This is a genomic window from Haladaptatus sp. W1 (assembly GCF_001723155.1).
Lineage (GTDB): Archaea > Halobacteriota > Halobacteria > Halobacteriales > Haladaptataceae > Haladaptatus > Haladaptatus paucihalophilus.
This window is the reverse complement of sequence record NZ_MEIH01000271.1, coordinates 1-54,320: the sequence shown is the minus strand read 5'-3', so window position 1 is coordinate 54,320 and position 54,320 is coordinate 1. Positions and strand designations below refer to the sequence as shown.

General features: G+C 62.8%; 64 protein-coding genes and 1 pseudogene (1 of these 65 running past the window's edge). 31 read left to right on the top strand and 34 right to left on the bottom strand.

Translation table 11 applies throughout. The features are described from left to right. A protein-coding gene (gene alaS, locus BG842_RS12650; protein ID WP_069451006.1) for an alanine--tRNA ligase crosses the window boundary here: on the top strand, positions 1-2,713 show its 3' portion. Its footprint begins 59 nt before the window's first position; only the last 2,713 of its 2,772 coding nucleotides appear in the window; the start codon falls outside the window, past its left edge; it ends in the stop codon at positions 2,711-2,713. 303 nt (positions 2,714-3,016) lie between these two features. On the opposite strand, the gene BG842_RS12645 is transcribed toward alaS, so the two are convergent. The 7 genes from BG842_RS12645 to BG842_RS12615 form a co-directional block, all read right to left on the bottom strand. After that, positions 3,017-3,682 (bottom strand): cytochrome c biogenesis CcdA family protein, encoded by a 666-nt coding sequence (locus tag BG842_RS12645; RefSeq protein ID WP_069451005.1) that lies wholly within the window; start codon positions 3,680-3,682, stop codon positions 3,017-3,019. Beyond that, positions 3,679-4,200, bottom strand: coding sequence for a TlpA disulfide reductase family protein (locus BG842_RS12640; RefSeq protein ID WP_069451004.1), 522 nt, complete (start codon positions 4,198-4,200; stop codon positions 3,679-3,681). The genes BG842_RS12645 and BG842_RS12640 overlap by 4 nt, the downstream gene beginning before the upstream one ends. Beyond that, complete coding sequence (locus BG842_RS12635; RefSeq protein ID WP_069451003.1) at positions 4,197-4,865, bottom strand: SCO family protein; 669 nt, start codon at positions 4,863-4,865, stop codon at positions 4,197-4,199. Before BG842_RS12635 ends, BG842_RS12640 begins: the two co-directional genes overlap by 4 nt. An 87-nt stretch (positions 4,866-4,952) precedes the next feature. After that, a complete protein-coding gene (locus tag BG842_RS12630) occupies positions 4,953-5,786 on the bottom strand; it encodes an ABC transporter permease (protein ID WP_069451002.1) in 834 nt (277 codons plus the stop codon). Beyond that, positions 5,783-6,766: an ATP-binding cassette domain-containing protein gene (locus tag BG842_RS12625; RefSeq protein ID WP_069451001.1), complete on the bottom strand. Its 984-nt coding sequence runs from the start codon at positions 6,764-6,766 to the stop codon at positions 5,783-5,785. The genes BG842_RS12630 and BG842_RS12625 overlap by 4 nt, the downstream gene beginning before the upstream one ends. Positions 6,767-6,905: 139 nt before the next feature. Beyond that, positions 6,906-7,409 (bottom strand): helix-turn-helix domain-containing protein, encoded by a 504-nt coding sequence (locus BG842_RS12620; RefSeq protein WP_254663131.1) that lies wholly within the window; start codon positions 7,407-7,409, stop codon positions 6,906-6,908. A 209-nt stretch (positions 7,410-7,618) separates the two neighbouring features. After that, positions 7,619-8,782, bottom strand: a complete 1,164-nt coding sequence (locus BG842_RS12615) for an HD domain-containing protein (RefSeq protein ID WP_069451000.1) — start codon at positions 8,780-8,782, stop codon at positions 7,619-7,621. A gap of 447 nt (positions 8,783-9,229) precedes the next feature. On the opposite strand from BG842_RS12615, the gene BG842_RS12610 reads away from it, so the two are divergent. From BG842_RS12610 to BG842_RS12570, 10 genes are all read left to right on the top strand, one after another. Continuing rightward, complete coding sequence (locus BG842_RS12610) at positions 9,230-9,469, top strand: hypothetical protein (protein ID WP_069450999.1); 240 nt, start codon at positions 9,230-9,232, stop codon at positions 9,467-9,469. After that, entirely contained in the window at positions 9,456-10,247 is a 792-nt protein-coding gene (locus BG842_RS12605; RefSeq protein ID WP_069450998.1) for an alpha/beta fold hydrolase, read from the top strand. The genes BG842_RS12610 and BG842_RS12605 overlap by 14 nt, the downstream gene beginning before the upstream one ends. Positions 10,248-10,546: 299 nt before the next feature. After that, positions 10,547-11,998, top strand: a complete 1,452-nt coding sequence (locus BG842_RS12600; protein WP_254663130.1) for a class I adenylate-forming enzyme family protein — start codon at positions 10,547-10,549, stop codon at positions 11,996-11,998. Positions 11,999-12,101: 103 nt separating this feature from the next. Further along, the gene (locus tag BG842_RS12595; protein WP_069451017.1) at positions 12,102-12,794 is read left to right on the top strand and encodes a type 1 glutamine amidotransferase; all 693 of its coding nucleotides are present in this window, start codon (positions 12,102-12,104) and stop codon (positions 12,792-12,794) included. Positions 12,795-12,874: 80 nt separating this feature from the next. After that, complete coding sequence (locus BG842_RS12590) at positions 12,875-13,297, top strand: hypothetical protein (RefSeq protein ID WP_069450997.1); 423 nt, start codon at positions 12,875-12,877, stop codon at positions 13,295-13,297. A gap of 149 nt (positions 13,298-13,446) precedes the next feature. Then, on the top strand, positions 13,447-14,610 hold the full coding sequence (locus tag BG842_RS12585) for an acyl-CoA dehydrogenase family protein (RefSeq protein ID WP_069450996.1): 1,164 nt from the start codon (positions 13,447-13,449) through the stop codon (positions 14,608-14,610). Positions 14,611-14,837: 227 nt separating this feature from the next. After that, positions 14,838-15,350, top strand: coding sequence for a phosphotransferase (locus tag BG842_RS31600; protein ID WP_254663129.1), 513 nt, complete (start codon positions 14,838-14,840; stop codon positions 15,348-15,350). Beyond that, the gene (locus BG842_RS31595; protein ID WP_254663128.1) at positions 15,299-15,784 is read left to right on the top strand and encodes a phosphotransferase; all 486 of its coding nucleotides are present in this window, start codon (positions 15,299-15,301) and stop codon (positions 15,782-15,784) included. Before BG842_RS31600 ends, BG842_RS31595 begins: the two co-directional genes overlap by 52 nt. Positions 15,785-15,835: 51 nt before the next feature. Continuing rightward, positions 15,836-16,204: an MOSC domain-containing protein gene (locus BG842_RS12575; protein ID WP_069450995.1), complete on the top strand. Its 369-nt coding sequence runs from the start codon at positions 15,836-15,838 to the stop codon at positions 16,202-16,204. A gap of 174 nt (positions 16,205-16,378) precedes the next feature. Next, positions 16,379-17,293, top strand: a complete 915-nt coding sequence (locus tag BG842_RS12570; protein ID WP_069450994.1) for a DUF4352 domain-containing protein — start codon at positions 16,379-16,381, stop codon at positions 17,291-17,293. A 1-nt stretch (position 17,294) separates the two neighbouring features. On the opposite strand, the gene BG842_RS12565 is transcribed toward BG842_RS12570, so the two are convergent. From BG842_RS12565 to BG842_RS12550, 4 genes are all read right to left on the bottom strand, one after another. Next, positions 17,295-18,278 carry an aldo/keto reductase gene (locus BG842_RS12565; RefSeq protein ID WP_083252515.1) on the bottom strand — a complete coding sequence of 328 codons (984 nt, stop codon included), beginning with the start codon at positions 18,276-18,278 and terminating at the stop codon, positions 17,295-17,297. Between the two features lie 273 nt (positions 18,279-18,551). Beyond that, positions 18,552-19,142 carry a protoglobin domain-containing protein gene (locus BG842_RS12560; protein WP_069450993.1) on the bottom strand — a complete coding sequence of 197 codons (591 nt, stop codon included), beginning with the start codon at positions 19,140-19,142 and terminating at the stop codon, positions 18,552-18,554. A gap of 71 nt (positions 19,143-19,213) precedes the next feature. Further along, positions 19,214-19,681 (bottom strand): cupin domain-containing protein, encoded by a 468-nt coding sequence (locus tag BG842_RS12555; protein ID WP_069450992.1) that lies wholly within the window; start codon positions 19,679-19,681, stop codon positions 19,214-19,216. A gap of 65 nt (positions 19,682-19,746) precedes the next feature. Further along, a complete protein-coding gene (locus BG842_RS12550) occupies positions 19,747-20,214 on the bottom strand; it encodes a cupin domain-containing protein (protein ID WP_069450991.1) in 468 nt (155 codons plus the stop codon). Positions 20,215-20,424: 210 nt separating this feature from the next. Between BG842_RS12550 and BG842_RS12545 the strand changes: the two genes are divergently transcribed. Together BG842_RS12545 and BG842_RS12540 are read left to right on the top strand one after the other, a co-directional pair. Further along, positions 20,425-20,745 carry a ferredoxin family protein gene (locus BG842_RS12545; RefSeq protein ID WP_007976309.1) on the top strand — a complete coding sequence of 107 codons (321 nt, stop codon included), beginning with the start codon at positions 20,425-20,427 and terminating at the stop codon, positions 20,743-20,745. 109 nt (positions 20,746-20,854) lie between these two features. Continuing rightward, the gene (locus BG842_RS12540) at positions 20,855-21,232 is read left to right on the top strand and encodes a hypothetical protein (protein ID WP_069450990.1); all 378 of its coding nucleotides are present in this window, start codon (positions 20,855-20,857) and stop codon (positions 21,230-21,232) included. On the opposite strand, the gene BG842_RS12535 is transcribed toward BG842_RS12540, so the two are convergent. Both BG842_RS12535 and BG842_RS12530 read right to left on the bottom strand, forming a co-directional pair. Next, positions 21,229-21,456, bottom strand: coding sequence for a DUF6757 family protein (locus tag BG842_RS12535; RefSeq protein WP_254663127.1), 228 nt, complete (start codon positions 21,454-21,456; stop codon positions 21,229-21,231). The two genes, BG842_RS12540 and BG842_RS12535, sit on opposite strands and share 4 nt — an antisense overlap. 37 nt (positions 21,457-21,493) lie before the next feature. Beyond that, positions 21,494-22,282, bottom strand: coding sequence for a PHP domain-containing protein (locus tag BG842_RS12530; RefSeq protein ID WP_069450988.1), 789 nt, complete (start codon positions 22,280-22,282; stop codon positions 21,494-21,496). A 165-nt stretch (positions 22,283-22,447) separates the two neighbouring features. Here BG842_RS12530 and BG842_RS12525 point away from each other — a divergent pair, with 165 nt between their 5' ends. Then, positions 22,448-22,732 (top strand): DUF2795 domain-containing protein, encoded by a 285-nt coding sequence (locus BG842_RS12525; protein WP_069450987.1) that lies wholly within the window; start codon positions 22,448-22,450, stop codon positions 22,730-22,732. Between the two features lie 4 nt (positions 22,733-22,736). Here the strand turns inward: BG842_RS12525 and BG842_RS12520 are convergent, their stop codons facing one another. After that, a complete protein-coding gene (locus tag BG842_RS12520) occupies positions 22,737-23,747 on the bottom strand; it encodes a DUF5784 family protein (protein WP_069450986.1) in 1,011 nt (336 codons plus the stop codon). Positions 23,748-23,952: 205 nt separating this feature from the next. On the opposite strand from BG842_RS12520, the gene BG842_RS28850 reads away from it, so the two are divergent. Then, positions 23,953-24,126 (top strand): DUF5786 family protein, encoded by a 174-nt coding sequence (locus tag BG842_RS28850; protein ID WP_007976321.1) that lies wholly within the window; start codon positions 23,953-23,955, stop codon positions 24,124-24,126. A 23-nt stretch (positions 24,127-24,149) separates the two neighbouring features. Here BG842_RS28850 and BG842_RS12510 read toward each other — a convergent pair whose 3' ends face one another. Then, on the bottom strand, positions 24,150-25,007 hold the full coding sequence (locus BG842_RS12510; RefSeq protein WP_069450984.1) for a hypothetical protein: 858 nt from the start codon (positions 25,005-25,007) through the stop codon (positions 24,150-24,152). A gap of 73 nt (positions 25,008-25,080) precedes the next feature. On the opposite strand from BG842_RS12510, the gene BG842_RS12505 reads away from it, so the two are divergent. Then, the gene (locus BG842_RS12505; RefSeq protein ID WP_069450983.1) at positions 25,081-25,362 is read left to right on the top strand and encodes a hypothetical protein; all 282 of its coding nucleotides are present in this window, start codon (positions 25,081-25,083) and stop codon (positions 25,360-25,362) included. A 117-nt stretch (positions 25,363-25,479) separates the two neighbouring features. Further along, a complete protein-coding gene (locus BG842_RS12500; RefSeq protein WP_069450982.1) occupies positions 25,480-27,900 on the top strand; it encodes a DUF4350 domain-containing protein in 2,421 nt (806 codons plus the stop codon). 222 nt (positions 27,901-28,122) lie between these two features. Here BG842_RS12500 and BG842_RS12495 read toward each other — a convergent pair whose 3' ends face one another. Continuing rightward, positions 28,123-29,421, bottom strand: a complete 1,299-nt coding sequence (locus tag BG842_RS12495; protein ID WP_069450981.1) for an MFS transporter — start codon at positions 29,419-29,421, stop codon at positions 28,123-28,125. Next, on the bottom strand, positions 29,418-29,567 hold the full coding sequence (locus BG842_RS29865; protein ID WP_175424144.1) for a hypothetical protein: 150 nt from the start codon (positions 29,565-29,567) through the stop codon (positions 29,418-29,420). Before BG842_RS29865 ends, BG842_RS12495 begins: the two co-directional genes overlap by 4 nt. Before the next feature lie 303 nt (positions 29,568-29,870). On the opposite strand from BG842_RS29865, the gene BG842_RS12490 reads away from it, so the two are divergent. Then, positions 29,871-30,080 (top strand): hypothetical protein, encoded by a 210-nt coding sequence (locus BG842_RS12490; RefSeq protein WP_069450980.1) that lies wholly within the window; start codon positions 29,871-29,873, stop codon positions 30,078-30,080. Positions 30,081-30,199: 119 nt separating this feature from the next. Next, positions 30,200-32,028 (top strand): annotated as a pseudogene (locus BG842_RS12485) (helicase C-terminal domain-containing protein). 21 nt (positions 32,029-32,049) lie between these two features. On the opposite strand, the gene BG842_RS29860 reads toward BG842_RS12485, so the two are convergent. Genes BG842_RS29860 through BG842_RS12470 form a run of 4 tightly spaced genes read right to left on the bottom strand, consistent with a single transcriptional unit; the run spans position 32,050 to position 35,214 of the window. Further along, positions 32,050-32,190, bottom strand: a complete 141-nt coding sequence (locus tag BG842_RS29860; protein ID WP_175424143.1) for a hypothetical protein — start codon at positions 32,188-32,190, stop codon at positions 32,050-32,052. Continuing rightward, a complete protein-coding gene (locus BG842_RS12480; RefSeq protein WP_069450979.1) occupies positions 32,187-33,188 on the bottom strand; it encodes a class I SAM-dependent methyltransferase family protein in 1,002 nt (333 codons plus the stop codon). The genes BG842_RS29860 and BG842_RS12480 overlap by 4 nt, the downstream gene beginning before the upstream one ends. Further along, entirely contained in the window at positions 33,181-34,290 is a 1,110-nt protein-coding gene (locus BG842_RS12475; protein ID WP_069450978.1) for a 60S ribosomal export protein NMD3, read from the bottom strand. Before BG842_RS12475 ends, BG842_RS12480 begins: the two co-directional genes overlap by 8 nt. 42 nt (positions 34,291-34,332) lie before the next feature. Further along, positions 34,333-35,214: an NAD(P)-dependent oxidoreductase gene (locus BG842_RS12470; RefSeq protein WP_007976334.1), complete on the bottom strand. Its 882-nt coding sequence runs from the start codon at positions 35,212-35,214 to the stop codon at positions 34,333-34,335. A gap of 197 nt (positions 35,215-35,411) precedes the next feature. Here BG842_RS12470 and htpX point away from each other — a divergent pair, with 197 nt between their 5' ends. Beyond that, complete coding sequence (gene htpX, locus BG842_RS12465; protein WP_069450977.1) at positions 35,412-36,296, top strand: zinc metalloprotease HtpX; 885 nt, start codon at positions 35,412-35,414, stop codon at positions 36,294-36,296. Between the two features lie 2 nt (positions 36,297-36,298). Here the strand turns inward: htpX and BG842_RS12460 are convergent, their stop codons facing one another. Then, positions 36,299-36,817, bottom strand: a complete 519-nt coding sequence (locus tag BG842_RS12460; RefSeq protein WP_083252514.1) for a DsrE family protein — start codon at positions 36,815-36,817, stop codon at positions 36,299-36,301. A gap of 87 nt (positions 36,818-36,904) precedes the next feature. Here BG842_RS12460 and BG842_RS12455 point away from each other — a divergent pair, with 87 nt between their 5' ends. The 6 genes from BG842_RS12455 to BG842_RS12430 all read left to right on the top strand — a co-directional run bounded on the left by BG842_RS12455 (position 36,905) and on the right by BG842_RS12430 (position 41,365). Beyond that, on the top strand, positions 36,905-37,510 hold the full coding sequence (locus BG842_RS12455) for a hypothetical protein (protein WP_007976340.1): 606 nt from the start codon (positions 36,905-36,907) through the stop codon (positions 37,508-37,510). Positions 37,511-37,643: 133 nt separating this feature from the next. Next, on the top strand, positions 37,644-38,675 hold the full coding sequence (gene radA, locus BG842_RS12450; RefSeq protein ID WP_007976343.1) for a DNA repair and recombination protein RadA: 1,032 nt from the start codon (positions 37,644-37,646) through the stop codon (positions 38,673-38,675). A gap of 244 nt (positions 38,676-38,919) precedes the next feature. Then, the gene (locus BG842_RS12445) at positions 38,920-39,318 is read left to right on the top strand and encodes a DsrE/DsrF/DrsH-like family protein (RefSeq protein WP_007976346.1); all 399 of its coding nucleotides are present in this window, start codon (positions 38,920-38,922) and stop codon (positions 39,316-39,318) included. 13 nt (positions 39,319-39,331) lie between these two features. Then, a complete protein-coding gene (locus tag BG842_RS12440) occupies positions 39,332-39,574 on the top strand; it encodes a sulfurtransferase TusA family protein (RefSeq protein ID WP_069450976.1) in 243 nt (80 codons plus the stop codon). Then, positions 39,571-40,713 carry an NAD(P)/FAD-dependent oxidoreductase gene (locus BG842_RS12435; RefSeq protein WP_069450975.1) on the top strand — a complete coding sequence of 381 codons (1,143 nt, stop codon included), beginning with the start codon at positions 39,571-39,573 and terminating at the stop codon, positions 40,711-40,713. The genes BG842_RS12440 and BG842_RS12435 overlap by 4 nt, the downstream gene beginning before the upstream one ends. Before the next feature lie 10 nt (positions 40,714-40,723). After that, entirely contained in the window at positions 40,724-41,365 is a 642-nt protein-coding gene (locus BG842_RS12430) for a DUF1641 domain-containing protein (RefSeq protein WP_069450974.1), read from the top strand. Between the two features lie 43 nt (positions 41,366-41,408). Here BG842_RS12430 and sufU read toward each other — a convergent pair whose 3' ends face one another. The 6 genes from sufU to BG842_RS12405 form a co-directional block, all read right to left on the bottom strand. Beyond that, positions 41,409-41,828, bottom strand: coding sequence for a Fe-S cluster assembly sulfur transfer protein SufU (gene sufU / locus BG842_RS12425; protein ID WP_007976353.1), 420 nt, complete (start codon positions 41,826-41,828; stop codon positions 41,409-41,411). Between the two features lie 27 nt (positions 41,829-41,855). After that, positions 41,856-43,205, bottom strand: a complete 1,350-nt coding sequence (locus tag BG842_RS12420; RefSeq protein ID WP_069450973.1) for an MFS transporter — start codon at positions 43,203-43,205, stop codon at positions 41,856-41,858. 93 nt (positions 43,206-43,298) lie between these two features. Continuing rightward, a complete protein-coding gene (locus tag BG842_RS12415) occupies positions 43,299-44,147 on the bottom strand; it encodes a helix-turn-helix transcriptional regulator (RefSeq protein WP_069450972.1) in 849 nt (282 codons plus the stop codon). A 150-nt stretch (positions 44,148-44,297) separates the two neighbouring features. Continuing rightward, complete coding sequence (locus tag BG842_RS12410) at positions 44,298-44,939, bottom strand: HD domain-containing protein (RefSeq protein ID WP_069450971.1); 642 nt, start codon at positions 44,937-44,939, stop codon at positions 44,298-44,300. Positions 44,940-45,079: 140 nt separating this feature from the next. Then, a complete protein-coding gene (locus BG842_RS32530) occupies positions 45,080-45,202 on the bottom strand; it encodes a hypothetical protein (RefSeq protein WP_256388530.1) in 123 nt (40 codons plus the stop codon). Positions 45,203-45,280: 78 nt separating this feature from the next. Further along, a complete protein-coding gene (locus tag BG842_RS12405; RefSeq protein WP_069450970.1) occupies positions 45,281-46,525 on the bottom strand; it encodes an aminotransferase class V-fold PLP-dependent enzyme in 1,245 nt (414 codons plus the stop codon). 118 nt (positions 46,526-46,643) lie between these two features. On the opposite strand from BG842_RS12405, the gene BG842_RS12400 reads away from it, so the two are divergent. Next, positions 46,644-46,823 (top strand): hypothetical protein, encoded by a 180-nt coding sequence (locus BG842_RS12400; protein ID WP_007976364.1) that lies wholly within the window; start codon positions 46,644-46,646, stop codon positions 46,821-46,823. On the opposite strand, the gene BG842_RS12395 is transcribed toward BG842_RS12400, so the two are convergent. Beyond that, positions 46,824-47,114 (bottom strand): DUF424 domain-containing protein, encoded by a 291-nt coding sequence (locus BG842_RS12395; protein WP_007976365.1) that lies wholly within the window; start codon positions 47,112-47,114, stop codon positions 46,824-46,826. Further along, a complete protein-coding gene (locus tag BG842_RS12390; protein ID WP_069450969.1) occupies positions 47,111-47,842 on the bottom strand; it encodes a tetratricopeptide repeat protein in 732 nt (243 codons plus the stop codon). The genes BG842_RS12395 and BG842_RS12390 overlap by 4 nt, the downstream gene beginning before the upstream one ends. A 200-nt stretch (positions 47,843-48,042) precedes the next feature. Between BG842_RS12390 and BG842_RS12385 the strand changes: the two genes are divergently transcribed. The 4 genes from BG842_RS12385 to BG842_RS12375 all read left to right on the top strand — a co-directional run bounded on the left by BG842_RS12385 (position 48,043) and on the right by BG842_RS12375 (position 49,632). Further along, on the top strand, positions 48,043-48,603 hold the full coding sequence (locus BG842_RS12385; RefSeq protein WP_007976369.1) for a TATA-box-binding protein: 561 nt from the start codon (positions 48,043-48,045) through the stop codon (positions 48,601-48,603). 83 nt (positions 48,604-48,686) lie between these two features. Further along, positions 48,687-49,046: a hypothetical protein gene (locus tag BG842_RS12380; RefSeq protein WP_069450968.1), complete on the top strand. Its 360-nt coding sequence runs from the start codon at positions 48,687-48,689 to the stop codon at positions 49,044-49,046. Between the two features lie 43 nt (positions 49,047-49,089). Then, the gene (locus tag BG842_RS29855; RefSeq protein WP_175424142.1) at positions 49,090-49,248 is read left to right on the top strand and encodes a hypothetical protein; all 159 of its coding nucleotides are present in this window, start codon (positions 49,090-49,092) and stop codon (positions 49,246-49,248) included. Then, complete coding sequence (locus tag BG842_RS12375) at positions 49,249-49,632, top strand: hypothetical protein (RefSeq protein WP_254663126.1); 384 nt, start codon at positions 49,249-49,251, stop codon at positions 49,630-49,632. On the opposite strand, the gene BG842_RS12370 is transcribed toward BG842_RS12375, so the two are convergent. From BG842_RS12370 to BG842_RS12355, 4 genes are all read right to left on the bottom strand, one after another. Beyond that, positions 49,620-50,099, bottom strand: a complete 480-nt coding sequence (locus BG842_RS12370; RefSeq protein ID WP_069450967.1) for a dihydrofolate reductase — start codon at positions 50,097-50,099, stop codon at positions 49,620-49,622. The genes BG842_RS12375 and BG842_RS12370 overlap by 13 nt on opposite strands. Continuing rightward, complete coding sequence (gene thyA / locus BG842_RS12365; protein ID WP_069450966.1) at positions 50,096-51,088, bottom strand: thymidylate synthase; 993 nt, start codon at positions 51,086-51,088, stop codon at positions 50,096-50,098. The genes BG842_RS12370 and thyA overlap by 4 nt, the downstream gene beginning before the upstream one ends. Before the next feature lie 82 nt (positions 51,089-51,170). Further along, on the bottom strand, positions 51,171-52,799 hold the full coding sequence (locus BG842_RS12360) for an ABC transporter substrate-binding protein (RefSeq protein ID WP_069450965.1): 1,629 nt from the start codon (positions 52,797-52,799) through the stop codon (positions 51,171-51,173). Further along, positions 52,796-54,320 (bottom strand): APC family permease (locus tag BG842_RS12355; RefSeq protein WP_254663125.1); only part of this gene is annotated, 1,525 nt, incomplete at its 5' end. The genes BG842_RS12355 and BG842_RS12360, both read right to left, overlap by 4 nt.

Below are 54,320 nucleotides of genomic sequence, written 5' to 3'. Positions count from 1 at the left end.
AAAAGAGTGCTCCGAGTGTGGAGCGCACTTCTGGACGCGCGACCACGACCGAGAGACGTGCGGGGAACCGCCGTGTGCGGAGTACGGGTTCATCGACGACCCCGGCTTCGAGGAGGAGTATTCCCTATCGGAGATGCGGGAGGTGTTCCTCTCGTTCTTCGAGGAACACGACCACGAACGAATCGATCCCTACCCGGTCGCGGCGAATCGCTGGCGTGACGACGTGCTACTGACACAGGCATCAATCTACGACTTCCAGCCCCTCGTCACCAGCGGGAAGACGCCGCCACCGGCCAACCCGCTGACCATCAGCCAACCCTGCATCCGCATGCAGGACATCGACAACGTTGGCAAGACGGGACGGCACACGATGGCCTTCGAGATGATGGCCCATCACGCCTTCAACGTCCGCGAGGACGCCGAGGAGGAGTACGCCTACGACGGCGAAGTCTACTGGAAGGACGAAACCGTGGCCTACTGCGACCAACTGTTCGAGTCCGTCGGCGCGGACTTGGACGAAATCACCTACATCGAGGACCCGTGGGTCGGCGGCGGCAACGCCGGACCCGCTATCGAGGTCATCTACAAGGGTGCGGAACTCGCCACCCTCGTCTTCATGTCGATGGAGCAGGACCCCGACGGCGAGTACGAGATGAAGGACGGCAACCGATACAGCCCGATGGACACGTACATCGTGGACACCGGGTACGGCCTGGAACGCTGGACGTGGATGAGTCAGGGAACCCCGACCGTCTACGAGGCCGTCTATCCCGACATGATTGCCTTCCTCAAGGAGAACGCCGACATAAATCTCTCCGAGGAGGAAGAGGAACTCGTCCACCGCGCCGCGAAGCTCGCGGGTCACATGGACATCGACGAGGCCGAGGACATGGACGCCGCCCGCGACAACATCGCGGAGAAGGTCGGCGTCTCGACGACGGAACTCGTCGAACTGATGGAGCCGCTCGAAACCATCTACGCCATCGCCGACCACAGCAGGGCCCTCGCCTACATGTTCGGCGACGGCATCGTCCCGAGCAACGTCGCCACCGGCTATCTCGCCCGCATGGTGCTCCGCCGGACGAAGCGCCTCTGTGATACCGTCGGCGTCGATGCGCCGCTGGACGAACTCGTGGACATGCAGGCCGAACGCCTCGGCTACGAGAACCGCGACACCATCCGCGACATCGTTCGGACGGAGGTCGAAAAGTACCGCGAGACGCTCGAACAGGGCGGCCGCCGGGTTCGTCGCCTCGCCAAGCGACACGCCGAGGAAGGCAAACCCATCCCGACCGAGACGCTCGTCGAGTTGTACGACTCGCACGGCCTACAGCCCGATATGGTCGAGGAAATCGCCGACGAGTTCGGTGCCTCGGTGTCGGTCCCGGACGACTTCTACAGCCTCGTCGCCGAGCGCCACGACGGTGGACAGGCGTTCGAGGAGGAGGAATCCGAAGACGACCGTTTCACCGACCTCCCCAAGACCGAACGCCTCTACTACGAGGACCAGTACCGGACCGATTTCGAAGCCGTCGTCCTCGACGTGTTCGACCGCGAGGAGGGCTACGACGTCGTGCTCGACCAGACGATGTTCTACCCGGAGGGCGGTGGCCAACCCGGCGACCACGGAACGCTCTCGACCGACGAGAAGACGGTGAAGGTCACGGACACCCAAATCGACGACGGCGTGGTGCTCCACCACACCGACGACCCCGTCGATAAAGGTTCCATCGTCCGCGGACAGATAGACGCCCAGCGTCGCCGTCGCCTGATGCGCCACCACACGGCGACCCACATCGTCGTCCACGCGGCGCGCCAGATTCTCGGCGACCACATCCGGCAGGCCGGTGCCCAGAAGGGAACCGACAGTTCGCGCATCGACGTGCGCCACTACGAGCGCATCGACCGCGAGACGGCGAAGCAAATCGAACTGCTGGCCAACGAAATCGTCATGGAGAACACGACGGTCCAACAGGAGTGGCCCAACCGCCACGAGGCCGAAGAGGAGTTCGGCTTCGACCTCTATCAAGGTGGGATTCCCGCCGGGACGAACATCCGCCTCATCCACGTCGCCGAGGACGTGCAGGCCTGCGGTGGCACCCACGTCCGTCGAACCGGCGACGTCGGCTGTATCAAACTCCTCAACACCGAGCGCGTGCAGGACGGCGTGGAACGCCTCACCTTCGCCGCCGGTGACGCCGCCATCGAGGCGACACAGGAGACAGAGGACTACCTCGGTACCGCTGCCGACACGCTCGACGTTTCGCCGTCGGAGGTGCCCGAAACGGCCGAACGCTTCTTCGAGGAGTGGAAAGCCCGCGGCAAGCAGATAGAGGACCTCAAAGAGCAACTCGCCGAGGCCCGCGCCAGCGGTGCGGGCGGCGGCGAAGAAATCGAAGTCGGCGACACGACCGCCGTCATCCAGCGCATCGACACCGACATGGAAGAACTCCGCGCCACGGCCAACGCCATGGCCGAGGACGGTAAAATCGCCGTCATCGGCAGCGGTGCCGACGGCGCGCAGTTCGTCGTCGCCATCCCGGACGGCTCGTCGGTGAACGCCGGTTCGGTCGTCGGCGAACTCGCCTCCTTCGTCGGCGGTGGCGGCGGCGGCCCCGCCGACTTCGCGCAGGGCGGCGGTCCCGACGCCGACAAACTTGACGAGGCGTTGGAGAGCGCTCCCGACGTGCTCAAGCAAGTCGAGAACGCATAATTCGGCGGACTATTTTTCGCGGTTCGGATTCGGCCGTCGGAGTCACGACTCCCGTGACGAGCGAACTCTCTCGCTGAACTCCGATATAGCCACGAAAACCAAGTAACACGGATACTGCGCGGGTTTGGTGAACCGTCCTCCCGTCGGTACGACTTGCACCCTCTTTCTCGATAAATCGCATTCCGATATACGAAATTGGCTATCTCTGGCTCAGACGGCTACGGACGGAACCGAAACGATGTGCGACTACTATCGTTGGCGACGGATACAGCTGAAATCACGAAAATCGGTTTCCCTCTCACGTCAGAACGCATCGAGGACGACGAGCGAGAGATACAACTGCCCGATACCGGCCAGTATCATCAGCCCGCCCGCGACGCGTTCCAAGGTGTACGAATACTTGCCCAGTTCGCGCCACCAATCGACGCCCGCCGCCATCAACAACGTCACGCCGCTCAAGGGAATCACGACGCCCAGCGCGTAGCTTCCGAAGGAGAGGATGCGGCCCGAAAGCGGGAGCGTGAGCGTCTGGGCGACGACGCCGAGGAAGACCGGTGCGACACAGCCCGCCGCGGCGAGCGCGTACCCGCCGCCGAAGAGGACGAACCCGGTGGTCGACGCGGGGCGTTCCGGGAGCGGAACGCGAATCGTCGGTTGTCTGCCCGCGACGACGAGCAGTCCGACGACGAGCAGGACGACGCCCGCCAGCGGTTCGAACCACCGGAGGTACCGGACGAGTTCCTGCCCGGCCACGAACACGGCGATGCCGACCGCACCGAGCGTGACGAGCGCCCCGACCGCGGCACCAGCGGCGGGGAGCAGCGCCGAGGAAACGCGGTCCGAATCTCGGTGTTGGAGGTAGTAGCCGATGTAGCCGGGAAGCAACGGAAACGCACACGGCGCGAAGAACGTCGCGATTCCCGCGCCCGCGGCGAACGCGACCGTCGGCAGGAGCGTGGAGGCACTCATCTCTTTTCTGCCGCGTCGATCTGCTCGCGGAGCGTGTCGATGCCCGCCACGCCGTGGTGCCTCCACGTGACCGTTCCGTCCGGTGCCGCGACGCCGACGAACGGGAGGCCGCCCGCGTTCAGCGCGGCCATCACCGAGGAGTCCGGGTCGAGACCGAGCGTCCACTTCCCGTCGTTTTCGTTCCACCACGAGCGGATGTCGTCTTTCGTCAGCGTGCCGCCGATGCGCTCGTTCGTGATGGAGACGAATCGAACCTCGTCGCCGTATTCGTCGTGCAGTTTCATCAGCGCCTCCATCTGCTTTTGACACGGCATACACCACGTGGCGAAGAGGTCGATGACGGTGACGGTTTCGGGAACCGGTACCTGCACCGTCCCGTCGGTCGAGCCGTCCGCACGCATCGTCTCGACGCGTTTCGGCAGTCCGTCGTCGTCCGACAGGCCGTTCAGCGCGACCCACGCGCTACCGCCGGTGATACCGAGTCCCGCGAGTCCGGTGAGGAGGCGACGTCGATTCATCCGCGGACGGTTTCGAGGTCGTCGATTATCTGCTGTTGCTTCGGCGAACTGCCGTGGTACGCCCGTTCGACGTATCCCTTTTCGTTGACGAGCAGGATGAGCGCCGAGTGGGAGAACATGTAGTCGTCCTTCGATTTCTGTTTCGTCTTCTCGAACTGGACGCCGAACGTGTCGGTGATGACGTGTTTCGCCCGCGCCTCCGATTTCGGCCGGAGGAAGCTCCAGTCGTCGATGGACTGGTCCACGTTCATCTTGTCCGTGTACGTCCGCAACTGCTCTGTGTCGTCTCGCTGGGGGTCGAACGTCGTCGGCAGAAATGTCACGTCCTTCGCGTACCCGTTCTTGGTCGCGTGCGTCTGGACGTTGCGAAGCGTCGAGATGAGCACCGGACAGATCGTCATACAGTGGGTGTAAAAGAACGTGACGATGCTCGGCGTCTCGACGTCTCGAAACGAGACGGTCCGATCTTCGAGCGGTGCGGGAATCGTCACGTCGGGGATCTTCTCGCCCCACGCCGGGTACGGGAGATCCGAACTCTCGACGTTCCTGTCGGGTTCGCTTAGCGCCACGTTCGGGTTCGAGTCGCCGAGCGACCCCAGACAGCCCGCCGCCGAGACCGCCGCTCCCGTCGCCGCAACGGAGCGGAGGTACGTCCGTCTATGCATGTCCGTGATTTTCGACGGAAGAGCCAAATGCAATCTGGTTCATTCCTCGAAGGCGAGAATGAGGCCGTTCGAACGGCTATCCGTTCCTCACGCGCTGGCGCTGGTCGCCCGCCTGAGGACGACCAACGCGATGCCGGTCAGCACGAGGTCGAGCGCGACGAGGATGGCGATGGACGGCAGAATCGTGTTCCACTCCCAGCCGGTGATGACGAGCGCCCGTGCAGCATCGACCCCGTAGGTGATGGGGTTGACGGCGCTGATGTACTGAATCCACTGCGGCAGTCGGTTCACCGGGAGGAACGCACTGGAGACGAACAACAGCGGGAGTTGCAGGAAGTTCACCGCGATGATGGTCGATTCCGTGTCGCCGGTCTGGATGCCGACGACGTTCGAGAGCGCCGTGAACCAGATGGAAAACAGGATGCCGATGAGCATCAGCGCGAGTACGCCGAGGAAGCCGGTGGCGATGTTCGCACCGAGGAGGACGCCAACCACGACGACGATTATTATCTGGACGCAGATGCGTGCGACCTCGGCGAGTGTCTTTCCGAGGAACACCGCGCCGCGGTTCATCGGCGAGACGAGCGCCTTGGCGAACATCCCCGTCTCGATGTCGTTGACCAACCCGATGCCGGAACTCGCCGCCGCGACGAGCGACACCTGAATGATGATGGCGGGAAGGAGGAAACTGATGTACTCGACGTTTTGCCCGGGACCGCCGATAGCGCCGCCGGTGACCTGCCCGAACACCTGCGAGAATAGGACGAGGAAGATGAGCGGCTGGACGATGGAGGAGGTGACGATGAACGGGTTTCGAACCGACTTGAGCAACCAGCGGCGCATGTTTACCCACGTGTCGCCGAGGAAGCCGTTGCCCGGCGCGAGCGTTCGGTCCTCGCTCGCTCCCGAATCGGTGCTCACGCGACCACCTCCGTATCTGACGCCGCTTCCTCGTCGTCTTCGACGCTCTCGCCTGTCACCGCGAGGAACACGTCGTCGAGCGTCGGCGACCGCACGTCGAAGCCGTCCACCTCGACGCCCGCATCACGGAGTTCGGCGAAGTAGTCCGCTCCGTGCGTTCGAATCGTCGTCGCCCCGACCGAGATGCCGCTCTGCGTCTCGGTCACGACGGCATCGTCGAACACGTCGCCGGATTCCGCGAGGCGCGTCGCCACGTCGACGTCCGACGGCGCGATTTCGAGTTCGAGGATGTCGCCGCCGACCTCGTTTTTGAGTTCGTCAGGGGAGCCGGTCAGCGCGATTTCGCCGTCCTTGATGAGCGAAATGCGGTCGCAGAGCTGGTCGGCCTCCTCCAGATACTGGGTCGTCAGGAACACGGTGGTTCCCTCGCGGTTTATCTCGCGGAAGTAGTCCCAGAGGCGGTTTCGCGCCTTCGGGTCGAGTCCCGTCGTCGGTTCGTCGAGGAAGACCACCGGCGGATGGTGGACCAGCGCGGTGACGGCATCGAGCCGTTTTTTCATCCCTCCGGAGAACGTCTTCGCCGATTTGTCGGCCCCGTCGAGCAGGTCCGCGAGGTCGAGGAGTTCGTCGGCGCGCTCGGCGCGCTCCGACTTCGGAATCCCGTACGCCGCCGCCATGTACTCGACGTTCTCGCGCGCGGTCAACTCCTCGTCGATGCTCGTCTCCTGTGCCATGTAACCGACCGACCGGCGCACGCTCTTCGGGTCGTCGCCGACGTCGTAGCCGTTCACCGTGACGGACCCGTCGGTCGGCCGCAACAGCGTCACGAGCGTTCGGATGGTCGTGGTCTTTCCGGCACCGTTCGGGCCGAGGAAGCCGAAGAACTCCCCCTCCGGCACGCGGAGGTCGACCCCACTGACGGCGCGGGTGCCGTCCGGATAGACCACGCGCACGTCGTCGGCGCGTATCGCGTCGGTCATTGCTGTCCCTCCGTCAGCTCTCGGAACTTGAATATGAGGGTGTCAGTCACACCCTTACTTTCGCTTCTGTAGCCAAATACTATCAAGTTAGTAGTCGTGTATCGACTACATAAATTGTAGTAATGGCGTCGTCTGGGGTTTAATCGTTTTCTCTCGGTACATCGACCTCTCCATAGAGGTCGTACACTGACGCCCACTCGTACAGGTGGATGAACACGGGTGCGAGACCGTTGGCCGCGTCGGTCGGTTCGTACTCGACTCGCGGGGGAATCTCGTCGTACGACCGTCGCGTCAGCAACCCCGCCTCGGTGAGTTCGGAGAGGCGTTTCGAGAGCGTCGTCGGCGATACGTCGAGTCGCTCTTCGATGTCCGAGAACCGGAGCGGTCCCTCGTTCATCGAAAAGAGATGGAGAACGGGGAGGGCGTAGGCCCGGCCGAGCAGCGTGAACAGTTCCGCAACTGTCTCTTTTTGCTGGTTTTCCCCATACTCATCGAGCCGGTCCCGATACCGCCGCCCGCGTTCGATGATCGCCTCCGGGTCGGGAAACTCGTCGCCGCTCATGGTGATACTTCGTATTCGGTAGTAATAGCGTTCCCGCCCCGTTCCGAGCGAAATCCCGGGTCGAGCGCCGTGCTCTCGCATTAAAATCCTCGGAAAGTCGAGATGTAACGGAAACGGGCGTCTTCCGCTCCCCTTCTCGTTCCTCTGATCCAATCGTAGAACGTCACTCGCGATTTAATATATCAAAATTTGATTTATGGGGCTTTTGCGCGAAGCTAATTCTCGTTTCGTAGCATCGAACGAAACGGTCGATAACCTACCGTAGAAGCGATATCGTTCGGGATCACCGTTCAGTGAACCAGTCCGAGTACCGACGTCGCCGCTTTCTCCACCGCATCCGTGACCTCCTCGGGTGCGTAGACGCCCAACCGCCATTGAGTTCGTTGGGAGGCTTGCAGTCCCTGCACCAGCGGTGATTGGTCCGCCAACCGTCTGACATCTCCGTTGACGACGACCCGACTGGACGATTCGGGGATGCTCGGTTCGCCCGGCGTGTCGAGCAGGACGTGTTCCGGTTCTACTCCCGCCTTCGCCGCGATGTCCCGCTCGAACTCGCGGACGTCGGCGTGGTCTGCCGCGACCACTTCGCCGGGTACCGACTCCCACTCCGCCCACACCGCGCGCTTGAAGAGGTTCCGCTCGGCGATTCGGTTCGCCATCGGTCGGGTTTCCTCGTGATTGCGAAGCGCGGCGAGCAGTTCGGCGTCGGTGAATCGCTGGAACTCCGCGGCGCTCACGTCGCTGGAATCGAGGAGGCGCTCGCTCGTCCGCTCCAACATCGCGCCAGCGATTCTGGAGACGTGGTGGCGATACACCGTCGCGTTCATCAGCGCGCGGGCGACGAGCAGGCTTTCCGCCGTCTGGACGTTCCCTTCGGCCAGTACGAGTGTTCCGTCCGTGAACCGGAGCGCCGCGAGCAGGCGGCCGTAATCGACCGTTCCGTACGGAACGCCGGTGTGGTGGGCGTCCCGGACGAGGTAGTCCATCCGGTCCACGTCGAGTTCACCGGCGACGATTTGCCCGAGTTCGCCCTCTCCAGCGACCAACGCGGCGATTTCGTCGGGTGCGAGGTCGTGGCGTTCGAGCGTGGCCGCGAGTTCGCCGCAGTCGAGCAGGTCCCCAACCTCGTCGTGGTGTCGGCCCAGTCGTCGCTCGATGATACCCTCGGTCTGGTGGCCGTAGGGGCCGTGGCCCACGTCGTGAAGCAGGGCGGCGGCGTGCACCGCCGTTGCTCGTTCGTTATCGATTCCGAGGCGGTCCAGCGCTTGCCCCGCGAGGTGGGCAACCCCGATGCTGTGTTCGAAGCGCGTGTGATTCGCCGACGGGTAGACGAGTCGAACCGTGCTCAACTGCTTGATGTGTCGGAGCCGCTGAACCGGTTCCGTGTCCAGCAGTTCGGCGGCGACCGGCGGGAGTTCCACGTAGTCGTGGACGCTATCCTTGATGGCCTGCATGAGGTGTGGGTCTTTCGACGGCGAGGGGTAAAGTGGCTAGATTTCCGACGAGAATCTCGAATCACCTCGGTCGGTTTCACCCGTTAGAATTTCCGCTGTGGCGCGCCCTGGCGAGGGGGAGCACGAAAGAGCTCTGCTCTTTTGGAGGCCGAGAAACGCAATCGGTTGGGGAGGGCGTGGCTGATGCAGTTGCGATGCAGTTGTTGTGTTTGGGTGGACTGAAAGGGGCCGTCCGGTCGCGCTTGTGTGGTTGCTGTGCAGGCAACTATTCTGGCCGACGTTGCGGAGAGGCCAGAATATCTTGCACAGCGACCGCGAGCGGACGGGGGCTTTCTGGGATTTCGTCACGGCTGTTGCACTTTGAGAACACCTGCAACCAAACTCATCTCGGTGCGGACGGGGGCTTTCGAGGTAATCTTCTCGGTAGTTGCAGTCGAAGTAGCCACAATGTTTTCTCGTAGCGAGCGTGATGGCGGCTTTCTGGGACTTCAACACACGGTCGTTCCGCTCAGAGAACTCCTGCAACCGAACTCATCTCGGCGCGGTCGGGAAATTTCGGAAACGACTCGTGAGTTGCTCCAACGGCACCACTATCAACGTCGTTCCATCCCGCTCCTCGTCGAGTTCGAAACGGACGATTTGAAACGCTCCCGTCCCCTACCCGTCGCCAAGGATGCCCTTCGCTGACAACGACGGACTCTCGCTCTACTACGAAACGGACGGCTCGGCAAACCACGACACGGTGGCGTTCATCGGGGACGCGGCCTTCGGCGCGTGGCAGTGGGGCTGGCAGCACGCGGCGGTGGCCGGTCCGTTCGAGTCGCTGGTGTGGGATAACCGGGGAACCGGGCGCTCGGACGCGCCGGAAGGCCCGTATTCGGTCGCGGCGATGGCGGGCGACCTGGAGGCGGTGCTGGCCGACCACGGGGTCAGGAAGGCCCATCTCGTCGGCGCCGGACTGGGTGGGATGGTCGCGCTCCACTACGCGAAGCAGTTTTCGCGGGCGAAGACGCTCACGCTCATCGGAACGGCGGCGAGCGGGTCCCGCATCGCTCCGGAGGTTCGGGAGGAACTGCTCGCCGAGAAGACCCCCGACGCGCTCCACGAGTCGCTCCGCCCGGTCGTGAGCGAGGCGGCGTTCGCCGCCGGATTGGAGGACGTGGTGGAGTGGCGGGTCGACGACGACGCCGAACTCCCGGCCCAACGCGCTCAGTTCGCGGCGCTGGACGGCTTCGACGTGAGCGACAGCCTGTACGAAATCACGACCCCGGCGCTGGTGATACACGGCACCGACGACCGTGTGGTTCCCGTCGATGCCGGAACGGAACTCGCTAACGGACTGCCGCGCGGCGAGTTACGGACGTTCGAGGACGCACCCCACCTCGTGCACGTCGAGCGGTCGAAGGAAGTGAACGACGAACTGCTCGACTTCCTCGCCGCGAACGCGGAGAAAACGTTCGACTGACGTCCGAACGCTCGGTTGAATCCTCAAATCGGAATCGGTAACGCGTTTTCCACACGATAACTCGGACACGAAACGACTGCCGTGCAAGCGACGCGTGAGCTATCCGCCTCGACACTTCACGCACACGCCGTTTTCGAGGTACACGCTCAGCGTCGTTCGTCCACACTGGTTACACTCGTCGAGTACTTCGTCCGGTTCTGGTTCGTTCTCGGTCACTGTGCGTCACCCTGTTGTGACGTTGTGGTGCTTGCACATCAAACTATTTTATATATCGGTATAGGATGACGGATGGAGGACAATTGGCGCACGGCGTTCCCCTACCGCGTCCCGAACTGCTAACCGCTCTCGCGTCGCAGACGGTGTATGTCACTCTTTTCGGAGCGACACGCCGACCGCTGGGGGACCGGACGGCAATCGTAGACGGAGGCGAGCGCCTCTCCTACGCCGACCTCGACGACCGAATCACGACCGCGGCGGGGCGACTCGAAACGCTCGGTATCGACGAGGGAGATTCGGTCGCTCTCGTCTCGCGGAACCGCATCGAGGTGCTGGTCTCCATGCTCGCCGTCTGGCGCGTCGGCGGCGTGTTCGCACCCGTTTCGCATCGACTGACGCCCGCCACCGTCTCGCGGCCGATGGAGCAAATCGACCCCGACCTCGTGCTATTCGAGTCGGCACAGCGGGACCTCGTTCGGCAGTTCGACGCCCGCTCGTTCGAGGAGTTCGAACACGTCACGCCCGCCGATTTCTCAGCCGTCGAGCGCGCCGACGCGGACACGCAGCTGCTCGTCCACACCGAGGACGGCGAACGGGTCGTGGAACTGTCGAAGCGGGCCGTCGAGTGGAACTGTCGAACCGCAACCGCCGGGTGGGGTCTCGGGAGGAACGATTGCACCATCGCCCTGTTGCCGCTGTCGCGCCCGGACTGCTTGCTCGGGTTCGCGCTTCCGCTTCTCGCCGTCGGCGGTCGAGTCGTACTGCGGCGCGCGTTCGACCCGGACGACGCCGTGACCGCAATCGAGGACCACGGCGTGACCTGTCTCGTCGCCGCTCCGACCGAGTTCCGCGAACTGGCCGACGCCGGGTTCGAAGGGTCCGCTCCGGCGCTCGATTGGCTCGCCGCTCGCGGCCGCGTTCCGCCCGAGGTGCGCGAGGGGCTTCCGATTCCGCCTGTTCACGTCTACGGCCGCGCGGAAACCGGCGTCAATGTGCTCCGCGAAACGCCGGGGTCGGGTGCGGTCGCGTACCCGTTTCCGAACTGTGGGGTCCGAATCGAGGGCGAGGGGTCGGGCGACCTGCTCGTTCGCGGTCCGACGACCGCGACGGGCTATCTCGATGGCGAGGCGTTCGAAGAGTGGGTGTCGATGGGGGACGTGTTCCGGCACGGATCGTCCGCTAGACCCGACGCGACCGATTCGCGTGGGTTCGTTCCCGTCGGTGACGGCGACGACGATGCGTCCGAAACCGGCGGTCAGCGGGTCCATCCGCGAGCGGTCGAAACCGTGCTCGAATCGCATCCGGACGTACGGGAGGTCGGCATCGTCGAAGCCGTCGCGGAGACGGGCGGAACGGCACCGAAGGCGGTGGTCGTCGGCGACGTGCCGCCGGGCGCACTCCGCGAGTTCGCGGAGGAACGACTCGAACCGCACGAGGTGCCGCGGGCTATCGAACCGGCCGCGTCGCTTCCGCGACGCCCTTCCGGTGAACTCGACCGGGCGGCACTGCGCGAGCGGTTCATGACATGGGAGTGAGCGATGAATACGACGGATGGAACTCACGTGACGTCGCGGAATCGGCGGCTAAATCCCCTGTAGCGAAACTCATTTGATGGCTCGCGTCGCTAGTGTCACCCGAATGAGTCGGCTCAGAATCGCATTTTTGAACGCCGCACACGGCGACGAAAACACGCGGCGAAATTTCCGGCGCGAACTCGACGCGGACCTCGTGGAGTTCGACGCGACCGAACGCCACCTCCCCGAGCACTTCGACTTCGACGCGGCCGTCATCACCGGCTCGCGGGCGTCCGTCTACTGGGACGAAAGTTGGATTCCACCCCTCAAATCGTGGGTCGGGGACGCCATCGAAACCGGGATGCCCATGCTCGGTATCTGCTACGGCCATCAACTGCTGGCGGACGTTCTCGGCGGCGACGTTCGTGACATGGGCGAGTACGAAATCGGTTACCGGACGGTCGAACACTCCGGCGATTCCGTGCTGTTCGAAGGGGTTGACCGACGGTTTACCGCGTTCACGACCCACTCGGATGAAGTCGCGGAGCTCCCGCCCGGCGCGGAACCCATCGCGGAAAACGACTATTCGAATCATGGCTTCCGCAAGGGAGACGTATTCGGCGTCCAGTTCCATCCCGAGTACGATACGAGGACGGCGGAGGCCGTCACCCGCGGCAAGGACCTCGGGGAAGCGCGTCTCACGGAGGTCTTGGACGGCATCAACGAGGAGAACTACGCGGCGGCGTGCGAGGCGAAAGCCGTGTTCGAGAACTTCACCGAATACGTCCGAACGGTGGGAAATCCAGCTGCCGACTGACACGAAATTCCGATAGTGTGATAAATAACCTGAATACTGAACCACCAGAGTCACCCCCGTAGGACGAGTGGTTTCACTCCATGGCAGACCAGACGACAAACGACGACGGTGGTTCGTCACGCGCCACCGCTTCGCCGACCGGGCCGAGTGCCGACGTCCCTCCGCTTTCACAGGACGCGCTCTTCGACGCCCTCTCGTCCCGCCGAAGTCGATACATTCTCCACGAGTTGCGGACCGAAGACACGCCGGTCACGCTCGAAAACCTCGTTGACACCGTTGCCGCGTGGGAGACGGACAAATCCATCGACCTCGTATCCGACGAACACCGCCGCAACGTCCTCATGTCGCTCCAGCACACGCAACTCCCGAAACTGGCGATGGCCGGACTCGTCCAGTACGACGACGATAGACGGCTCGTCGATACGGGCATCCACTCCAACCAAGCCGACGCCTATCTCGACATCGCAATCGCGCGCGACGACGCGGTTCCGACCTCCGAGTAACGCTATTTTGCGGTCGAGTCCGAAGAGTCGGTAGCGATGCGTACGGTGCTACATCCTCGTCTCGGTTTCATCGCTCGTAGCGTCGCTTTCGGTCGCTCCCGTTCTCCGCAGTAGGAGGGCTTTTTAACATCCCCTCCGCAGAGTTTTGCATGCTCGATTACGTGGATTTGGAGGCAGACCTCGGACAGGAAGAGCGGATGGTTCGGGACACCGCCCGCGAGTTCGTCGAAGAGCACGTCAAACCCGACATCGGGGACCACTACGAAGCGGGGACGTTCCCGGAGGAAATCATCCCCGAGATGGGGGAACTCGGGTTCTACGCGCCGAACCTCGATGGCTACGGCCTGCCGAACCTGAGCGAGACGGCCTACGGCCTGCTGATGCAGGAACTCGAAGCCTGCGACTCCGGCCTGCGCTCGATGGCGAGCGTGCAGGGCGCGCTCGTGATGTATCCCATCCACGCCTACGGGTCCGAGGAGCAGAAAGAACGCTGGCTTCCCGACCTCGGCGAAGGCAAGGCGGTCGGTTGTTTCGGCCTGACGGAACCCGAACACGGGTCGAACCCGTCGGGAATGGAAACCTACGCGGAAAAGGAGGGCGACGAGTACGTCCTCAACGGCTCGAAGACGTGGATTACGAATTCCCCGATTTCGGACGTGGCGGTCGTCTGGGCGCGCGACCGCTCGGCCGAGGACTCGCCGGTTCGCGGCTTCCTCGTGGAGACCGACCGCGACGGCGTGACGACGAACCAGATACACGACAAACTCTCGCTTCGCGCGTCCATCACGGGCGAAATCAGTCTCCAGAACGTCACCGTTCCCGAGGACGCCGTTCTGCCCGGCGTCGAGGGGATGAAAGGCCCGCTCTCCTGTCTCACGCAGGCCCGCTACGGCATCGCGTGGGGTGCGGTCGGTGCGGCCCGCGACTGTTTCGAGACGGCCCGCGACTACGCCACCGAACGCGACCAGTTCGGCGGCCCCATCGCGCGGTTCCAACTCCAGCAGGACAAACTGGCCGAGATGGCGACCCAGATTACGACCTCGCAACTGCTCGTCCACCGCCTCGCCGAGTTGAAAGAACGCGGCGACCTCCGCCCGCAGCACGTCTCGATGGCGAAGCGGAACAACGTTCGGATGGCCCGCGACCAAGCCCGCGTCGCCCGCGAGATGCTCGGCGGCAACGGCATCACGACGGACTACCCGCCGATGCGCCACATGGCGAACATGGAGACGGTGTACACCTACGAGGGGACTCACGACATCCACACGCTCGTCCTCGGGCAGGATCTCACTGGCATCGCCGCCTTCGAGTGAGTGACGAAGGAACGAACGAGAGCACGGAAGAACACCGTTCTTCCGGAGCGAACGAGAACGGAGTTCTCGCACTGTTCGAATAGTACCGTTTTACTCCGACTTTCGAACAGTTTAAATAACAATCCGATGAATTATCGGGTACCCATCTTTTTCGGTCGGAGCGACAGCGCCCGCGCTCGAAGCGGCCCTTCGTCCCGACCGGTCGTCGCACGTGACGCGACGCAACTATGAAAGAAGACGAACGAGCGGTACGCGAGCGACTCGAATCGCATACGAACGACTACGAAGTGGGACGAAAACTGCACGACGTCCCGCCGCACGCCACGCACGAAGTTCGAATGGACGGGAGGCGGGCGGTCTGCAAACGTGCGACGAGCGACGAGGGTGACCCGGCGATGGAAGCCCGAGTCATGCAGCACCTCGAAACGAACACGTCGGTTCCGGTGCCGCACGTCCTCGCGGTCGGAGACGACTACTTCGTCGCGGAGTGGTGCGACGAGGTTCCCGCGGACGGGAGCGTGAACGAGGCGGGCGCGCGAACGATGGGTGCCGGACTGGCGACCTTGCACGCCGAGACGACGTTCGAGTCGTACGGCTTCTTGGGAGCGCGGGACGGCGAACTGGTCTCGACGCGCGGGAATCGTGGCACGGGACTGTCCGAGACTTCCTCGCCGACCGACGCGATTTCTTGCGGGACGGCGGGTTCGTCGCGGACGCCGAGGCGGCGGCCGACGCGCTGACGTTCGTCCGCGAGTGCCCGGACCTGTTCCGCGACGTCGGTGAACCGGTTCTCTGTCACGGCAACTACCTCCCCGACCACGTTGGACGCAATGAGGGTGATGTGACGACCGTCATCGACTTCGAGCACGCGCTCGTCGGACCGGGCGAGTACGACTACTGGTGCACGGCGATTCCGCTTTGCGCCGGGCCGGACGGCGTGGACGAGACGGTGGCCGAGGCGTTCCGAGTAGGCTACGAATCGGTTCGGGAACTCACGCCGGGATTCGACCGCCGGGGCGACGTGTATCGATTGATAGTCGTCGTCTCCTTCTTCCGGTCGCTTCGCCTCCAACGTCAGCAAACCGGTGCGGAAGCAACTCGAACCGCGCGCCGTTTCCGGGAACTCGTTTCCGGGACCATCGAGTCGATACGGGAGGACTGTGACGACCGGTAACGACACACACCGTCTACCAGATTTTATACCACCCGAACGCAATCGACGTGCATGAACGGAACGGGCGAAATCGAGGCGATTCACGTCTCCGACGAGTCGGCGGCCGAAACGAAAGGGGTCGAGGCGATCGAAGCGGAGGCGCTCGACGCCATCGAGGAGGAGGCGGGAATCGCGCTCGAACCGGGTGCCCACCGCCGAAACGTGACGGTGCGAAACGCGGCGCTGAACCACCTCGTCGGCGAACGGTTTCGCGTCGGCGAAGCGGTTTGTGAGGGGGTCGAACTCTGTGAACCGTGTTCGCATCTGGAGTCGCTGACCGAGAAGGGGACGCTTTCCGCGCTGGTTCATCGGGGCGGCCTTCGCGCCAGTATCGTCGAATCCGGCGAGATTCACGTCGGCGACGGCATCGAACAACTGTAGAGGATGGCGATTGAGACTGCTCGGCGAACACGACGGTAGGCGGTTCCTACACCGTAACCTGCCGTCGATTACGTCGAAACGTTTTCCGTGAACCGTTCGAAGGTCTCGCGTACTCGAACGTAAAAACGAGTCAACGACAGAGTGTTTATTTCCACTCTCGTACGTAAATTACCCATGCGCCGTAGAAGATTTCTGCTGACGTCCGGAGCGACACTCGCCGGGGGGGCCCTGGCGGGGTGTACCGGTTCCGAACCGAAGAACGGCGGGAATGGGGACGATTCGACTACGAACGAAACGGGCGGGTCGGGGATGTCGAACGAGACGACCACGAGTGGAGGTGGTGGCGGTGGCAAAACGACCGTCGATGGCTTCCAACTCGTTTCGACCGACGTGCCGAAGCAGGTCACGATGGGACAGCAGTTCTCGCTCTCGCTCACGCTCAAAAACGTCGGCGACGAGCCGAAGGCGTTCCAGTCCTCGGTTCAGGTGGACGGCAACTCGCCGGGGGCACAGCAGACGGGGCAGATGCGGACCGACAAAATCGACCCCGGAAAGACGACGAAGTGGTCCACCACGCTCACGTACCCGTACGTGGCGAAGGTCAACTATCGAATCGAGAAGTTGGACGAGACGTTCACCATCAATATCGTCGGCGAGAAACTCTCGTTCGGCGAGGCGTTCCGTAGTCCGACCGAAGTCGCCATGACGATACAGGACATCACGCTCACCGACCATTACCGATACGAACCGAGCGGTGGGGGGTCCGAGAACGTGGAAGCGAGCGACGGCCGGCAGTGGGCCTTCGTCACCGTCAAAGCCGAGAACAAGTTCCGTATGAAACAGACCCTTCCGAAGGGAGAGCAGATTCATCTGATAGTCGGCGGCGACAAGGTTTCGATGGCGGACATCGCCAAGGAAGACGGGAAGTACAAGGTCAACCGGTTCGGCGACCGAACCGTCGCGTCCGGTGAAAGCCTGACCGGCTGGCTCGCCTACGAAATCCCCGCCGATACGTCGGTGGACGACTTAACCGTCGAGTGGAAAGGTAGCGACGGTAACGGGTCGTGGTGGGCTCGCTGGAGTCAGTAGTTCAGTTCCACGCGGCCCCGTCCGGGTCGATGAGTCGCTCTTCGCTGTCGATGGCGGCGATTACCTCCATGTCCTCGTCGGCCAGTTCGGGGGCAGAGAGGTTTTCTCGGAGATGACTCTCTCCCGTGGCTTTTGGGATGGGGACAACGTTCTCTAGCCCCTGCAACCACGCGATGCTGATTTGGGTCGGCGTCGCGTCGTACTTCGCCGCGACGTCGCGGAGTTCGGGCACGTCGTCGGCGTCGCCCCGCAGTATCGGTGCGTAGGCGACGAGCGTGATGTCGTGTTCCGTGGCGTACTCGTGGAGTTCGTCCTGCTGGAGCAGCGGGTGCATCTCGACTTGGTTGGCGACGATTGGCGCGTCGAGCAGGTCGCGCGCCTCGTCCAGCAGTTCGGGCGTGAAGTTGCTCACCGCCACGTTCCGTGCCGTCCCGTCGTCGTACAACGTGTCGAAGGCCGGAAGGGTGTCTTCCGCGTCGTAGGCCTTCATGGGCCAGTGGACGTAGAGCAGGTCGATGTAGTCGGTGCCGAGTCTGCCGAGACTTTCCGCCGTGCTCTCCAGCACGTCGTCGTGTGCGAGGTTGTCCGGGAGGACCTTCGTGGCGAGGAATACCTCCTCGCGGGGAACGTCCGCGGCGGCGATTCCGTCGCCGACCCCCGATTCGTTGTCGTACATCTGCGCGGTGTCGATGTGTCGATAGCCGAGCGAGAGCGCGGTTCGAACCGTCTCGGAACACTGTTCGCGGTCCTTGTTGCCGGACGTTCCCAAGCCGGGCGATGGAATCTCCGTCATAGCGTCGAGGACGGACGCGATGGCGAAAAAGGTCCGTATCGCGGAAGGGCTGGCCCGTTCGAGCGACGGCGATGGGTCGCCACCGTCACGCTCGCCGCTTTCGCGGCGGGTCATATCGACTTTCTTCGCGCCGACTTTCGTCCCGAACTCGTCACGTTTCCACTGGAAACGGTGGGGTCCTCGATGTGCCACCAACCCGCACGTCTGACGTGTGTCTGCCGCTCGGCACTCCACCCCGAACGTTCCCCTTTCGATGGTCGGCGTTCGACCACCTGGATGCGGTTTGTGAATCCTTCTCTAACCCCTCCGTTTCCGGTGGAAAAGTTACACCGGGGTTTCGAGGGGGTTGTGTCTCGCGCGGAAACGCGCGTCAGCGGCCGGTGGCCATCGTTTCCTGTGGAACTTCGAGACGGTAGGTGCGGTCGTTCGGGCGGTCCGTTCCCGGGCGTGGTGGTCCGTGGTCGCTCAGTAGTCCCCGTCGATGACGTACGGGTTGCTCCACAGCGTTACCTGCAGGACGACCGCCTTGAACCACGCGTCGTGCATCTTTTCGACGGTTTCCTCGTCGTGGTCGCCGTTTTCGAGGAACGGCCGCATCGTCGCGGTGATGGGGTAGATGAACGCCGACATGTAGCGGAAGGGAATGTGGTTGACCGAATTCACGTCGTCGGTTTGGTTCTTCTTTCGGCGGGTGTGACGCAGGCCTATCTCCTGTTGGTACCGGAGCCAATCGTCATCGTAGGGCGGGTTGCAGGTGTCCCGTATCCACTGGCCGAACCGGGCCCGCACCCGCTCCAGATACTCCTCGATGGGTTCGCCGCCGGGGGTGCTGAAATACTGCATCAGATGGGGGTGGTCGGCGACGAACCCGTACCACGTGTCGAGCACGTCGTCGATTTGTCCGTCAAGGACCTCGCCCGCCAGTCGAAGGTGCTCTTCGTCCTCCTCGGTGAACATCACGGTCTCCTTGAGCAGGTCGAAATCCTCGCGGTCGATGGGTGAGTCGGGAACGGACTCCTCGCCGTAGGTGTAGCCGGGGATGTCTTCGTGACTCATGGGGATTCGGACCGAGTAACGACCCCGAGTCGATAATCGTGACGGCCATCACGATGGTCACGCAACCGCCCTCAGTCCATCGTTCCGGTGACTGTATCGCAGGTGAGACAGTACACTTCCACTTCGTCCCTACCGTCCGTCATCCGCATCCAGTGTTGGGTCTGCGCGCCGCATTCGGGACAGTTCCTGAGGAGTTCGCCGTCCTCGCTCTCGTCCGGTGCACCGAGTGCGAGGGCGACGACACGCTCGTCGCCGTCGTTTTTGCCCATCTGGTAGTCGCCCGGCGCGAACCGGACGATTTCGCCCGCCTCGACCACCACGCTGCCGTCTTTCGTCTCGAACGTCGCGGTGCCGGATTGGACGTAAAAGACCTCCTCTTGGTCGAAGTGGGTGTGGAGGCCGGGGGAGAAGGTGTCGCCGGGCGCGAGTTCGTAGTAGTTGATGGCCATGTCTTCGGTGCCGAGGGCGTCGCCGACCGGTCGGGTCAGGTCCGCCGAACTGATGCGTCCGTCAACGTCGTCGATGGTGACTTTCTCCATACTTTCCGTCCGATGGCCGGTCGGAAAACGGTGTTCCCAACGGGAACCCACTCGGTCGAGGCGGCTCAGTCGAAGCGGCCGGTTTCCGCGCCGCAGTCCAGACAGGAGGTGACGAGTTCGTCTCGGCTGTCGGCCATCTCGATTTTGTTCTGGGTTCGCTCCCCGCACTCCTCGCAGTGGCGGTACATCTCTATGTCCTCGGTGTCGCGGGGCGCGCCGAGTGCGAGGGCGACGACGCGTTCTTCGCCCTCGTTGACGCCGCGCTGAAACTCGTCGGGCGCGAACCGAATCAGTTCGCCCGCCGAGACGACGGCATCCTCGTCGTCCGTCTCGAACGTCACGGTGCCGGATTGGACGTAAAAGACCTCTTCTTGGTCTCCGTGTGCGTGGTAGCCGAACGCGAAACTGTCACCGGGCGCGAGTTCGTAGTAGTTGATGGCCATGTCCTCGGTGCCGAGCGCCTTCGAAACCGGGCGTCGAACGTCGGCCGCGCTCATCTGTCCGTCAACGTCGTCGATGGTGACTTTCTCCATGAGGGTTCCTTCGGAGGAGGTGCCCTAAAACCTCCCACCGATTCGCGTCGATATTTAAAGCTACCGTCGGGTGAAAAACCTACTCCCGGTTTTCCGGGCTTCTTCCGCTTGTTTTTAGCCCAACCTAAAAAATCCCGCCCGCACGAAGTTTTAAGTGATGTACTGGGATTTAAGTACTACTTTCGCGTCTACCCGGTAGGTGAGAGACCGATGGCTATTGACCCACAATTCCACGAAAACCGCGAGAAAGTAGACGACCACGAGGGCCACGACGTGTGGGGTCCGGTGGACGAACCCGACAAACTCGGCATCCACGGCACCCACGTCGCGGTCGACTTCGACCTCTGTATCGCCGACGGGGCGTGCCTCGAAGACTGCCCGGTCGACGTGTTCGAATGGGTGGACACCCCGGGCCATCCCGAGAGCGAGGAGAAGGCAGACCCGGCCAACGAAGCCCAGTGCATCGACTGCATGCTCTGTGTGGACGTGTGCCCGGTCGATGCCATCGACGTGGACGCTGGCCGCGCCTGAGCGGAAGCGAAAATCCTCTTTTGTGTTATCCGCGGTTATTTATATATCGGCTCACAACTAGCTGTATGAATCTTCGAAGCCCTCCAACCTCCATGGGGCGGTGGTAGCCGTGGGTCCGACTATCGGAAGAGAGGAAGACGACGTTCTCGACCTCGACCTCGACGACGTTGAGGTTCCGTTCGAACCCGTTGACGTCCTCGGCACGGAACACGAGGACGACACGCTCACCGTCTACACCGTCACCGGCGGCGGCGCATCGCTCGTTCTGTCCGTCGAAGAACCCTCCCGAACGCGTTCGACGCCGGTGGCCGATACGGACCTGACGGCACCGCTCAGAACGGGACTCTTCTATCTCTTTCGGGACGGTATTCGAACGGTTCGCGTCCGAATCCCCCCTGAATCGGCTACCGACGCGCTCTCGTCGCTCGGCACCGCTTCCTCGTATCGATACGACGAACTCTCGTTTACCGCGAGCGTCGAAAACTAACGTTCGTCCGCGCCGTCCGAGCCGTCTACTCCGTCAATTCCGTCAATTCCGTCTACGCCGAGTTCTCGCTGCAAGTTTTCCATCACGTCCGACTCCGAGAGCGATTCGAACTGCTCTCGAAAGTGGTCGTCGCAGAGGCCGACCACCACGCCGTCCATCTCGGGCTCGAACGTCGCTTCCCGATCACAGTAGTGACACCGCATGGGACTGGCTATGGGTTCCACGAAATTGAACCCACCGCTCCGGGACGCCGAACCGACGTCAGAGCGTCACTGCGCTTCTGAAATGACGATACTCTTCCTTCGAAAGTCCCGCTTTCCCGAGCACGTCCTCGTGAGCGTCGCTTCCGCCAGTCGGTACGAGGTTGTTGTCGGCGATGGCGCGTTCTATCGGTCGCGTGTCCACCTCGCGTCCGTAGGGATAGTATCGCTCCACGGCGTCCAACTCGCTCGTCAGGTCGAGCGCCGACCGCGGGTCGTCGTACCGGTACGGGTGGGCCAGTCCGACGAGGCCGCTCGCTTCCGAGAGGAGTTCGACGCCGCGCTCGAAACTCGACACGTCTCGGGCGACGTAACACGGCCTATCGGTTCCGATGAGTTCTTCGAACGCGTCGGAGAAACCGTACTTCGTCTCCGGATGCGCGGCGATGGATCGGGCGATGTGCGGCCGTCCCAACCCCTCGCGCGATTCGAGGTCGAGGGAAATCCCGAGACGGTCCTCGACACAATCGATGATGGCTTGGCCGCGCTGTTTTCGGTCGGTCTGAAGACGCTCCAGTTCGTCGGCGAGTTCCGGTGTCGGATAGACGCCGTAGCCGAGCAGGTCGAGGTGCTGTCCGTCCGGTGCTTCGACCCGGAGCTCGATGCCGTGGACGACCGTGATGCCGTCCACGACGGAGACCGGCGTCGGCAGATCGGGATGGAGTCTATCGTGGTCGGTGATTGCGACGACCGAGACGCCCGCCGACCGGGCGGCCGACGGAACCTCGGATAATTCCATCGCGCCGTCGGAGTTGGTCGTGTGGACGTGAAGGTCCGCGAAAACGCTCATACTCCCTGTCGGGCGGCTCCGACGAAGGTGTTTGTGGTTCAGTCACCGTCTTCCATGATAAAAACCCGAGACGCCCCCGAGTTTATACTGATTGTACATCCTTATATTCTCCTATGACCCTTGCCGACAAAGTTTATAATGAACTTTACTGTATGAACTCTCGTAATGACGCTGAAACAGGCAAGCCAACTGCTCGACTCACACCAGTATCCGACCGACACGAAGCGGTTGATCGCGTCCCACGGCGACTACACTATCGACCTCCCCAACGGCACCGAAACGCTCGAAGAGGTGTTCAACCGCGTCGGGAACGAGACGTACGAATCGTCACAGCAGGCACAAGAAGCGATGTACAACGGTCTGAGTAGCAAAGCGATTGGCCGCCGCCACTACAGCGACCGCGACCCCACGACGATGGGGACGTTCGGGCCCGACCAGATCTCCTTCTAACCTGTTAGACCCATTCGAGGGCCCGATTCAGCGAGAGCGGAACCGACCCTTTTTCGTAGGCCTCGATGTGCCCGGACGGTCGAGCGCGGAAGACGACTGCCGGTCGGTGGCGAACGCCGGGTTGTTCGCCGACGACGGCGGCCCACTCGTCGTCCCGGAAACCGGTGCAATCGACGAACAACACAGCACCGCCTCCGTGTTCGCTCAACTGCCCGTTCGTCTTCGTTTCGGCCGTCTCGCGCACCGCCGCGACGGGTGTATCGGCGGCCCGCCGCGTGGGTGGACGCGGACGGGTCACTTCGACCAACGAGGACTGGTCGCCATCGCGCGGGTCGGCGCGAAAGTCGAGCGAGTGGCCGGTCGTCACTTCGATTTCGGGTTCCACGTCGTATCCGGCGTCGGTCAACACCTTCGCCACGGTGAACTCGCTCATCGTGGAACTCATTCGGTTCTCGTCGAAGCACTCGCTCGTCCCGAGTTTCGAGGCCATCGTGTACCGATAGTCGTCCAACGCGCCGGTGCTGAGGAACCGTTCGTAAAACGAGAGCGCCTCGTCGCGCGTCGCGTCGGGGAATCCCGCCGCGTACTTGCGGAAGAACGCCCGCGAGGTCTCCCGCCCGTCCTTCGAGAAGAAGACGGGAAGGAAGAACCACGAGAGGTAATCGTACTCGGCCAACCACGGCGATTCGACGGCCAAATCGGCGAGGAGTTCGCGTTGGCTCCACCGCGCGATGGGGTACGGAACCTCGTCGAAGGTGTGCTTGTTCGTTCGCCACAGCGCGGGCGGCGTCTCGGTGTTCCCGAGCCAATAGGCGAGGTCGTCGTTCCAGACGAACAGCGCCACGTCGCCGTTGTCCATCTCGAAGCGTCGCGCCTCGAAGCCGTTCGGTTCGACGTAGTGGGGCGTCGTCGAACGCGCCCCGAGGTTCGAGTCGAGGTGCGAATACAACTCCGTCGTTATGCGGTCGTCGTCCCACCGCTCCGTAGAGCGGCGAAAGCGGAGCGGGCTTGCCACGTTGACACCTAGTAACCGAGAATGTTTACGTGTTGTGCACCTCGTGGGATTCTCCCGCCTCCCTTTTCCGTCGTTTTCGCCGTCGTCCCGTTCGGTCCATTTTTCCTGATACCCCCTTCCGTCTGACGATGTTCCATCGTGAAGGTATAATGTGATTATCCGTTACATTAATAACTCCCCCTCGCCAAGTATGAGTGTGGTTGTCATGTCAATGGGTGCCTATGACGAAGAAGAACACGAACGTCGTGAGCGGAAGAACAGTACCGTCGATGCGGCTTTCGACGACGAACGGTCGCAGTATCACGGGACTGTTGAGTACGACTCCGGCGATTCGGCCGAAGACCTTCTCAAGCAGTTCGAGAAGATGAAGTCCGAGTAGCACGTTCCTTCTTCGCGCTTCGTTCACCAACCGGGAGGCGATGGTGCACCGGCTCCCGTTTCGATTCGCTCCGCGACCGACGGGTCCGGGACTCCGGTTTTTGTTTGCGACATTGCTTCCCACGCACGAATCGACCGACCGACCCACGAGTCGGTCTCGCGTACCGTCGCCAACACCGTTTCGTACGTTTCACGGTTGATACTCGTCGTTCCGGGTCGATTAGCCGCGGCAGTGGCGACGAACCGTGCGCGGTCCTCGTCGGTTAACTCGCCCGCACGCATGCGTTCGGCGACTCCCTCCAGTTCGTCGGAGTTGGGATGGACGAAGACTTTTTCGCCGATGGCTTGGGGTCCGAGCAGAAGTCCCGAGAGCGCGTCCGGCGGTTCGTCGTCCACCAGTCGGTCTCCGTCGAACGCCGCCTCGACCCGTTCACACTCCGTCTCCTGTCCCAACTTCAGGTTGTGACCGGGGTACTCCGAACACTCCAGCGGATACAGGTCGTCGCCGTGAATTCGGCACTGGAGCGTTTTCGGGTCGAGAAACGTACAGGTCGGGAGCCATCTCGGTTCCTCGCTGTCGAACGGCTCGACCGGTTTGAGCGGTTTTCGAAGGCCGAGAAAGAACGCGGGCTTTCCCTCGATGGCGGCCAGTTTCACGCCGCCGACGTCCGTCCCCGAATCGTCCTGCCAGAGCCGCGGCGTCAATGCGTCGGCGAGTCCCGCTTCGACGAACGCCACCACTTCCTCGCGCATGAGTGGGACGAAGTTGTGGGCGTCGTCCAACGGCTTTCGTGCGCCGCGTCGTTCGTGGTCCGTGATTTCGGGTGCGATGTCGCGCCAATCGATACAACAACCCGCACATCCCTCACAGTTCACCTCCATACCGACCGAAGTACGGTAGTCGTTCGCATAAACGGTCGGGTGGAACTATCCTGTTGTGGAACCAATCGTGCGTATGGACGACGATACCGACGTGCGCGTCTGGTTGGTCGAACGGACGTATTCGGACGACGAACAGAACCTCATCATCCTCGTCTACGCGACCCCCGACGGGTCGCGCTACTTCCGGAAGGAGCGTGCACTCACGAGTTTTACCGGTGCCGCGCGGGAAACGACCGCCGCACTCGACGTGTCGTCGAACCAACTCGGGGCGGTCGATGACCCGGAGACGCGCGAGCGATACGCGACTGAAGCCGAACGTATGGCGGACGAATACGACCCCGCGGAGTCCGTGTGAACTATTGTGCTACGGACGGATATTTTCTACAAATATCTAAATATATGAGGGCGTAGAAGATTAAATACTAATACAAAAAAGAATAATTTATATCTTACTAGCTGTATTTTCGAAGCGATGCGAAGACGAACGTTCATGTCAGCGCTCGCGGCGGCAACCGCAACGGGACCGATAACAACAACCCTCAGCTCCGAAGTACGCGCCGTTTCGGGCGAGATTCCACCCCTCGTCTGTCACTCGACGTCGAGTTTCCTCGACGCCAGCGGCGGCGAGTTGACCGACAGTTCCATTATCGCGGTGTGGGCGGAGGACACCGCCACGAATCACGACGCCGACTCGAACGGCGACGCGACACTCTACAGCAGCGGAACGTCCATTCCGCTGGTCGTCTCCGACTCGAACGTCGTCGCGTTCGGTTCGATGCTGGTTGAGGACGGCACGAACTGGCAACAGGGCAACGAGGAGTTCGTCCTCAACGCGTGGGACGCCGAACTCGGTGGGTCAGGTACCGTCCTCTTCGACGAGGGTCACGGCCAGTACTACGACCTCGCGTCGTTCTCCAAGTTCGAGAGCTACGCCGAGAACAACGGCTACACGGTCACGGCCACCTCGAACCTCTCGGCCGACCTCGGGAGCGCCGACGCGGCGGTCATCACGTCGCCGAGCACCGCGTTCTCCAGTTCGGAACTCGACGACCTCGCCACCTTCGTCGCGGGCGGCGGCACGCTGTTCGTCCACGACCAATCCGACTACGGCGACCACGACGCCACGGCCAACCTGAACGACTTCGCCAGCTACCTTGGCCTTTCCTTCCGATTCAACGACGACGAGGTGCTCGACACCTCGAACAACGGCGGCGCGGATTACAAACCGCTCACCAGCCAGTTCAACACCGCGTTCGACTACTTCACCGACCGCGACGGGTTGGGACTCGACAAGAGCAAGACCTACACCGTCGACGTCACCAAGGTCTCGGACGGCGACACGGTGACGGTGCAGTTCGCGGACGGTTCGACCGAGAGCATCCGAATCCTCGGCATCGACACGCCCGAGAAGACGTCGAACAGCTCCGCCGAACGGATTCAGGAGTGGGAGGGCATCGAATCGATGACCTACCTCCAGACGTGGGGGTCGAACGCCACCGACTTCGGCAAGAGCGAGCTAAGCGGCGCGACGGTCGAACTCTCCTTCGACCAGAACGAACCGCTCCGCGACACCTACGGCCGCGTGCTCGGTTACATCCACTACGACGCCACGGGCGACGGCACCCGCGACGACTTCTACAACCTCCGCACCGTCGAAACCGGCAACGCCCGCGTGTACGGCTCCGGTTCCTCCTACCACGACGACATCTGGCGCGCGGAAGACACCGCACGGTCGAACGGCACGGGTCTCTGGGCGCAGAGCGACCCCGACGCCTCCTCGGAAATCCGCAATCGGACGGTGGACGACCTGTTCCTCCCGCAAGCCGCCAGCGTCAAGACCGCCTCCGGCGGCGTGAGCGATTCCCGCGTCCCGATTTACGCTGAGAGCACCGCTACCCAGTCCGGTGGCTACACCTACGGCGGCGACATCCCGCTCGCCGCGGTGGACGAGGCCGCCAACGTGGCCGTGGTCGGTGGTCCGCTCATCGACGAGAACTACGAGAGTTCCGAAGGCTTCGCCGTCGATACGTCGGACTACGAGAACTTCGTCTTCCTCACGAACCTCATCGATTACGTGAGCGACCGAAGCGGTGATATTCTCATCGACGGCGGCCACGGGCAGTTCGACGCGAGCTACGCCGTCTCGAATGACGACGCGGCGTACTACCAGCGCTACCTCGAAGGCGTGGACCTCTCGTTCGACCAGGCGAACGACCTCGACACGTTCGACCTCTCGCGCTGGCAGGCCATCGTGGTCACCACGCCCGCCGACGCGTTCACGCAAGCCGAAATCGACGCGCTCACCTCGTTCGTCGCCGACGGCGGCGCGGTGGTCCTCGTCGGCGCTGGCACGGCACCGTCGAGTGCACGCACCAACTTGAACGACCTCGCGTCCGCGCTCGGAACCGACCTCCGAATCAACGGCGACCACGTGACCGACGGCACGAACAACGTCAACGGCGATTCGGGCATCCCGACGACGACGGTCTTCGACACCTCCTTCCCGCTGTTCGACGCCTACGACGGCTCGACCGGCGGCGGCGACGGCGGTAGCGGCAGCGGCGACCTCTCCATCGCTCAAATCCACGAGGATGCGGCGGGCAACGACAACAACAACCTCAACGACGAGTACGTCGTCTTCGAGAACCCCGGAACTGGTTCCATCGACCTCTCGGGGTGGACCGTCGAGGACGAAGCCGCCCACACCTACGCCTTCCCGAGCGGCTTCACGCTCGACGCGGGCGCGCAGGTGACCCTCCACACCGGAACCGGTTCGGACACGAGTTCCGACCTCTACTGGGGCAACACCGGTACCGCGATCTGGAATAACGGCGGCGACACGGTGTCCGTCTACGACGACAGCGGTGCACTCTACACGAGCGAGTCGTACTGAACCGCGCGAGACGGACGACGCGAACGACATCGCTTTTCGCGGCTTTTTTGACTTGCACCGTTCCCGAGCGATTGCACCGATTTCGAATGGAACGGCCGTCTACGGACGGATATCTGTGTGCGGCCCGAATCCGGGAATGTATCGGATAGTGCTATACGAAATGATCCATCTCGTCCGATTGTCGATACCGCTTCGAAGCGGCGTACGGGTCGGCGACCCGTGTTACTCCTCGCTTCGGTCAGACGCGACCGTCACGTCGAACGCCGCCGGGTCGGCATCCGCGACGGTGGGGAGCTTCCGTAGCCGCGGTCGCACGAGGACGTACAGCCCCGTGAACCCGAAACCGAACGCGGCGAGTCCCATCGTCGTCGTCGTTCCCAGTACCTCGGCGACGACGCCGCCGATGAGCGACCCGAGCGGTAGCGTGGCCCCCGAGGCGGTTCCCTTGATGGACGACACGCGGGCGAGGCGGTCGGCCGGAAACACGGTCTGGTTCAGCGTCGCCGTGAGCACGCCGTTGATGCCCGCTGGCACCCACGCGAGTCCGAAGAGGACGACGGTGAGCGCCGTCCCCGGCGCGTACACCGCGGCGAGCCAACAGCACGCCGCCACCGAGTTGCCGACGAGCAACAACCGGCCGTACGAAACGCGTTCGAGATAAGGCGCGAGGATCGACCCGACCAGTCGGCCGATGCCGAGCGCACCGAGCAGCAGGCCGTAGACGGCGGGGCCGCCGAGCGCGTCGCCGAAGGCCGGGAGAATCGCGAGCGTTACCCCGGTCGCCAAGTTGGCCACCGCCGTCGTGAGTACCAGTTCGACGAAGACGGTCCCGCGGAGCACGTCCGCTCCGTCCCGTAGGTCGGCGACGTACGAGTCGAGTATCGACTCGTCGGCCCGCTCCGCTTTGCCGCCTCTCTTGCCGACCTTCGGGACGGCGATACCGGCGAACAACAGTCCCGCGACGGCGAACGTGGCCGAGTCGAACAGGAACAGGGTCGTCGCGCCGAAGACGGCGATGAACGCGCCGCCGAGCGCGTCGAACACCATGTCGAGTCCGAGCGTGACGGTTGCGAGGGCGGAGTTCGCCCGCGAAAGCCGCGAATCGGCCACGATGCGAGGGACGAGCGTCGTCTGCACCGGTGCCATCAGCAGCGTCGCCAGCGTCAGTATCGGGACCACCGCGAGCAGGACGCCGACGCTCATCCATCCCGTCGCCGCGGCGAGCGGGAGTGCGAGAACGACGACGCCTTGGAGGATCTGTGTCCCCACGAGCACCGGTTTGAGTGGGAGTCTGTCCACGACCGGTCCGGCGAGTATCTGTAAGAGCCACGGGAGCAACAACAGTGAGTTGGCGATTCCCGTGAGGACCGTCGAGCCGCTGAGCTCGAAGACGAGCCACAGGACGGCGACGGTGTAGAGGCTGTCCCCGGCGTTCGTCACGAACTCCCCGGCGAAGAACCGCCGGAAGTCGCGGTTTCGCCACAGCGATGGCGCGGTCCCGTCCGCGTCGGCCGTGGTCATTCACGACCACCTCCGGCGGTTTCGGCGGTCGTCGGCCGTGGTTCGAGCGGTTGCAACGACCGCGAGCGATTCGTCTGTCGTTCGAGAAGCGATGCGTGCACTGGTGAGCCGCGGCTGTGTGCCCGCGACTCGGCGGATATCGGCATATGCGTGTGTGTTCGGTCGAGAAAGTGCGGCTACGGAACGTAGCGGAACGAAACCCGAGTGCTGCGGCTATCGGGCCCCGCTCCTCGGCGTGAGCGCGAGGGGTTCGAACACCGGACGATACGCGTGCCGGCAGGTCATAGAACGGTTCGTACGGAACGTGTGTCGTATGATATATAGATTTGATGGTGCTATGCCACGGGGTCGCAAACCGCTAGCCGCCCGTCCGGTGGGAATCCTTTTCGACCGACCGCTCCCGCGAACGCGCCGAACGTTCTTTGCCCGTGACCCACCAACTCCCACCGATGAGCACCGAGAAGTGCGACGGTTGTGGGGCGGACGTACCCATCGCGGGCGGTATCGCCAACCTCTGGAGTTCGAACCCGCAAACGACGGGTGGAATAACGCTAGAGTTCGAGGACGGGAGCGAGCATTTCCTCTGCTACGCTTGCATCGAGGAGTTACCGGACCATCCGTCGGCGGCGGACGTGACGGCGCTCGAACGGAGCGACTAACCGGGTCATTCGCTCCCGTCGGTTCGGGCGTTTCGACGTTAATCGTACCGTCGTCGTTCGCTGTACCATCCGCCGAAGAACCCACAGGTTTTACGCGTTCGCCGTCGTTATCACGGATAGTGAATCCCGAGCGGATTTTCGACGAGTTTCCCGCACCTTCCTTCCGTGGCAACCAGCAGGAGGCGCTATCGGACATTCGGGAAGCGTTCGAAGGGACAACGACGTGGTGTTGGTTCGCGCACCGACGGGGAGCGGTAAGTCCCTGCTCGCTCGGGCGATTGCGGGGTGTGCCCGTCAGATGGACGAGGCCGCCCCGACCGATTCGACGGGGGCGTACTACACCACGCCGCAGGTATCCCAGTTGGACGACGTGGCCGAGGACGCCCTGCTGGACGACCTCAAGATAATCCGAGGGAAGCGAAACTACTCTTGCATTCTGCCGGGCGAGCACGACACCCCCGTGAACCGAGCACCTTGTGCCCGCGAGAAGGGCTACGACTGCTCGGTCAGACACCGGTGTCCGTACTTCTCCGACCGCGCCATCGCCAGCAACCGCGAAATCGCGGCGATGACCTTGGCGTACTTCATGCGAACCGCCGGGTCGGAAGTGTTCCGCAAGCGCGACGTGGTGGTCATCGACGAGGCCCACGGACTCGCCGAGTGGGCGGAGATGTACGCGGCCATCGACCTGAATCCGCGCACGGTGCCCATCTGGGACGACATGAAGATCCCCGAGATAACCGGACTCGACAGGGCGGTCGACTACGCGGACCGACTCGTCGGCACTTGCAAGCGACGGAAGGACGACCTCATCGCGCAACCGGAACTCACGGCCGCCGAGGTCGCCCGACGGGACCGGTTCCAGGAACTCATCTCCGAGTTGGACTGGTTCGTGGACGACTACCGCGACCCGGACAGCGCGACGGAGTGGGTGGTGGACCAACCGGACGGCGCGGGCGGGCCGATAACCATCAAGCCGATGAACCCCGAGCGCTACCTCGCCCACACCGTCTGGGAACGCGGGAACAAATTCGCGCTCCTCTCGGCGACGATTTTGAACAAGGAGGCGTTCTGTCGGCAGGTCGGCCTCGACCCCGAACGCGTCGCCCTCGTGGACGTTGGGCACACCTTCCCGGTCGAAAATAGACCGCTGTACGACGTGACGCAGGGGAAGATGACCTACGAGCACCGCGAGGAAACCCTCCCGAAAATCGCGCGGACGGTCGTCAGAATCATGCAGGAACACCCGGACGAGAAGGGCATCGTCCACGCCCACTCCTACCACATCCAGAAAAAGCTCGCCGAGCAACTGGAGGCGTTCGGCGTCGGCGGGCGGGTGCGCGCCCACGGCCGCGATTCGCGCGACGCCGACCTCGATTCGTGGAAAGCGACCGACGACCCGGACGTGTTCCTCTCGGTGAAGATGGAGGAGGCGCTCGACTTGAAGGGCGACCTCGCGCGCTGGCAGGTGCTCTGTAAGGCTCCGTTCTTGAACACGAGCGACTCGCGGGTCGCCCACCGACTCGAACACGGGCAGTGGGCGTGGTACTACCGCGCCGCGCTCCGAACCGTCATTCAGGCCTGCGGGCGGGTGATTCGCGCGCCGGACGATTACGGTGCGACGTATCTCGCGGATTCCAGCCTCTTGCAACTGTTCGACCGCGCCCGAACCGATATGCCCGACTGGTTCGCCGAGCAGGTGGACCGCATGGCGCACCCCGACCTGCCGGAGTTCGACCCGCGTTCGGCGGGCGGTTCGGGTGGCAGTATCGGCCACGGTAGCACCCGGCAGTTCGGTGGTAACGTCGGCGACAACGGCGGACGCAACGATTCGTCCGGCGGAACCGAGGCGGACGATTCCGATTCCGGGTCGAATTCGCGCCGGAATTCACGCTCGCGGCGCTCCCGGAAGAAGAGTCCCATGGCGGACGTGTGGGACACGGAGTAGCCGCGATTCTCGTCGAATCCGTCAGATGAACGTGACGGTGTAGGCCACCGCCGAACTCAACATCAGGAGCACGAAAAACAGCGAGATGAGCTTCTGTCTATCCATACGCGACGTGAACAGTTCACAGGTGATAAGTATTTTCCACGACCTCTGTTTCGTCACTCCACCCGCGCATCGACCACGACGTGCCACACGCCCTCGCTGTGGCTCTTGACGCGGCGCGTATCCAGAATCTCCACGTCCCGTCCGTGCTCGTGAGCCGCCGATTCAAGCCGCGAAACCGGACGCTCCCACAGCCGATTTTCGGGCGTCGTCTCGTGCATGTGGATGACGCCGCCGGGTTCGAGGGCGGCCAGTGCCGTGTCGAGGTACTCGTGTGCGTCGTAGTAGCCCATGACGACGCGTTCGGCGCGCACGTCCGCCATCTCCCGGCAGTCGGCGCGGTAGGCGTCTATGCGGTCGGGAACGTCGTTCAGCATCGCGTTCTCGACGAGGGACTTGAACGACGCCGGGTTGCGTTCGACCGCGGTCACGTTCGCTCCGGCGCGGGCCATCGGGAGCGTGAAGTAGCCGATTCCGGCGAACATGTCGAAGACGCGTTCGTCCGGCGAAACGACGTCGCCCATCCGGGAGCGCTCGCGCTGGTTGCCGGGGGCGAACATCACCTCTCGGAGGTCGAGGGCGTACTTCGTTCCGTGCTCCGTGTGGACGGTCTCGGTATCGCCGGACCCCGCGACGACGCTCACGTCGGGTTCCCGGTGCTCGCCAGAGATTCCGCCGCGGGAAAGGACGGTTTCGGCTTCGCCGTGGAGGGCGAGCAGTTCCTCGCCGACCTCCTCGGGTCGCGGACAGTCGTCGAACTGGACGAGAATCACGCTTCCGACGACGGCCCACGACTTCGGTGCGCGGTCGATGTCGTCGTCCGACCACCCGCGCTCCCGAAGCAGGGAGTCGAGGTCTGTGTGTCGAATCTCCGGGTCGGACTGTTCGACGACCTCCTCGAACCGCGTTTCGGTCGGTCGCGCGGTCACGGGCAGTTCGACCAGTTCGTCGTCGTGTTCGCTGACTTTTCTGGAGTCGTCGTAAACGCCTTCCGCCTCCAGTTCCGCGATGGTCGCTTCGGCCCGCGGTTTCGCCACGAGGACGGCGAGGTTACGCATCCGGGACCACGTACAGCCCGTTTCGACTCTTGAACACGGGGACCGTCTCCGCGTTCTCGTCCATGTACGACGGCTTGGAAATCGTCTTCGTCTGGTAGGTTTCCGGGTCGAGCACCTGCACCGCGCGCTCGTCGGTCACCGCGACGAGCGTCGTCTCCTCGGCATCGTCGATGGTGCCCAACTTGCGCGCATCCGAGGCGTCTTCGTCACCGAACTGCGCCTCGTACTCCTCGCCGGTCGTGATTCGTTTGCCTTTCAGGTTTCCGCGCACGCTCCGAACGAGCACCGGCCCGTCGTCGTCCGGGCTGATGATGTCGCCGGGCGTGAACGGCGGCAGGCGGACGGCGTAGGTGACGCGGTACACCTCGTTGCCGTCCTCGTCCTCCGTGACGAGGGTTTCCGAGTCGGTGAAGCTCCCGCCGAACTCCTCGACCAGTTTGTTCGAAATCTTCTTGCCGATGTTGTTGGTCGAGACCTTGATGTTCAGGCCGTCGGGCGTCGCGTCCATGTCGGTGACGAAGGCGTTTCTGTCGCCCGTCGCCTCCATGTCCGCGACGATTTCGTTGGCGATTTCGCGGGCGCGCTTCTCCTCTTCCGGCGTCGGCGTCCGGTCCACGCCGCGCACCTGCACGATGCTGGCGTAGTAGTCGCCCGCGATTCGTCCACACCGGGTACACGTCTGGCGGGCGATCATCACGGGGACCATAATCTCCTCCTCGATCAGCGTGTCGCGGACGACGCCGGAGAAGTAACAGTGCATCCGGATCGTGTTCGGGTCTATCTGTTCGGGTTCCACCTGCCACGACACGTCGCGGGCATCGACGTGTACCGCGAGCGCTTCGCTCACTTCCTCGATGGCGATGTCGGTGTAGTCTCGCGCGCCCACGTCCACCCAGCGTCGGCCGCGGTAGACGGCACCGCACTGTGCACACACTCGGACTTCGATTCGCTCCGGGGCGTCTACGAGGTCGAATCGGTCGAAATAACACGCGTCACAGAGCTTCCGCTCGCGTGGAGAGGCGGAGGTCGGATAGTCCCGTTCCGTGATATCGACCTCGATGGGGTCGCCACAGTTCGGGCAGAATTCGCCAGAATCGGTCATTGACGGTTCTATGTCGTTCGCGCTTTTAAGCCTGTAGAAGGCTCACGGCAGGACGAACTCGTCATCGTCCACGGCATCGCGCCACGAGTGGGTCGGTTCCCAGCCGAGCATCGACTCGGCTTTCGCGGTCGAGAAGGCCGAGTCGGTCCCGGCGATATCACACCGCTCCGGGACTCCGCCGAAGAACTCGACGAGGGCGTCTTCGATGGGTTCGTCGAGGTAGTTGTCGGCCGCCGAGACGATGAAGGGTTCGTGACCATCGAAGTCCGCCGTGATGGCGCGTTCGATGGCCGTCACGACGTCCCGAACGTCCACGTAGGACCAGAAGTTCCCCGCGCCCGTTGCGAGGTTGGTCCGCGCGTCGAGACAGTCGTACTCGTCGGGAAACTGCACCCATGACCCGCGCATCGACGCGACCGGAACGTCGTATCGACGGGCGACCATGCCCCCGATTTGTTCGCCGACGACTTTCGAGGTCCCGTACGGGTCTTCGGGTCGAAGCGGGTGTTCCTCGTCCAGCGGTAAGTACTCGGGGAGGGTCGGTTCACCCGCGAGTTGGAAGCCGTAGGCGCTCTCGTTCGACGCCCACGCGATTCGGGCGTTCGTTCGCCCCGCCGCGGTGAACACGTTGTAGGCCCCGACGACGTTGTTTTCGAAGATGCGCATCCCCGCGTGGCGCTCCGGCGACGGCAGCGTCGCCCAGTGAACGACCGCATCGGGATTCTCCGTCGAAATCGCCTCCGCGGTTTCGACCTGATCGGTCAAATCCGCCGCACGAAACGAGAGCCCCCGATATCCCCCGAGTTCCCAGTTCGACCGAGAAAGACCGAGACAAGTGACGTCCCACCCTCGTTCGGCGAGGTGTTTGGCGAGCCATCGGCCAGAACGGTTGAGACTACCGGCTAAGACGACCGTACCGGTCATCGAGATACCCTCGCCGGTTCAAACGAGAACATACGCCCCTTATTCCGCCTCCGGGGGTAAGCGTTCCGGCCTCATCGAAACTGAAATTTTAACTTTCGTTGTGTTTTTATCGGTCGGAGAAAACTCACCCTTCCCGCTTGCTACTTATCCGCATGCGACGACGAATCTTTAAACGGTCGGAATCCCTAGACTGAACCATGAAGTGGAAGGCAGATTGGGGACTTCGAGCCAGGATGGGCTTTACGATGTTCCTCCTGTTCGCCCTGTATATCGTGTTCGTCGGTGGGTTAGTAGTGATATTCCCGGAGCGTATCCTCCCCATCGCACTGGTGTTCGGCATTTTCTCGCTTGGCCAGTTCTTCTACAGCGACAAACTCGCGCTGTGGAGCATGGGCGCACACGAAGTGAGCGAGGACGAGTATCCCGACCTCCACGCGACCATCAGCCGACTCTCCCAGCAGGCCGACCTGCCGAAGCCGAAAGTCGCCGTCGCGGATACTCGCGTCCCAAACGCGTTTGCGACCGGGCGCTCCCAGAAGAACTCCGCCGTTTGCGTGACGACGGGACTCCTCCAGACGTTGAATCAGGAGGAGTTGGAGGGCGTGCTCGCTCACGAACTCGCCCACGTCAAGAACCGCGACGTGATGGTGATGACCATCGCGTCGTTCCTCTCGACCATCGCGTTCATGGTCGTCCGCTGGGGCTGGCTGTTCAGCGGCGGGCGCGACAGCCGGGACGGGAATCAGGTTCCCGTCTTCGTCGCCATCCTCGCGTCGCTCGTGGTGTGGATTATCAGTTACTTCCTCATCCGCGCGCTCTCGCGCTACCGCGAGTTCGCCGCCGACCGCGGCGGGGCGACGATTACGGGCAAGCCGTCCGCGCTCGCGTCCGCCCTGCTGACCATCGACGGCGGGATGGATCGGGTGCCACAGGAGGACCTGCGCGAGACGTCGGAGATGAACGCGTTCTTCATCATCCCCGCAAAAGCAGGCTTCGTCAGCAAGCTGTTCAGCACGCACCCCAGCACCGAGGCGCGGGTCGAGCGACTCCGCGATATGGAACGCGAGATGGAGTCCTACTGACGCTACGGCGTCTTGATGTAGGCGTATCCCTCTTTGGCCTGTAGTTTCGTGAGTTCACCGACGCCCGCGGGGACGACTTCGACTCCTTCGAGGAGGTCCTCTTTCGTGTAGTTGAGCTTGTTCATGCTGTTGTGACACGCCTTGAACTTCACGCCCTTCTTTGCGAGCGATTTCACTGTCTCGGCTTGGGTGGAGTCGGTCGAGAGGAGTTTGACGCCTACGCCGTTAGCGACGAGCGCGATGGTCTCCGTGTCGGTCGAATCGTCGTTCAACAGGTTGGCGACGTTCGCCACCGCGTGTTTCTGGTGGTCGTCCCCCTCGCTGAAGTGGAATACTGAACTCATTGTGATGTCGTTGGAAGCGTCTTCCGTGGTTTCCTCGTCAGTCTCTGTCGTCTCGGTTTCCGTCGTGGAGGTGTCGGCACCTTCGGCGTCGCTCGGGCCGCTCGAACACCCCGCGAGCGCGACGGCGGTGCCAGCACCTGCCAGTTCGAGAAACCGGCGTCGGGAATGCGTTCCCATCGGTTTCACGGACGGGCTCGATACCCTTTATTATCTGCCACATAAGTATCGCCTCCCTTTTTCCGCACCGACTTCGTACACCTCGGTATGGGATTATTCGACGGCATCCGTGAGGTGCTCGGCATCCGCGCCGAGACGGACGCGGGACGCGAGGCCGACCCCGAAGACCTCTTCGGGATGAGCACGGCCTACGTCACGATGGAAGCCGACCTCGGCTACGAATCGGTCGGGCAGGCGGCGCTCTGTTTCTCGGAGGTCGATAGCACCGACTTCCAGGATGCGGTGGACGAAGTGCACGCCATCCTCGAAGCCGGAAAGGAGGAGACCGGCACCGAGGCGACCGCGCACGTGGACAATCACGGCTACTCGTGGTTCGTCCTCGAAGACGACGACCCCGAAGACCTCGTGACGAGCCTCCACTTCGCGGCGGACACGTTCGTCGAGGAGGGCTACGGGTCGCGTCTCCTCGCCGCTATTTTCGGCTTCCAGCGGGACGGCAACTACGTCTACTGGGTGTACTCCTTCCGTCGCGGCGCCTACTATCCCTTCGCGCCGAAGCGCGGCCACGAGCGCGACTCGGCGGCCGAGTTCAAACTCCGGAGCAACATGGACGGCGAACTCGAAATCGAGTCCGACGAACAGTACTGGTATCCGCTCTGGCCGGACCACACGAGCAAACATCCGTGGGAATAACTTCCACGCGATTTCCTTTTCGTATCTAAAGGCTTCCCTTCCTATTCTGATATCCCGACACCGCTCGCCAGTTTCACTTTCACTCCGCTGTTAACGGAGGTTTATATAATGACGGGAACAAGGCAGGAGTACAATGGCAGACGTAGACCTCGAAGCACTCCCCGGCGTTGGTCCAGCGACAGCAGAAAAACTCCGTGACGCGGGATTCGATTCCTATCAGAGTCTCGCGGTTGCGAGTCCCGGCGAACTCAGCAACACCGCCGACGTCGGCGAGAGCACGTCCGCCGACATCATTCAGGCCGCCCGAAAGGAGGCCGACATCGGCGGATTCGAAACCGGTTCACAGGTGCTCGAACGACGCGAGCGAATCGGCAAGCTCAGCTGGCAGATAGACGAAGTGGACGAGTTGCTCGGCGGCGGCGTCGAGACCCAATCCATCACCGAAGTGTACGGCGAGTTCGGTGCGGGGAAATCCCAGATCACCCACCAGCTTTCGGTGAACGTCCAACTGCCGCCCGAACAGGGCGGTCTCCACGGCAGCGTCATCTTCATCGACTCTGAAGACACGTTCCGCCCCGAACGTATCGACGACATGGTTCGTGGCCTGCCGGACGAGGCCATTCAGGCCACGATGGACGACCGCGAAATCGACGGTTCCCCGGACGACGAGGAAGCGATGGAGGAACTCGTCGCCGACATCCTCGACAAGATTCACGTCGCAAAGGCGTTCAACTCCAACCACCAGATGCTCCTCGCGGAGAAGGCACAGGAACTCGCGGGCGAACACGAGGACAGCGACTGGCCCGTCCGACTGGTCTGTATCGACAGCCTCACCGCCCACTTCCGCGCCGAATACGTCGGTCGTGGACAGCTCGCCACCCGTCAGCAGAAACTCAACAAACACCTCCACGACATCGACAAGGTGGGTAACCTGTACAACACGGCCGTCGTCGTGACGAATCAGGTTTCGTCCAACCCCGACTCGTTCTTCGGCGACCCGACCCAGCCCATCGGTGGCAACATCCTCGGCCACAAATCGACGTTCCGGATGTACCTCCGAAAATCGAAGGGCGACAAGCGTATCGTCCGACTCGTGGACGCGCCGAACCTCGCCGACGGTGAGGCCGTCATGCGCGTGCAGGACGGCGGTCTGAAGCCGGAATAACCGCCGACTATTTTGAGTTTTTCTCGCAATATCGAATATCGAGTGAGCGGCTGAAATCATCCGAGCAGGGTTCGATGACATCGACTGCCCCTGATATCATTCCGTCTTCATCGTTCTTCCCCGATTTATTTTACTTCGCTCTGGTACTGCCCGTGAACATGTCTTCGAATCTAGTTCTCGCGCTCTTGGAATAGCATCACAATATTATGCCTGTGCGTCGCGTCTCTTCAGGTGTGATGAGCACATGAACGGCTATGCAATCGTCCTCGCGTCCGAGGACATCGAAAAGATTCAGGCGGCGAGCATGATCGGATCCATCGCCGCGGCGTCCGACATTCCGGTCGAGGTTTTCGTAACGATGAACGCGCTCAACGCGTTCGAGACGGAGACCGTCGAACGGAACGACTTCAAAGGCGGCCGCGTCGCCGAGGCGATGATGAGCGCTTCGGACGTTCAGGTTCCCCTGTTCACCGACCAACTCGAACAGGCGAAGGACCTCGGTCCGATGACGGTGTACGCCTGCACGATGGCGATGGACCTGCTCGGAAACACGCTCGACGACTACGTGGACGTCTTCGACGACGAACTCGGCGTCGCCGGATTCCTCGAACGAGCACAGGACAAGAACGTCATATTCGTCTAAACTGGTGATTACAATGAGCGAAACAGAAATCGAACCCGACGTAACGATCGACGCGCGCGGTGCGACCTGCCCCGGCCCCCTGATGGACCTCATCGGGAAAATAAAGAGCGTGGACTCGGGCACCGTCGTCGAACTGCAAACGGAAGACAGCGGATCGAAAAAGGACGTCCCGGAGTGGGTGGACAAGGCCGGACACGAACACCTCGATACCGTCGACCACGACGGTTACTGGAGCCTCTACGTGAAGAAAGCATGAAACGAATCGCAATCGTCGGTGGCGGGACCGGCGGGACGGTCCTCGCCAATCGACTCGCCGACGAACTCGCGCCGGAGATAGACGCCGGCGACGTCGAGGTCACGCTCGTCACCGACGACCCGGACCACGTGTACAAGCCGCTCTACCTCTACGTGGCCTTCGGTGAACGAGAGGTTCAGGAGGCCCGGCGACCGATTTCGGAACTCCTCGACAGCCGCGTCGAACTCCGAATCAACCGGGTCGTCTCCATCGACACCGACGAGAAACGGCTCTCGTGTCAAGACGGGGGGACGACGCTCGACTACGACTACCTCGTCCTTTCGACCGGCGCGAAACTCACGCCGGAGGACGTCCCCGGCCTGAAGGAGGGCGGACACCACTTCTACGGTCCCGACGGGGCCGAGGCGTTGCGCGACGACTTGGCCGAGTTCACCGGCGGGCACCTCGTGCTCTCGGTCATCGGCGTCCCGCACATGTGCCCGGCCGCGCCGCTGGAGTTCGTCTTCATGGCCGACGACTGGCTCCGCGAACGGGGACGGCGCGATGACGTCGAAATCACGTACACGTACCCCATCGGACGCGCCCACGGACTCGAATCCATCGCCGAGTGGGCGACGCCGGAACTCGAAAAGCGGGACATCAACGTCGAGACGTTCTTCAACGCAGATGAGGTCGACCCGGAGGAGAAGGTCATCCGGACGATGGAGGGCACGGAGATGGATTACGACCTCTTGGTCGCCATTCCGCCCCACAGCGGCGACGACCTCATCAAGGAGTCCGGCCTCGGTGACGACGGCTGGGTGCCGGTCGATAAGGAGACGCTCGAAGCGGACGCCGCGGCGGACGTCTACGCCATCGGCGACACCGCCGACGTGCCGACGAGCAAGGCGGGCAGCGTCGCCCACTACGAGGCGGGCGTCGTCGCCGACCGCCTCGCCAGTCGGGTCCGCGGCCACACCCCGACGGCCATATTCGACGGCAAGACGGTCTGTTTCATCGAATCGGGCATGGACGAGGCGACGTTCGTGGAGTTCGAGTACGGCCGACAGCCGACGGTCCGCGACCCGTCGAAGTTCGTCCACTGGGCGAAGCTCTCGTACAACGAATCCTACTGGCTGACTGCACGGGGACTCCTGTGAGGTAACCGAGATGGTAGAACAGACAACGCAGGACGATGCCCGGGACGCCCTCGAATCAGCGATAGAGGAGAACCCGGAGGAAGTCGCCCGCCTGATGGAACGACTCGGGCTGGTAAACGGCGTCCTCGATGCGGTCGAGGTCGGGACGTCTGCCCTCGACGACCGCATGGTCGCGGAACTGGCCGGGACGGGTGAAACCCTAGCCGAGGCTGCGGACGGTCTCGCAACGAAGGAGACGGTGGAGCTGACCGAATCGGTCGGCGCGAACGGGGCGGAACTCACAGAGGCGCTGGAGACGCTGGTACGACTGCAAAAGAGCGGTACGTTGGACGAACTCGCCGCGCTCGCCGACCTCCTTCCGTTGGCGTCGGGCGCTCTCGACGACGAGATGATATCCACGCTCGTCGATGCCGGGAGTTCACTGGGCGAGGTCGCGGATACGGCGTCCGACCCCGACACGGTTCGGGGCATGGAGACGGTGTTGCAGGCGGTCGGCGACGCCAGCGACGCCGAATCGCCGCCGGAGCGCGTCGGCGTTGTCGGCCTGCTCCGTGCGACCCGCGACCCGGAGGTGCAGGCGGGATTAGGCTTCGTGCTCGCCATCGCAAAAGCTCTCGGTCGGGAGACGTGGCGGGAACCGGCGAGAAAGTAGTCGATGGGTCACACCATCGACCCGATTCTGGGTAAAAAACCAGTTAGTCTTCGGTCGTCGTGCGCTCTTCGTCCTTTTCGCCTTCGTAAATCTCCGCTCCGTCTTGGACGACTTTCTCGGCCAAAACGGCGCATTTCACGCGCATCGGGCTGATTTCGACGCCCAGCATGTCGATAACGTCGTCACGGTCCATCGCCGCCACTTCGTCCAGACTCATTCCGGGGAGCTTCTGGGAGAGCATGCTGGCGCTGGCTTGGCTGATGGCACAGCCGTCGCCGCGGAACGCGACGCGCTCGATGGTTTCGCCGTCGTCTTCGAGGGAGACGTCGAACTCCAGTTCGTCGCCACAGGAGGGGTTTACTCCCTCGTGGCTGAACTGGGCGTCGGCCAACTCCCCGTAGTTTCGCGGGTTCCGATAATGGTCGAGAATCTGCTGCCGGTACATGTCCGAACCCATGCTCATAGTTGAATCTGGGTAAGAGAGAGTCACCTAAAAGGATTCCGACGATTCGGCCCCTGTCGCGGTCGTGAGGCCGTACTTCTCGGCGTCCAACTCGTCGGCCTTTGCGATGTCTCGGAGCAGCGGGTGTGCCACCCAACAGAACGCGATGCAAAGGAACCCGAACCCGGCAGTCGTCATGACCGGTGCGGTCTCGAGAACGTCACCGCCGATGCCGCCGAGGAGGGACCCGAGCGGCATCGCGCCGACGGATGCGCTCGACAGAACCGACGACACGCGGCCCATGAGCTCCTCGGGGACGACGGACTGTATCATCGCCGCGAAGATGACGTTCGTCGCGCCGACCGGAATCCACGCGAGGAAGAACAGGGCCATTGTCGCCGGAAACCAGCCGATGAGGACCGCGGCGAGCCACGTGATTCCGCTGAAGACGAACCCGCCGATGCTCAGTTTGGCGAGCGAAAACCGCTTGAGCGGCGTCGCGGCGAGCGACCCGACGAGCATCCCGCCGACCACCGTGGCGAGGAGGAAGCCGTACGCGTCCGACCCGCCGTTGGCCTGGGCGTAGGCCGGAAGCACCGCGAGGGTGCTGCCGATGGTCGCGTTGACGACGAGGCTCCCGGCGAGTATCCAGACGAGCACCGACCCGCGAACGTACCGGATGCCGTCGAGGAGTTGGGTGCGGTACGCCGCGACGGCGGCGGTGATACCCTCGGATTGAGTGGGATTCGCATCTCCAGCCGAATTTGTGCCCGTCTTCGTCTCCCCATCCGAATCCGCGTCCGTCTCCGGTTCGGAATCGGTTTCCGCGGGCGGGATTCGAACGCCGAGGAAGACGAGCGTCGCGGCGAGGAAGGTCACGGAGTCGAGGACGTAGAGCGCGATTGCGCCGACCAGCGCGACGACGATGCCGCCAAGCGCGGTGAAGGCGAAATCGACGCCCTGGTAGGCGAACGAGAACGCCGAATTGGCTTCCACGAGGTCCTCCTTCTCGACGACGCGCGGGAGGGCGGCCTGCTGTGCCGGGTAGACGAACTGGTTGATGAGCGAGACGACGGGCATCACGACGAGGACGACCCAGACCGAGAGCCACCCCATCACGTACGCGACGGGGACACAGAGGACGAGGATGCCCTCCGCGACTTGCGTGGCGACCAGAATCCGGCGGATTCGCCACCGGTCGACCAGCGGTCCGGCGAGGAACTGGAGCGTCTGTGGCAGCATGGTGAGAAACCCGGCCAGTCCGGTATAAAACGACGACCCGCCGAGTTGGAAGGCGAGCCACATCGCCGCGACGGCGTACGCGCTGTCCCCCGCGTTCGTTATCAACCGACCGACGAACAGCCGCGTGAAGGTCCGATTTCTGAATAGGGAACGCATGAACCGAGACAGGAGCGGCGGACGGATATGTGATTTCAGAATTACATTTCTGTTGCCGAAACGACCGAAAGCAGGTTCTGTTGGGAATCTGGTTTATTCGACGCTGACGGCCAATTCCTCATCGACGCTCAGCCTGAGTTCGTCGCCGTCGAGTTCGATGACGCATTCGACCAGCAACGGGTCCTTGGAGACGATTCGGGCGTTCTCTGGACGTGGCCATTCGAGTTCCCACACGGGGTAGTCCGTGAGGTCGATACCGTGGTCGTAGTGGAACGCGACGACCGCCGGATACTCCAAGAGGTACGTTCCGAGGTTGCCGACGGCGTAGTCCCCGCAGCGCTCACAGCGGAATTCGATGCCCGCTTCCTGCTCGTCGGCGAAGTACTCGGACTCGGTGACGAGCGACCCGACCGTCTTCCCGGAGCAGTTCAGACACACCCCGTCGGCCATGAGCGAGAACACGTTGAGGAGCCAGCGCTCGAACGTCTGCCGTAACTCCGTCTCGTTTCTCCCCTCGAACGCCCCCGGCGGCAACCCGAACGTCGAGCGGTTCGAATCACACGTCTCACAGCGGACCCGAACCGTCTCCTCCTCGTACTCCGCGATGAGTTCCGTTCCGCAGTCGGGACAGTAGGTATCGAGCGCGAACGTCTCGGCTTCGGCGCGCTGGGTGTAGGTTCCCGAGAGAATCGCGCCCATGATTCGAAACCCAGCGTAGGTGAGTTCGTACTTCTCGTCCGTCTGCCGGACGAACAGGCCGACGAGTTTGTTCAGATGGTAGTTGAACTGTCCGCTGTCTCGAATTCCCACTCGGTCGTGCAGTTCCGAGAACGACAGCGGGTCGTCGGCGTCCCAGAGGGCTTGAATGATCTCGATTCGTGTGTCGTTCCCGAGCAGAGAGAAGGCTTTCTCGGGGGACACGTCCCGTTCATCCGCGTCCATGCCCGGTGATGGGCGGGACGTGTGAAATAGCTTTCAGCACGTGTTCGATTTTCGTTCGATTTTCATCTCCTTTCCGTCCGCTTCTGTTTCCGTCCGCTTCCGTTCGCCTCTGTCCGCTTCCGTCCGCTTTCGGTCCCGGCGACGACCGCCTCAGCGCTCGCCCGCGGCTTCCACTTCGAACCGCTCGACAAACGCCTCCACGAACGTCCGGCGCTCTTCGGCCATGCGTTTGCCTGCGTCGGTGTACATCCGCTCCGGGAGTCGGAGGATTTTCTTGTGGAAGTGGTTCACCGACGTCGCACCCGAACGCGTCTCGTCGGTCTCGGTGGGCACGTCGGGGTCGTGCATGGGTTGGTCGTGTTCCGCGCCGTAGCAGAAGACGCGCCCGATACCGACGGCACCGAGGGCGTCGATGTTGTCGGCATCGGACAGTAGCTTCGCCTCCAACGTCTCGGCGTCCACGTCGTTCGAGAAGCGGTGTGCCCGAATGCAGTGCTGGACGGCCTCGATTTCCGAGTCCGTCACGTCGAATCCATCGAGGAGTTCGCCCGCCTCTTCGGCACCCCACTCGGCGTGGTCGTCGATTTCGCCGCGGTCCTCGCGTCCCCGGCCGATGTCGTGCAACCACACCGCGGAAAAGAGGATTCGCTCGTCGGGGTCGTACTCGGCGGCGAGCGTTTCGGCGAGGGCGGCGACCCGCTGGACGTGGTGCCAGTCGTGTGCGGGTGCGACGTTTTCGAAGTACTCCTCGGCGTGCGGTCGAATCTCGTCCGGGAGGGTTCGCGGTGACATGTCGTCTCCGAGGTGCTTCGATGGCGTTGATAAAAACGATGGGAAGGACGACTTCGAGGGTGAAACGGACGGATTCGTTTCCTTCATTTGTTTCCTTCGTTTTGGTGCGTCATTCGTCGCGGAGTTCGTGATTTCGACTGCTAGGGTCCATACCGCACCCGCATGCGGGCGGTTCGCGCGAGTTGCGCGAACCGCCCTCGGCGTCCCCTGACCTCCTCGGTCACGCGGACACCCGCGCCAGCGGTCGGCGCAGGTGTCCGCATCGCGCGTCCCGAAAGCGGATGCGTCGCTGTCGCTCTCCGGGATGTGCGTTGAAACCTCGAAAGACGAAATGACGCCGCTTACTGGGCGAACAGCTGTCGGGCGTCGTCAACGGCCTCGACGAGTTTGTCGATTTCCTCGCGGGTGTTGTAGATGTAGAAGGAGGCCCGCGCGGAGGCCGCGATGCCGAGTTTGTCGTGGAGCGGTTGCGTGCAGTGGTCGCCCGCCCGGATTGCGACGGCGTGGTCGTTGAGGATGCTGGAGAGGTCGTGGGCGTGAACGCCGTCCACGTTGAACGAGACGAGGCCGCCGCGGTCGTCGGCCGGGGGTCCGTAAATCTCCACGTCGCCTTCCTCGGTCAGGCGGTCGTAGGCGTACTCGGCGAGTTGCTCTTCGTGGCGCTGGACGCGCTCCATGCCGATGTCCTCCAGATAGTCCACAGCGGCCGCGAGCGCGATTCCCTGCGCGATGTTCGGGGTTCCTGCCTCGAACTTCCACGGCAGGTCCTCCCACGTCGAGTCGTCGTAGGTCACTTTGCGAATCATGTCGCCGCCGTAGAGGTACGGCTCCATCTCCTCCAGAACGTGTTCCTTGCCGTACAGACCGCCGATGCCGGTCGGCCCGACCATCTTGTGGCCCGAGAAGGCGTAGAAATCGGCGTCGATGGCCTGCACGTCCACGGGACGGTTCGGCACCGCCTGTGCGCCGTCCACGAAGATGTAGGAATCGTGGTCGTGCGCGATGTCCGCGAGTTCGCCCACCGGGTTCGTCGTTCCGAGCGTGTTCGAGACGTGGACGACGCTGACCATCTTGGTGTCGTCGGTAATTAGCTCCTCCGCGGCCTCCATGTCGAGGTAGCCCTTGTCGGTCACGGGGATGTACTTCACGTCCGCGCCGGTTTTCTTGCCGAGCTGTTGCCAGGTCACGAGCGACGCGTGGTGTTCCATCTCGCTCAGGACGACTTCATCGCCCGGGCCGAGTTCGTTGAGTCCCCACGCGTAGGCGACGAGGTTCTCGGATTCGGTCGTGTTCTTCGTGAACACCATCTCCTCGCGGCCGTTCGCGCCGATGAACTCGGCGAGTTTGTCGTGGGCCTCCTCGTAGGCGATGGAGGCCTCCTGGCTCAACTGGTGGATGCCGCGGTGGACGTTCGCGTTGTAGTTCCGGTAGTAGTCGCTGATGCTCTCGATGACGGGTTCGGGCGTCTGGGTGGTCGCCGCGTTGTCGAGGTACACCACCTGATTGCCGTTGAACTCCCGCTGAAGAATCGGGAAATCCTCACGGATGCGTTCCACATCCAGCGCGTCGGATTGCTGTGATTCCATTGCGTAGGAATTGGGTTTCGAGTGGGAACACTTCTTCGGTCTTCACAGGCCGTCGAAACCGTATTTGGTTACGAGAACGATGGTGTGGATTAAGTCGCTTCGACCCCTCCGTTTCGGCATGGTTTCGAAACGACGGCTCGGCGCGAGCATGATATTTCTCGGCCTCACGTTCGTCGGCGTGTTCCACGCGTTCGCCGCCATCGCGTTTCATACCGGACTGCTGTCGGTCGCGGTCGGAACGGTCGTCGGGTCCCTGCTCTGTCTGGTCGCGGTGAACGTCCCGGCGTACCTCGACTGACTACATCCGCAAGAACTGCGCGTGCCGGGTCGAATCCAGTTCGAGGACGTTCGCCTCGTTCACGAATCCGGCTTCGACCGCGAGCGCCACGGCGTCGGTGCCGACGATGTTCGCCACGTCGGCGCGGTTGAGGCTGTGGACGACTTCGTCCTCGTCGGCCTCGTCGCCGCCGTAGAACTCCTCCGTCACGGTAAACGACATCTCGCCCGTCTCGAACGTCTCGCCAAGCACGTCGTCGTCGCAGACCGCGACCAACAGTCCCTCTCCGGTCTCGCGCTCCTTGAGTATCATTCCTGGACCAGCTCTTCCTCCGCCTCCTTGCGCATTTCTTCCGCCTCCTCGGCGAGCCGCTCTGCTTCCTCGTCCTCGCCCAGTTCCTCCAGCGCGCGCGCCTTCTCCTCGATGACGTGCGCGTTCCGGAAGCCGAGTCGAATCGCGTTGTCGAAGCAGTTCACCGCGTCCTCCACGAGGCCGCGTTCGAGCAGGAAGAACCCGCGGTTGAACCACGCCTGCGGGAAGCGCTGGTCGATTTCGACCGCGCGCTCCGAGTGTTCGAGCGCCTGCTCGGTTCGTCCCGACTCCCAAAGTGCGTACGCGAGGTTGGTCTCCGCCGTCGCGGCATGTTCGCTGTCGTCGTCGATGTGGATGGATTCGCGGTACGCGCTGATGGCCTCGTCCCACTCTTCGAGTTCGGCGTGCGCGACGCCCTTGTTCGTCCACGCCTCTTGTTCCTCGCGCGACCCATCGTCGGCGAAACGCGCCGCGCGCTCGAACGTTTCCGTCGCCTCTTCGAAGCGATTTATCCGCGTGTAGCTCAGACCGACCTCGATGAGGTCGCCCACTGACACCTTGTCGCGCGGAATCGACTGCTGGTCGAGGAGGTCGGTGACGACGCGGGAGTCAACCGGGTCCACCTCTTCCGGGTTCACTTCGAGTTCCGGCGGGTCCAAATCGAACCCTTCGTACGGGTCGTCAAAGCCTGTCCCCTCCGAGAATTTGTGACTTCGCTCGTCGCTCATTACCCGCCGATTGGGGCGGCGCACTGTTAAGGTCTGCGCCATGGAATATCGACGGGATTCGATTCGAAATACGGAAAATCAGAGCGATGAACCTCCTACATCAGGATTTCGTTCGTCGGTCGCTCATAAAGGCCGATTTCGTCGTGTCAGTCTGGACTACCAACCTTTATAAACCTTAAATACGTCATTTAAGTCGCGCTATGACCGACCCCAAGGAAACCATCAACATTGAAAACGTGGTCGCCTCGACGGGCATCGGGCAGGAACTCGACCTCCAAAGCGTCGCTATGGACTTGGAGGGCGCGGATTACGACCCCGAGCAGTTCCCCGGTCTCGTCTACCGTACCCAGAACCCCAAATCGGCCGCACTCATCTTCCGCTCCGGCAAAATCGTCTGTACCGGCGCAAAGAGCACGGCCGACGTCCACGAGAGTCTCGAAATCGTCTTCGACAAGCTTCGTGAACTTAACATTCAGGTCAACGACGACCCCGAAATCGTCGTCCAGAACATCGTCACGAGCGCGGACCTCGGACGCAACCTGAACCTCAACGCCATCGCCATCGGTCTCGGCCTGGAGAACATCGAGTACGAACCCGAGCAGTTCCCCGGCCTCGTCTACCGTCTCGACGAACCCGAAGTCGTCGCTCTGCTGTTCGGCTCCGGCAAACTCGTCATCACCGGCGGCAAGAAGCCCGAGGACGCCGAACAGGCAGTCGATAAAATCGTCTCCCGTCTCGAAGAACTCGGTCTGCTGGAATAACGTCTCATCTCCTTTCCTTTCGCGGTCCATCGTTCCGGAGTGACATCGCCATACACAAGCCGGTTCGCCCCCGAACCACGGGTATGGCACTGCTGGGTGACTTGACGCCGCTCGTCGGAACGTACCTCCTGTTGGCGGGGTTCCTCTCGTTGACGGGGTTCATCGCCGCGCGAAACGTCCTCGGGAGCATCCCGTTCAGGCGCGCGCTCGTCATCGGCCCGCCGATAGCCGCCCTGCCGTTTCTCCTCCAACAGTACTTCCCGCCGCTCGTGGTTCTCATCGCGCTCGCGCTGGACGTCTCTCTGTTCCACATCGTCTTCCGCCTGAAGTGGCGCACGGCCGGGTTCGTCACCTTCATCCACGTCGTCGTCACCATGCTCGGCGGCATCGTCATCGGCGGACTCGCCTACCTCATCTCCATCGGGCCACCGTCGCCCCAGTGAGTGGGGAAGAAAGCATTTATCCTCGAACTTCCTCCCAAACGGTATGTCCCTCCCCCGCCGCTTCGAACAGGTGGGCATCGTCGTCGGCAGCGTCTCGAAAAGTCCATCGACCGTATTCGGCGCGTGGGCCGTCTCCCTCTTCGTCAGCGCCCTCATCGCGCGTGCGAAACCACACCTGCGGTTCCGACGGAGCGGGACGTAGATGGAGGAGTTCGCCGATGAGATGGGAAAATTCGCCGACCTCTTCTGGTATTACGTCGGTGCTGGTGCGGTGTTTACCCCACTATTCTTCATCGGACCCGGAGGTGGATACGGTCGTTCGCTGTACGACCTCTCGCTCGGTGCGACGATTCTGATGACCTGCCTCTGTCTGTACTATCGTCCGGAAAACCCGAAACGCGTCGCGCTGTTCGGCCTGTTCACCGTCCTCGGAACCACGGTTCTCGGCATCCTCACCGGGACCGACGGCGTTCGAGCGTTGGTCCCCACGCTCGCAAAGTGGGTCGTCGCCATGCTGCTCGCGTTCCTCGTCGTGCGGTTTCGAATCGACAAAAAACTCCGTGCGGCGATTCCTCACCGCTCGTAGCGAACGAAATCCAATTCCTCGCGTTCGTCCCGTTCGACTTCCGTCCACTCTTCCGGGTCCCACTCCGGGAAGTGGGTATCCCCCTCGTACTCGTCGTGAATCTCGGTCAGAATCAGTTCGTCGGCGTGCGGGAGGAACTGTTCGTACACCGTCGCACCGCCGATGACGAAGGCTGTGTCGTCCAGTTCTTCGACCGTCTCTATCGCCTCCTCGACGTTGTGGACGAGGACGACTTCCTCGGGCAGGTCGGGATTCGACCGACTCAGGACGACGTTGGTTCGACCCGGAAGCGGGCCGTCGAGTTGCCCCGCGATGCTCTCGTAGGTCGTCCGCCCCATGACGACCGGATAGCCCATGGTGGTCTCCTTGAAGTGGCGCATGTCCTCCGAGTAGTGCCACGGCATGCCGCCGTCTCGTCCGATGACGCCGTTTTCGGCGACTGCCGCGATGCAGACGAAGCGGGTCATTCGGCCACACTGAATTTGATGCCGGGGTGGGCGTCGTACTCCCGGAGCGTGATGTCGTCGTAAGTCAACTCGTCGATGGAATCCGCCGTCACCTCGATTTCTGGCCGGGATTTCGGGGTGCGCGAGAGTTGGGTCAGCAGGCCCGGAACGTGGTCCATCGCCTCCGTCTCCTCCTCGGGGGCTTCGGATTCGAGCCACGAACGGACGTCCTCGTACTCGGACTTTTGGGTGACGTCGGCGAGGCGCGTCTGGAGGTCTTCGAGGTTGTCGCGGTACCACTCGCCGCGGTCGCCTTCGCCGCAGTAGACGTGCGCGTCCACGATGGTGTGGGCGAACTTGCCGACCTCGAAGCCGGTCTGGCGGGCGAGCACCGTCGCCAGCAGGGCGTAGGCCGCGATGTTGAACGGGATGCCGAGCGCCACGTCGCCCGAGCGCTGGGTGAGGTGGAGGTTCAGCGTGTCGCCCTGCACGTTGACGACGAAGGTGTAGTGACACGGCGGGAGCGTCGAGACGGCCGCGTTCGCGGGATGCCACGCGGAGACGACGAAGCGACGGGAGTTCGGATTCTCGTCGAGGCCGTCGATGAGGTACTGAATCTGGTCGAACGTTCCGTCCTCGTTCATCCAGCGGTGGTCCGCCTCGGGCCACGATTCGCCCGGCAGTCCCTCCTCGGGGACCGGGAACCGTCGCCAAAATCGGCCGTAGGCCGTGTCGAGGGTGCCGTCCTCGTCGGCCCACTCGTTCCAGATGCCGGTCTTCTCGCGGAGGTTCCGGATGTGCTCCTCGCCGGAGAGATACCAGAGGAGTTCGTGGAGCATCGAGTCCCAGCGGAACCCGTCCATCTTCTTCGTGGTCAGCAAGGGGTACCCCTCGCGCAGGTCCACCTCGTAGTGCTGGCTGAAGGTCGAAATCGTGTCCACGCCGGTTCGATTGGGCTTGTACGTCCCGTCCCGGAGGACGTCTTCGACGAGTCCGAGGTACTGCTTCATGGGTGGGTGTCCCCCCTACGAGTTTGAAAAGATATTGATGCCCGACCCGTCTCACCGCTACTTCTCTGACTCCCCTGTCACCTTACTCGCCGACCGTGACCCGATACTCCGAACCGACGAACCGCGGGTTCTCCTCTGACATCGGGGACAGCTCGAAGTTGTCGAGGTCCTTTTTCACCCCGAAGGCGTTCTTCGGCTGGTATATCGGCAGGTGCACGCGGTCCTCCAGCAGGGTCGTGATGGTCTCTTCGTAGAGCTTCCTCCGCTTCGCGTGCTCGTCCGATTTCCGCGCGTTCAGTATCTTCTCCATCACGTCGTCGTTCTTGTAGAACACGCCGTTCGTCTCGCCCTCCGCCCGCTGGTGGAACAGGGGGTAGACGTAGGCGTCCGGGTCGGGGAACGCCGACCACTCCGTGACGAACATGTGGTAGTCGCTCGGCGACCCCGAGACGATTTTGTCGTGGAACACCGACCACGAGTACTTCTCGACGCTGGCCTGCTGGAACCCGGCGAGCGTCAGCCCTTGCTTCACGGCGTTCGCCATCATCATCAGCAACTCGTCGCCGGAACTCTTCGACGCCGGAACGGCTATCTTCGGTGCCCACGCCTCGACACCAGCGTCGCGGAACAGCGTTCGCGCTTTCTCGATGTTCCGCTCGTTGGGTATCCGTTTCCACTCGTCTACTGGCATGTCCCACTCCTCGGCCAACTGGTGCGGAAGCGGGCTGTACATGCGCTCGCCCGCCGGACGGAGGATGTTCTCCACCATCTCGTCGAAGTTGACGCAGTAATCGACCGCCTTCCGGACTTTCTCCTCCGAGGTCGGCCCGCCGTTGCAGTTGAAGCCGAGGAACGTGTAATCGTAGCTCTCGCTGGATTTCACGGTCGCGTTCGGCTGGTCGTTCGTCGCCTTCCAGAGGTGGGGCTCTACCTCCTCGACTAGCTGGTTTTGCCCCGTCTTCAGGCTCATCGTCCGCGACAGCCCCGAGTACTCCGAGACGAACTTCAACCGGTCGATTGCGGCCTTCGGTGAGTCCCAGTAGTCGTCCCAGCGCGTCAGAATCGCGTACTTCTGGGGCACGAACCGGTCCACCTGAAACGGCCCGGAGCCGACCGGATTTTTGGCGAACGTCTCGGGGTCGGGGTCGCGGGCCGATTTGGGGACGATGGCCCGCGTGAGCACCTCGTGGAAGGCGTCGTACGGGTACGACAGTTCGAACCGCACCGTGTGGTCGTCGGGCGTCTCGATGGTGTCTATCATGTCCACCTCCCACTTGTTCGGCGTTCCGCGTCGCCACGACGTGCTCTCGTCTCGGTGGCTCGGCGCTTCGAACGAGTATTTCACGTCCTCCGCCGTGACCGGGTTTCCGTTTTGGAACCGTGGCTCCGACTTCAGTGACACCTCGTACCGCGTCCCGCCGTGGCTCACCTTCGGTTCGCCGTCGGCGAGTTCGGGTTCCAACGTCGTCCCCTCGCCGTAGGTGTACAGGCCTTCGAACACTTGCGTAGCGACCTGCGCCGACGGCACGTTTTCGATGACCACGGGGTCGAGTACCGTGGCCGTGAGCGGTTGGGCGATTCGGAGTTGCGAGCCGTTTCCGCCGGACACCCGTTCGACGGCCGAACAGCCCGACAAGGCGCCCGCACCCGCGATTCCGAGCGATGCAAGCAGTTTCCGTCGCGTCAGTCCGTTTTCCTCGTGTTTCGTCATGATTGCGTACCTCCGGTCTGCGCACCGGCGAATTTGAAGTACACCAGTTCGGAGCCGACCACGAGCAGGCCGATGACGACGACCAGCCAGAACGTGGACGAACTGTGCACGTACAGGTCGTACAGCAACACCGGGAAGAAGAGCGCACAACCGACGGTGCCCACGACGGGTATCGTCGGGTGGATGTCGAGGTTGTCACGTTCCCGGTATGCGACGTAGCTCACGCCGCCGAAGACGGCGATGAACGCGAGCGACGCGAACGTCGTGATGCTCATCAAGCTCCCGTACACCGCGAACGCCATCGACAGCACGCCGAGGCCGATGACGATTCCCGAGGGAATCTGATTCCCGTCGCTGTTGCCGTTATCGTCGCTGTTTCCGTCGTCACTGCTGTTACTGCTTTCGTCGCCGCTACTGTCGCTGTTGCTGCTGTCATTACTGCTATCGTTGTTGCTGCCGTCACTTCCGCTCTCGCTACTGCTCCCGTCTCCGCCGTCGCTTTCCACGCCGGTCAGGTCCGGGAGGACGCCGATTTCGATGAGTTCCCGAGAGAACTGTGCGCTGCTGAACAGCGTCGCGTTGACCGCGCTCGCGGTCGAGAACAGCGCGGAGAACCCGATGAGGAGCGCTCCGAGCTGTCCCGCGAACGGCAGCGCGGCGTACAGCAGCGACGTTTCCGGGCTGACCATGATGACGGGCAGTTCGAGGATGCTCGTCGTCGTGAACGCGACGAGGACGTACAGCAGGGTCGCCACCGGGATGGCGATGTAGATGGCTTTCCGAATCGTCTCCTCCGGGTTGCTGAACTTATCTTGGTCGTATAGCAACAACTGCCAGCCCTGAAACGCCACGAACGACATCGCCGCGCCGAGGAACGGGTCCGCGATGCCGATGGTCGGGTTGAGCATGAGCTCGTAAAATCCCGGCTGGAAGATGTTTCCCGTGACGGCGAAGTAGACGCCCCAGATTCCAAAGCCGCCGATGACGGCTACTTTGAAGAACGTGAGGAAGTCCTCGGCTTTGCCGGTCGAACCGGCTCCCATCAGGTTGAGTCCGACGAACGCGGCGATGACGAGGATGGAAATCAGATTTGCGATGGGTATCTGATTGAACGCGAGCCGACCGAACAGCTTCGTGAAGAACGACGAGAACGCGTAGGCGTACAGCGCCATCGAGACGATGTACCCGAACAGGAGCGTCCACCCCACCATCCCCGTCAGCATCGTGTCGCCGAACAGGTCGTGGAAGTAGGTCGGCGCGCCGCCGCGGTCGCCGACGTACTGGTTCATCTTGATGTAACTGTACCCCGCGCTGAGTGCCACGATTCCGGCGAGCAGGAACGCGATCCACGATAAGCGTCCCGAGATGGAGACGACGAGGCCGAAGGCGGAGTAGATACCACCTCCGATCATCCCGCCGACAGCCATCGCTACTGCCTCTTTGAGACCGAGCTTTCCCATGCTGTTTCCCCGTAAGCCGACTTTCAGCAAACATCCATTGCTTGCTACAGCAACCATCAAA

Excerpts from the sequence above, each read along its gene's own strand:
- BG842_RS12645 (WP_069451005.1), bottom strand. The coding sequence starts at position 3,682 with ATGAGTGCCTCCACGCTCCTGCCGACGGTCGCGTTCGCCGCGGGCGCG.
- BG842_RS12640 (WP_069451004.1), bottom strand. The coding sequence starts at position 4,200 with ATGAATCGACGTCGCCTCCTCACCGGACTCGCGGGACTCGGTATCACC.
- BG842_RS12635 (WP_069451003.1), bottom strand. The coding sequence starts at position 4,865 with ATGCATAGACGGACGTACCTCCGCTCCGTTGCGGCGACGGGAGCGGCG.
- BG842_RS12625 (WP_069451001.1), bottom strand. The coding sequence starts at position 6,766 with ATGACCGACGCGATACGCGCCGACGACGTGCGCGTGGTCTATCCGGAC.
- BG842_RS12620 (WP_254663131.1), bottom strand. The coding sequence starts at position 7,409 with ATGCGAGAGCACGGCGCTCGACCCGGGATTTCGCTCGGAACGGGGCGG.
- BG842_RS12615 (WP_069451000.1), bottom strand. The coding sequence starts at position 8,782 with ATGCAGGCCATCAAGGATAGCGTCCACGACTACGTGGAACTCCCGCCG.
- BG842_RS12610 (WP_069450999.1), top strand. The coding sequence starts at position 9,230 with ATGTTTTCTCGTAGCGAGCGTGATGGCGGCTTTCTGGGACTTCAACAC.
- BG842_RS12605 (WP_069450998.1), top strand. The coding sequence starts at position 9,456 with ATGCCCTTCGCTGACAACGACGGACTCTCGCTCTACTACGAAACGGAC.
- BG842_RS12595 (WP_069451017.1), top strand. The coding sequence starts at position 12,102 with ATGAGTCGGCTCAGAATCGCATTTTTGAACGCCGCACACGGCGACGAA.
- BG842_RS12590 (WP_069450997.1), top strand. The coding sequence starts at position 12,875 with ATGGCAGACCAGACGACAAACGACGACGGTGGTTCGTCACGCGCCACC.
- BG842_RS12585 (WP_069450996.1), top strand. The coding sequence starts at position 13,447 with ATGCTCGATTACGTGGATTTGGAGGCAGACCTCGGACAGGAAGAGCGG.
- BG842_RS31600 (WP_254663129.1), top strand. The coding sequence starts at position 14,838 with ATGAAAGAAGACGAACGAGCGGTACGCGAGCGACTCGAATCGCATACG.
- BG842_RS12575 (WP_069450995.1), top strand. The coding sequence starts at position 15,836 with ATGAACGGAACGGGCGAAATCGAGGCGATTCACGTCTCCGACGAGTCG.
- BG842_RS12570 (WP_069450994.1), top strand. The coding sequence starts at position 16,379 with ATGCGCCGTAGAAGATTTCTGCTGACGTCCGGAGCGACACTCGCCGGG.
- BG842_RS12560 (WP_069450993.1), bottom strand. The coding sequence starts at position 19,142 with ATGAGTCACGAAGACATCCCCGGCTACACCTACGGCGAGGAGTCCGTT.
- BG842_RS12555 (WP_069450992.1), bottom strand. The coding sequence starts at position 19,681 with ATGGAGAAAGTCACCATCGACGACGTTGACGGACGCATCAGTTCGGCG.
- BG842_RS12550 (WP_069450991.1), bottom strand. The coding sequence starts at position 20,214 with ATGGAGAAAGTCACCATCGACGACGTTGACGGACAGATGAGCGCGGCC.
- BG842_RS12545 (WP_007976309.1), top strand. The coding sequence starts at position 20,425 with ATGGCTATTGACCCACAATTCCACGAAAACCGCGAGAAAGTAGACGAC.
- BG842_RS12530 (WP_069450988.1), bottom strand. The coding sequence starts at position 22,282 with ATGAGCGTTTTCGCGGACCTTCACGTCCACACGACCAACTCCGACGGC.
- BG842_RS12525 (WP_069450987.1), top strand. The coding sequence starts at position 22,448 with ATGACGCTGAAACAGGCAAGCCAACTGCTCGACTCACACCAGTATCCG.
- BG842_RS28850 (WP_007976321.1), top strand. The coding sequence starts at position 23,953 with ATGTCAATGGGTGCCTATGACGAAGAAGAACACGAACGTCGTGAGCGG.
- BG842_RS12510 (WP_069450984.1), bottom strand. The coding sequence starts at position 25,007 with ATGGAGGTGAACTGTGAGGGATGTGCGGGTTGTTGTATCGATTGGCGC.
- BG842_RS12505 (WP_069450983.1), top strand. The coding sequence starts at position 25,081 with ATGGACGACGATACCGACGTGCGCGTCTGGTTGGTCGAACGGACGTAT.
- BG842_RS12500 (WP_069450982.1), top strand. The coding sequence starts at position 25,480 with ATGCGAAGACGAACGTTCATGTCAGCGCTCGCGGCGGCAACCGCAACG.
- BG842_RS12495 (WP_069450981.1), bottom strand. The coding sequence starts at position 29,421 with ATGACCACGGCCGACGCGGACGGGACCGCGCCATCGCTGTGGCGAAAC.
- BG842_RS29865 (WP_175424144.1), bottom strand. The coding sequence starts at position 29,567 with ATGCCGATATCCGCCGAGTCGCGGGCACACAGCCGCGGCTCACCAGTG.
- BG842_RS12490 (WP_069450980.1), top strand. The coding sequence starts at position 29,871 with ATGAGCACCGAGAAGTGCGACGGTTGTGGGGCGGACGTACCCATCGCG.
- BG842_RS12480 (WP_069450979.1), bottom strand. The coding sequence starts at position 33,188 with ATGCGTAACCTCGCCGTCCTCGTGGCGAAACCGCGGGCCGAAGCGACC.
- BG842_RS12475 (WP_069450978.1), bottom strand. The coding sequence starts at position 34,290 with ATGACCGATTCTGGCGAATTCTGCCCGAACTGTGGCGACCCCATCGAG.
- BG842_RS12470 (WP_007976334.1), bottom strand. The coding sequence starts at position 35,214 with ATGACCGGTACGGTCGTCTTAGCCGGTAGTCTCAACCGTTCTGGCCGA.
- htpX (WP_069450977.1), top strand. The coding sequence starts at position 35,412 with ATGAAGTGGAAGGCAGATTGGGGACTTCGAGCCAGGATGGGCTTTACG.
- BG842_RS12460 (WP_083252514.1), bottom strand. The coding sequence starts at position 36,817 with ATGGGAACGCATTCCCGACGCCGGTTTCTCGAACTGGCAGGTGCTGGC.
- BG842_RS12455 (WP_007976340.1), top strand. The coding sequence starts at position 36,905 with ATGGGATTATTCGACGGCATCCGTGAGGTGCTCGGCATCCGCGCCGAG.
- radA (WP_007976343.1), top strand. The coding sequence starts at position 37,644 with ATGGCAGACGTAGACCTCGAAGCACTCCCCGGCGTTGGTCCAGCGACA.
- BG842_RS12445 (WP_007976346.1), top strand. The coding sequence starts at position 38,920 with ATGAACGGCTATGCAATCGTCCTCGCGTCCGAGGACATCGAAAAGATT.
- BG842_RS12440 (WP_069450976.1), top strand. The coding sequence starts at position 39,332 with ATGAGCGAAACAGAAATCGAACCCGACGTAACGATCGACGCGCGCGGT.
- BG842_RS12435 (WP_069450975.1), top strand. The coding sequence starts at position 39,571 with ATGAAACGAATCGCAATCGTCGGTGGCGGGACCGGCGGGACGGTCCTC.
- BG842_RS12430 (WP_069450974.1), top strand. The coding sequence starts at position 40,724 with ATGGTAGAACAGACAACGCAGGACGATGCCCGGGACGCCCTCGAATCA.
- sufU (WP_007976353.1), bottom strand. The coding sequence starts at position 41,828 with ATGAGCATGGGTTCGGACATGTACCGGCAGCAGATTCTCGACCATTAT.
- BG842_RS12420 (WP_069450973.1), bottom strand. The coding sequence starts at position 43,205 with ATGCGTTCCCTATTCAGAAATCGGACCTTCACGCGGCTGTTCGTCGGT.
- BG842_RS12415 (WP_069450972.1), bottom strand. The coding sequence starts at position 44,147 with ATGGACGCGGATGAACGGGACGTGTCCCCCGAGAAAGCCTTCTCTCTG.
- BG842_RS12410 (WP_069450971.1), bottom strand. The coding sequence starts at position 44,939 with ATGTCACCGCGAACCCTCCCGGACGAGATTCGACCGCACGCCGAGGAG.
- BG842_RS32530 (WP_256388530.1), bottom strand. The coding sequence starts at position 45,202 with ATGCGGACACCTGCGCCGACCGCTGGCGCGGGTGTCCGCGTGACCGAG.
- BG842_RS12405 (WP_069450970.1), bottom strand. The coding sequence starts at position 46,525 with ATGGAATCACAGCAATCCGACGCGCTGGATGTGGAACGCATCCGTGAG.
- BG842_RS12400 (WP_007976364.1), top strand. The coding sequence starts at position 46,644 with ATGGTTTCGAAACGACGGCTCGGCGCGAGCATGATATTTCTCGGCCTC.
- BG842_RS12395 (WP_007976365.1), bottom strand. The coding sequence starts at position 47,114 with ATGATACTCAAGGAGCGCGAGACCGGAGAGGGACTGTTGGTCGCGGTC.
- BG842_RS12390 (WP_069450969.1), bottom strand. The coding sequence starts at position 47,842 with ATGAGCGACGAGCGAAGTCACAAATTCTCGGAGGGGACAGGCTTTGAC.
- BG842_RS12385 (WP_007976369.1), top strand. The coding sequence starts at position 48,043 with ATGACCGACCCCAAGGAAACCATCAACATTGAAAACGTGGTCGCCTCG.
- BG842_RS12380 (WP_069450968.1), top strand. The coding sequence starts at position 48,687 with ATGGCACTGCTGGGTGACTTGACGCCGCTCGTCGGAACGTACCTCCTG.
- BG842_RS29855 (WP_175424142.1), top strand. The coding sequence starts at position 49,090 with ATGTCCCTCCCCCGCCGCTTCGAACAGGTGGGCATCGTCGTCGGCAGC.
- BG842_RS12375 (WP_254663126.1), top strand. The coding sequence starts at position 49,249 with ATGGAGGAGTTCGCCGATGAGATGGGAAAATTCGCCGACCTCTTCTGG.
- BG842_RS12370 (WP_069450967.1), bottom strand. The coding sequence starts at position 50,099 with ATGACCCGCTTCGTCTGCATCGCGGCAGTCGCCGAAAACGGCGTCATC.
- thyA (WP_069450966.1), bottom strand. The coding sequence starts at position 51,088 with ATGAAGCAGTACCTCGGACTCGTCGAAGACGTCCTCCGGGACGGGACG.
- BG842_RS12360 (WP_069450965.1), bottom strand. The coding sequence starts at position 52,799 with ATGACGAAACACGAGGAAAACGGACTGACGCGACGGAAACTGCTTGCA.